Origin of the sequence: Dysgonomonas sp. UBA7630 (assembly GCF_002483985.1) — a bacterium.
Classification (GTDB): domain Bacteria; phylum Bacteroidota; class Bacteroidia; order Bacteroidales; family Dysgonomonadaceae; genus Dysgonomonas.
Map to the genome: position 1 here is coordinate 57,672 of NZ_DLIY01000014.1, position 42,295 is coordinate 99,966.

Genomic DNA, 42,295 nt, shown 5'->3' on the forward strand with positions numbered 1-42,295 from the left:
TCATCTTTCTCATTATATCCGATCAGCCGCAAATGGAGTTTATTAGCCGTTATATCTTTCATTCTATCCGAAATAGTTCCTACCGGTTTTAAAACAGATTTTGCGAGATAGTATCCGAGGGCACATGCCGCAAGTAAAGAAACCAAGCTTAATATAAGAAGGTAAAGAACCAATTTTTGCATTTTGATCTGCCCATAATTATCATGTCCAGATGTAATAACTGCATAATTTACATTCTGATGAGTAAAGATAAATCCAATGGTCTGGAATTTCCCTTCATTTTCTATATAGTCTTCTTTTGTTTCAAATATCTCTTTTACAATAGTTGCTATTTCCTCACTTCTATTAGAAATTTTATCTGCGTCGGTATAAAGAAGTTTNNTATTGAGATGCAGTCTGTCTATTTTATCTAATTTTTTCTGGATAGCTTTTGCTTTCAAAAAAAGTTCGGTTCTTGCAGCTCCTTCCTTTTTTAGATCTACATAAAATTCCTGCATCCTTACCCTAGTGGATACAATATAGTTGAGTGCAACAAATACAAACATTACAGCAGTTATCACAGCTGTAATACGATGGGCTATCCTTGTGCGTATTCTCATTCTTCACTTTTTAGTATAAAACCTAATCCCGGACGTGTGTGTATAAGTTTCGAATCGAAGCCTTTATCAATCTTCACCCTTAAGTAATTTATATAAACATCAATGAAATTAGTTCCCGTATTGAAATGAGTATCCCATACCTTTTCTGAGATTTCAGTTCGCGAGAGTACACGTTCGGGATTGAGCATCATATATTGCAACAAGTTAAACTCCTTGGGTGTAAGTTTCATCTCTCGATCACCTCTCGTCACGGTTTTATTATCTATATTTAATTTTATATCGGCATATTCTAAATGATCCGTTTTAACCGTTGCCGATACTCCATTTTTTCTTTTTAGCAAAATATTTATACGGGCATTTAACTCTCTCAAGTCAAATGGTTTTACCATATAATCGTCCGCACCCGAATCAAAACCATCTAGTTTGTCATCTGTTGTGCCTAAAGCCGTAAGCATAATAATTGGAATTTCGGGCTGAACTGCCCTTATCTCCTTACAGAGTTCGAAGCCATTGATATGTGGTAGAATTACATCTGTAATTATTAAATCATATATATGATTATTTACGAGGCGTTTTCCCATTTCACCATCAAAAGCCAAGGTAACAATATAGCCAAATTCTTCCAACCCTTTTTTAAGAAGTTCGGCAATCCTCAGTTCATCTTCTACTACCAATATCTTTTTCATTCGTAATGTTATTAATGTATTAACAATAATCTGTATTTAAAGTTTTGTATAACCTTTTGCTTCCAGATTTGCAAAAGAACCTATATATAGAGGGTTTATCAAATACGAATATAAAAACATATTTACCTGAGTTTTTTATAATTGATTTTGTGCTTTAAGATAGCCACCACTTCGTATCATAGGCGATAGAATTTATTGAGAAAATCACATAGTAAAATAAAACAAAATATACTAATCTTTATCAACTAACTATATATATTTTACATGAAAAATAACCAATTTACCGTCATACAATATTTACTTTATAATACAGATAACAATAGACAAGCTTACATCATCAAATACACATATTCTCGGGTAATAACCAGACGATCGAACGACTCTTTTAACTCATATTTCAGCCTATTATACAAGCATTAGAAAAACATTAGAAACCAAAATTCAATTCTAATATTTTTGTAATGAAACTTCTGATAAATAAACAGTTGACTCCCTCTACCTTTGTAACACGAAGATCAAAGTAAAGAGTTAATATTAAAAATTATAATAGTCAATTAATATGAAGTTAGTTTATAATACCAAAAGAACTTTTGCTCTCCCAATCACTATCACTTGTATTTTCCTGTTTCTTTCAGTAGCTTCTTTATCAGCACAAGAGAGACAAAGGCAGATAAGCTTTGAAGAGGCATATCAACTGATGAACAGAGACAATAAAACATTGAAGATTGCAAATAAAGAAATGGAATGGGCTAAGAATGAACAACAGCGGCTGAATTCTTTTTGGTATCCACAAGTAATGGCAACCGGAGCATATACGCACATGGTGAATGATATAGAAGTGAAAGAATCATTATCTCAATTCACAAATCCGACTACAGATTTCATTCACTCTATTGATCCAAATGAACAGTTTATATCCTCTATTCTTAATAATTTAGGAAAAAGTTCTTTCAGTGTTCCTATTTTACCACAGAATATGACAAGTATTGATGCTATTGTTACCATGCCGGTTTTCACTGGAGGAAAACGAATATATGCCGGGAAAATAGGCAAATCAATGGTAGATATTGCTGAAATAAATAAAGAGAAAATAAGAGCAGATCAACAAATCCTTTTAGTTGAAACTTATTATGGTTTGCGTCTAGGACAAAGAATAGTAGAAGTAAAACAAGAAACATATAATGCCCTGGAACATCATTACCAGAATGCATTGAAACTCGAAGCCAACGGAATGATAAATAAAGCGGAAAGACTATTCTTTCAGGTAAACAGGGATGAAGCCAAGAGAGAACTTGAGATTGCAGTGAAAGATTTGGAAATAGTAAAAAATACCTTTAAAACACTAACAAAAATAGAGTCAGAAGATAAAATTCTCACTACTACACCTATGTTCATTAACGAATCTCTGCCGGAGATTATATATTTTAAGAATCTTATTATAGAAAAAAACTATTTGGTGAATGGATTGATGACACAACAATACATTCAGAAGAACGAAGTAAAAATAGCTAAATCAGCCTATTTACCGAATATAGAATTGTTCGGAAAGCAAACGCTCTATTCGAATGGAATTCCTAAAAATATAGCTCCACGCACAATGGTAGGTGTTGGTTTCTCATGGAATATATTCGACGGACTCGACCGAGAGAAGAAAATAAAGCAAGCAAAAATAAAGAGCGTCATTTTAGAAACAGAGAAGGAAAAGATTGTAGACGACATAACTCTAACCGTAGATAAGTTCTATAATCAAACCCAATCAGCTTTGGTGAACGTTTCAGCTCTTAAAACCACAATAGCGATGAGTATGGAGCTTGTACGTTCACGTCAAAGAGCATTTATCGAAGGCATGGCATCTTCATCAGAAGTAATTGACGCAGAGCTAATACTTTCAAAAGTACGTATAGCAACTCTAATGGCTTACTACCAGTTCGATTCAGGTCTCGTAAATCTATTAGCAGTATGCGGAATACCTGAAACATTCCATCAATACAGCTTATCGGGTAAGGATGAAAGTTACATTCTTTTAAAATAAAACACTAAAAAAAATATAATCATACAGTTATGGATAAAAATAAAAAATATATAGCAATAGCATTTGTAGTGGTACTTATTTTAGTAGTTGTCATCACTACTGTTGGAATTATTTCTTTAGGAAACAAACCCGAAATACTACAAGGACAAATAGAGGCGACAGAGATCCGTATATCAGGAAAGATACCGGGACGTATCGATAAATTTTATGCAGAAGAAGGACAAAATGTAATGAAAGGAGATACACTCGTAATTATAAACAGTCCCGAATTCTCAGCAAAATATGATCAGGTAAGTGCATTGGGTAATGTAGCGATCTTTGAAAATCAAAAAATAGAGGAAGGTCCTCGTAAGCAAATTGTAGAAACAGTACGTCAAGTATGGGAAAAGTCAAAGTCGGACCTCGAGTTGGCAAAAACTACTTACAACCGAATCGAACTGCTTTACAAAGATAGTGTAGTCACAGTGCAGCGTTTTGATGAGACTGTTGCATTATATAAAGCAGCACAAGCTGCTGAAAGGGCAGCCTACCAAGAATACCAAATGGCAAAGGATGGAGCGAGAAAACAAGACAGAGAAAGTTCAAAGTCTATAGTCAATGCTGCCAAAAGCACAGTAAAGGAGATTGCCTCCCTTTTAGAAGACACAAAATTAATTGCGCCTGAATCGGGACAAATTGCGGTTGTTTACCCTAAGCGTGGAGAATTAGTGGGCCCCGGAACACCTATAATGTCACTCGTGGTACTTGACGATGCCTATGTAGTATTGAACATAAGGGAAGACCTCATGCCGCACTTCAGAATGGGGGGGAAATTCAAAGGAGATGTTCCATCTATCAATCAGCAAGGAATCGAATTCGAAATATACTATGTAAGCCCATTAGGAAGTTATGCTACATGGAAATCTACGAAACAGAGCGGCTCGTATGATATGAGGACTTTTGAAATAAAAGCACGCCCTACAGAGAGGGTTTCAGACCTTCGTCCGGGAATGTCGGTACTCGTAACAATGAGTAAATAAGCCATTGAATGAAAACAGTAAAAACAAACAAAGCATTCTTTCTTGTCCTCAAACGTGAACAGGCAAGAATAACATCACGAAGACTATATTTTGGAGTATGTATTATTCTTCCTCTGTTTTGTATATTCTTTATGAATACAATCTTTGGCTCGGGTGGTATGGAAAACATACCAATAGGTATTGTAGACATGGATCAGACTTCTACTTCGCGAGAAATAAGCCGTACATTGAGTACTATTCCTACTGCTAAAGTCGCAAAATACTATTCTGATCCGAAAGAGGCAAGAGATGCCACTGTGAAAAAGGAGATATATGCATATGTTGTTATTCCCAAAAATCTTGAATCTGATCTACTTGGTAAACGTGATGCTACTATCCCATATTATATTCATTATGCTCTTTTGAGTGTAGGTGTAGAAATGGAAGCCGCACTTGAAACAGTTCTGGCAGAAGTATCTTTAGCACCCATGGTAGGTGCAGGAACAGCTGTGGGAACAGATCAAGACAGAATCGAAAGCGTTATCTTACCTGTCAGTTTTGAGGCTCATCCTTTATTCAATCCGTCCTTAGACTATTCTATATATCTGACGAATCCATTCTTTTTTGTCCTATTGCAAATAATTATCATACTAGTAACAATGTATGCTTTAGGATCTGAAATTAAGTTTAAAACGGCTGATGAATGGCTTAAAACAGCCAACATGAATATTTTTATTGCAGTTACAGGCAAACTGCTACCTTATACCATTATGTATATTATTATGGCTATTTTGGGCAATTTTGTGATGTTCAACATATTAAACATTCCCTTGAGTGCAAGCTTTCTATCCGTAAATCTGGTTACTGCGTTATTTATTATTGCCACTCAGGCTTTTGGCGTATTTATATTTTCGCTTTTCCCAGCCTTGAGCATCATTATAAGTGTTGCATCAATGATTGGCTCTCTAGGAGCTACTCTTTCGGGTGTAACATTCCCTATTTTTGCTATGCCTCCGGCAGTTTATTATTCTTCGTTTCTTTTTCCAATAAGACATTTTATCGAGATCAACCAGAATATTTTATACGGCAACTATGGATTCGCTTATTCATGGCAACATATAGGTATCTTGCTCATATATGTTTTATTGGCTCTTCTAATATTACCTCGTTTGAAAAGCGCAACATTAAGTCATAAATATCAAGACATTGAATAAAATGAAAAAACAATTGAATATAATATCCACATATATTATCAGAGAGTTTAAAACGATAGCTACCAGCTATTCTATCTTATTGGTACTCATTGGAGGTATATTTATTTACGGGTTGTTATACAACTACATGTATGAGCCAAACCTTATTCGTAGTGCACCTATAGTCATTGTAGATATGTCTCACTCTCCTTTGAGCCGTGAATATACAAGGCTGCTCGAAGCCTCTCCACAGGTAACGATACATAGCTTTTCTACAGATATTAACAGTGCGAAGGAGTTGATGAAAAAGCAAGAAACGGTAGGTATTATTTATATTCCACAGGATTTTGAAACAAGAATAGGACGTGGGCAACAATCTGTGTTTTTAGCGATGGGAAATACGAGTGCTTTCCTCAATTTTGCATCCATCCAAGAAGCTACGGTTGGCGCAATGCTTGAGCTTGATGCACGCCACCGCTCCGACATGGTAGTTTTTCTTCCCTTAACAACACTTTATGCAATGTCACAGTCACAAACCGTAAACATCGTTGGTTCTCATTTGTTTAATTATACAGAAGGATATGGAAGTTACCTTATTCCGGCGGTGCTTATTGTTATCATATTTCAGACATTAATGATGGTGATAGGTATGATAACAGGAAATGAGCGCCATGAAAAGTCTATTCTTTATTATGAAAAAAACGGTTTGAGATTTGGAAATATGGCTTTAGTAATATTAAGCAAAACATTTGTTTACAGTATGCTTTATACCGTATTTGCATACTTTCTTATAGGATTATTACCTAAAATATTCAGCATACCCGGTATTGGCAATACTGGGGAAATCATAATGCTTTTGATCCCATTTTTCTTAGCATCTTGTTTCTTTGGATTTACATGTTCTATTTTCTATACCGATTCTGAAAGTCCTATTCTTATGGTAGCTTTCTTTTCTGTAGGGCTTGTTTTCCTTTCAGGAATATCTTATCCACTCGAATTAATGCCCTGGTATTGGCAAGCTGTACACTATATTATTCCGGCTCCCTCAGGCGTTTTGGCATATATAAAGGTAAACTCGATGGGAGCCTCATTAGCTGATATCAAAACTGAATACATAACGCTTTGGATACAATGCTTCGTTTATTTTATTACTGCTTGCTTAGCATACAGGTATAATATCAAAAAGGCCAAAGCAGAATCGATTATTGCATAATCAAATAAAAACAACACCCTAAAAATTAAAATATGGAAGTAAAAAAAATTATCATCTTTTTATTGGTCATAATTGCTATTCTTAGCCTTGTTTTTATCATAAGAACTATTACGTATAAATTTGGAAATACGGCAAATGGTTCAAGTAATAAAGAAGCCGTAAACACGAAGCCTTCTGAAAAAGCGATTCGTCGTTTTGCAGGTGGAATACGAATTCCTACAATCAGTAATGAATCTTATATTCAGACAAACTTTAAACCATTTGATGAATTTAAAGAATATCTAGCTCAGGTATATCCTGAAGTGTATAGAGTAATGGAAACCCACACCATAAATACATATGGATTGGTGTTTCATTGGAAAGGGAAAAATAGTAGCCTGAAGCCTATACTATTTCTATCTCATTATGATGTGGTTCCTGTAATTGGCTATGATCCGGCAATGATTGATACAAGCGATACCATTTTGCAGATAAATGACAAGCCCATACCTCCTATTCAGTCTATTTCGGACAAATGGGATTATCCTCCATTTTCGGGCGCGGTAGCAAACGGACGCATATATGGCCGTGGTACGCTCGACATGAAGGTTATGCTGTTTTCTCTCATGGAAGGTGCTGATAATCTGATAGCAGAAGGATTCCAACCGGAAAGAGATATTTGGTTCGCTTTCGGTCACGATGAAGAAGTAAGTGGACGTCAAGGAGCTCTTAAAATTGCAGACTATTTTAAGCAAAAAGGATTAAGGTTCGACGCCGTTTACGATGAAGGTGGTATTATCGCAAGTCCGGGTTCGGCTATGGAGATGATTCAAAAGCCTATGGCTCTCGTAGGTATCGGCGAGAAAGGTTTCCTTACTTTACAACTAACAGTTAAAGGCATTGGCGGGCATTCTTCCATGCCTCCGGCTAAAAGTTCGTTGATATATGCAGCAGAGATAATAGAAAAACTAAATGAAAATCAATTTCCAGCACGTATAATTTCTCCGATAGCATCTTTTTTTGATAATATAGGTAATGAAATGAATTTCTTCGCTCGCATGGCAATAGCTAACCAATGGATACTGAAACCACTATTGTTAAAAACCATGGAGAAAACTCCGGCTTCGAATGCCCTGGTACGAACAACAACTGCTGTTACAATGGCAAAGGGAAGTGATGCACCGAATGTGTTGTCATCAGAATCAGTAGTAACTGTAAATTTCCGAATCCTACCCGGAGACTCAGTTGCTGATGTCATGGAGCATGTAAAAAAAATATGTGAGGGTTACGACGTTGATATAGAAGTAATATCCCAACGTGAACCTTCGGGTATCTCACCTATAGACGTTAGAGGATTTGAGATGATAAAAGAGAAAATCGCACAAATATATCCTGAAGCAATAGTAACATCATATATTACTATAGGAGGAACTGATGCTTACAAATATCAGATTGTAAGCGATCATATCTACCGTCTTTTACCTCTTGAACTAAATCAATACGAACAGCGTACAATTCACAATGAGAATGAATACATCTCGCTCGAAAACTTCGGAAAAGTGCAATGGTATTTTAAAGAAATAATGAGGACTTATTAAGAATTTTAATTCAAAATTGAGAGGTATCATTATCATATATGATCGATGATGATACCTTCGTTTTCAGAAAGAATTCAATGTCTGTAACATTAGCGTCTTTAAGTAATACTCTTTTTTCCTTATCTAAAAGATAAAGAGAGGGTACTGCCTTCAAATCATATAATAACTTATTCTTCACCTCTTGTTTCTGGTCATAACTATTTATCCAAATTTCGGGAATATCCGAAAGATGCTTCTTCCAAATACTCAAGTCATCATCCGGATAAAAAGCAAGAATATTCAACCTCCTTTCAGCCAGAAGAGTATTGATTATTTCTGATTGTTTCAGGTAAGTAATCGTCTCCGAGCAGGCATGACAATCGGGATTGTAAAACATCAATAAAGTATATTCAGACTTTATCTGATGTAGTGCTCTCTGCTTCCCTGATTGAAGAGTATAAGTGAAATTTGTCGCAACATTTCCTTTACGGTTCTTTTGCATCATCATAAAGGAAAACTTTGCGCGTTCTTTCGTTGTCAGATCATTGGTCGTATCTTTAAGTATGCACTCAACAACGGGAATATAATATTCATCATCCCGCATCGGTGAATTAGCATCGTATAGATACTTTTTATACAAATCCAGAAAATATGAATATACTTTGTTCGTCTTATCTTGCCTTATAGACTGTTCTAACATTTTCGTTATCGAAGAGTAGACCTTTTCATTATCTACTTGAGGAAATATATTAATATAATCTACAAATGCCTGTTCTGTAATCTCGGGTAAATGAATATAGGTGGTGTCGGCAAAATCGAAATTATCCCAATAATGAGACAATAGATAATCAGCTCTTTCATTAGCTTGGGTTAGTGCGTCAGGGATAGTCACCATACGGAATGTTTTTGCTGTTAATACGAGTTCATGTTCATCCATTTTCTTATTTTGTTCAGACCCTTTTTTTGTACATGTCACAAATAGAAGCCCTAGTATTAACAGAATGACTATTGGATAAATAACCCATAATAAAATTTTAATTATACTATATTTTCTTGTCATACTTCTATTTTTATATATTTTCCTTAACTATCATATATCTAAAGACAGTTACAGTAAAAATAATATTTTTTGTTTTTCCATGAATAAAATATATCGAGTTAATTATTCACCTGTTCTTAAAGAATCAAATTCAATATTATTCATATCTGTTATTGAATAATATTCGTTTTTGATGTAAAAAAAGCCATGCGAATTATCCCAATCCACATGGCCGCAAACTTTACAAAACTACACACAGGCTTGAGACTCGCCTGTATTCGGATATGATATTTGTGCCAGAATGTTAATTATCATTCTAATTCTACATTAACTGAAGCTTTATACCATTTCAAGTTCTTATATTCTGTATTTAAATAAGAGTATTGCTTTTGGCCTATATATACCGTCAACCCCGAATGTTTTATTATATCAAAGCCGTTATAATCCTTCATAAAGGATGAGGTGGATTCCTTCCATAAAACACAGTTGGAAATCAAACTCTTTAACATATCTCTCTGTGAATCTGTTTCAAGCAGTGCACTGTAATAATCTTCGAAGTCAAAGAATAGACTATAAGAATATCTGTCGAAATGTTGAATTGTATTTATATCAACTTGCTTAGATAAGTCGCAACTACCTTTAAGCCACCCAGCCAGCCTATCAAGTTCTGACGTTCTAATAATAGAAAATGTCGCCGAATGCAAATACCCCGTTTTATTATCAAACCAAGAGAAAGCATCCTTTGCAAACAGTTTAAGTCCATCTAAAGAACCCGATAAATGATTTATACTATTGGGATAAATTGCGGTAAAGCCAGGTGATATGATTTCTGCTGAGGATGCCAAAATATAATTTGTTTTTTCTTTTAATTCGTAGGCGACTTCTATACCAGCCATGAAACAAGCCTCAAAAATGATGTAATCAAAAGTATTATTAGGAATGGCCTGAGCAAAATCAACCAGTTCCATTTCATGCTTCTTATCCATAATAATAGACCTTGGGCTTGTTAATGTAGCCTGAGGTAACCAGCCGGAAGCATGCGAGAAAATGATAAGACCGTATGAAGAAGAGGGATAAAGATCGGTCACCTCTTTTATAACACGAGAAAAAGTTTCTTTGCTTGCAGAATTCTCCTCGTTGTAATTATAGATTGTTTTCTTTATGTTTTGCCCATTCTCTGTGGCTATTTCTATTAATGACGGGGGCGTATCGGCTGAATCCGTATATATCAACAACTTTTTATCAGCACCGCCTTTCCATCCTTGCCTAATAGCCTCTATTTTCTGGTAAGTTTCGGAAGATAAATTGTTATCGCCTCCCAAATAAAGTAGGATTACATGTTTGTTAGAAGTTACAGCAGAAGTATTTTCGTCTTTCTCACAGGATACAAAGAATATCCCCGAAAAGATGATCAAAATTATTTTTATTATTGTCTTCATTTTTTATTTATATATTATCGGATGGAATGTAATCAAACAGAAATAATCTAATCCAATAATTTTGTTTCTTGCAAATTTCTATACTGATCTACTACCATTCCATCTTTATCTACCACTAGCATCTCAGGAGTAGCTGCTATACCAAAACGCTTAAAGTTTATACCGCTAAACGATTGGTAATCGCACAATTTATCTGGCCACGGGTATTTTCGGATATTCTGTTCGAAAGCTTCATTACTCCCATCTGCAGATATTGTCACAATTCTGACTCCTTTTTCTGTCAATTTACTGTAGTTATCTGCCAGCTCATTCAATAAATGTTGGCAAATTCCGCAACTTCCATCGTAAAATAAGACTATTGTCGAAGTTATCCCATCCATAGATTGCAATCCTTCAATCTGAGGAGCTTTGTTGCCGGGAAGTCTTGTAGATACAAGAAGACGTGTTGCAATTTCACTGTATCCATCAGCTGCCACATCTATTCCATAAGCATAAGCAACAATAGAAGCAGTAGCATCTGAATATTCTGTAAGGACATCATTATGAGCAATGATTTTTATAAAAGTCTCTATATCTTGGGGAGATTGTTTTTCCAAGCGATCTATCAGTCTCTTAGAATCTTTAACTAACTTTTCTGTAGCACTTTTATCTACGTACAGTTTTATCCATGCATTTATATATTGTTTTGTCAGGCCAAGCGAATCGAGTGACACAAAGTTGAGTGAATCAATTGTATAAAGTTCTATTTCTACAATTTCTTCGCATGTGCCTCCATTCGCCATTTTTTCCATTATTTTCTCTATATAATGTTGATCCTTCTTTCCGCAAGAAGTAATAGTTGCCGCCAATAGCAGGAGTGTACCTAATATAAGTAAGTTTATTTTATTCATTTTAGTTTATTCTTCTTTGTTTATCAATTTCTACAAAAAACCAGTAACACACACTAATTATCCAAACACCCCAACCAACACTCTCTTTACTTATGCCTTATATACTAATTTACATCAATCTTGTACACAACGTACCGGTAAGAAAGCTACAGTATGGTATGATGCTGTAGGAGCTCCCAAACTTGCATTAGTACCTACGATCGCATTGTACTGTGCTATCCACCAATACCCTTTGTATGACCAATCTCTCCAGTAATAAGTCGGACTACTATTGAAAGCCCCACCGGTCAAGGCTGCACTAGCAGAATTCGATTGATATCCTATTACTGTAGGTCCGGCCCAATATTGAGCACCTTTTTTATCATCGTTCTGACTAATAGCTGTATTTACAATAGTTCTCAAATTACCTGCTTCTGTGGCTGTTGCCAGATGCCAGCCCGCCGGACAAGCTTGATACGCTGTAGTACTTCCATAATAGTACCGGGCAGGGGAACCTGTAGGTCTATACGTTACATAAGCAGAACTGGTGCTAGCCCCTGAAATAGCTCCCTCATAGTTATACGCATAAGGAGTTCCTTCTCTAGAATTTTCAACCATCCAGCACTTATCTCCATACATATGAGTTAAATAATTGTTATTACCTATTTTCAAAGGTACAGCTACACCATTTATACCGCAAGCTACAGGCTTAATCTTCACTTGCACATCCTGATATTTACCCGCTGGATCAAAAAGTGTAAATATTATTTCTGATGAAAGATCGGCATCAGCAATCGGTTTCCTTAATGTAAATAATAACGGATCGCCATCTGCCACGTTGTAGCCTCCATTTTGGTTTATATCAAATGATACTAACAAAGATTGAGCATCGCTAACGCTTCTGATTTTCCATAAGCTATTCGACTTTATCCTCATACTTTGTTGTGAATTATCTAAGATATAATATTGGTTTAGTACAGACTGTAACCCATAACGTATTTGGCGTAAATAGATCGTTTTGGTAGTGAAACCTGCACCATTAGATAGAGTAAAGTCAATTTTAGAAGCTTTCTCTATAAGAGGATTCGCATCTATTTCGGCCTGAGTCAAAGCTGCAGGAAAAATCGTAAAGGTTTGTTTTCCTGTGCCTCCAGCAGAAGTATTAAGTACACCATTCAACCCGGGAGTATCAGAACCTGATCCAAAGCTAAAAGGCTTTCCAGCCAAGCCTAAATAAGTTAAACTACATTCCCTATCAATAGGCATCCATGAAGCTACAAATTGTTGACTAACAGGAATTATACCTGCGGTTTGACTTTCAAATATAAGCTCATTGATTTCTTCACCGTTCAAATTCTTTAATCTCAGTTCGAGTGGAGGAACCATACTTTGCCTCACTTCTATTTTATACGTGAGTCTTCCGGCACTGATAGTAATATATCCCAGTCGATTTGACCCCGAATTATTTTCTGTTAGAATCAGTTGCATATCGGTAGTCACATTAGCATCACCTTTATTCACCGAAGTTTTTAACCAATCGCTTATAGGATTACCGCTGTCATCGATGATAGAAGTTACTTTCCACCCCTGTACACTACCATCATTACTTTTGTAGTCTGTCTTAATGCTTACTGTATTATCTTCACTAAATGTAGTATAAGCACTTTTTGTAAAATCAAACTTTCCTTGAGAAACTGCAAGCATAAACTGCCCATCGAATTCAATATTGCCAATCGCAGCTTCGTCCCAAACAACAACCTCTGCCTCAATATTGATAGGTCTTGAATTGAATGCATCTTCTTTAGTACCATATCCTGCCGATTTCACTTTGGTTATATTAATTGTGTATAGGTGGTTTCGTAGTATATCTAAATAAGTCTTCCCATTAGCTATGTCAACACGGTAATAACTAACCTCAGTAGAACCATTATACTTGCCTCCTAGCACCAATGTTGTTACTTTACTCAAATTCACTTCAGAAGAAGTCTTGGGTACTACAGATTCGAAAGTATATATGTTATTAATAATACTATTGTTTGCAACTATACTAGAGCCTTCATAGTCGATAGGTCCTTTAGTTGTCGTACCTATTACCGTGGGCTTTTCTACGGTTGAGCTGCTACCTGTCACAAGATTTACTGCATCAGGAACAATCCTTCCCGCGCTATAATAGTTGTATAAAGACACACTTGATAAAGCAAAACTATTCTCGCTTATTGAAGGGTCTATTTTGACATTAATTTTGGCAACCATTCGTAATAACTTCAAGTCTGTAATTGTAGTATTATCTTGAATTATTATACTATTGGGGGTTTCTCCCCACATAGGAATCGGTAAATATCCGGCAGTTCCATTATTTACATTCCATTTATTTATACCTGTAAGTTGCAATTGTTGCATTATGGCGTCTTTCGACGTTCCAACAGTAATACCTCCGGCAAAAGTATTATCCAACTCATCTTTCGCATTAGCCAAAGCAACAAACCGGTATGTCTGAGAGCCATCTTTAAAGAGAGTAACAACAAACTTTTTCTTATTATTAACTCCATCATCGACTATCGAACCTTGATCAGCTTGTGCTCGATAGGCAAAGGTTTCATCATTGCCATTTACTTTAAAAGCCAATATGTCAATAGATCTAACTTCATTTTCATCGTTTTCATCCAATGCGTAGGTTTTAGGCAATTGAGCCGGCATACTTATACTAAATGGTACTTGTACTTTACCTTCTTTAGAAACGGGAAAGTGATCTCCTTCTTCATAATCGTCACGACAGCCGATCAGTACAAAAAGTAATGGTAGTATATAAAAGAATATTTGCTTCATCGATTATCTGTTTTCTATATTATTATGAGTTATTGCAATTCTGTATTATTCATATTTACGACCCATCCATTGATAGTAACTGTTATATCCATATTGGATTGTCCGGGAACATAAGGGTGAGCAAATATCAACAAGATGTCATACGTATGTGTATTGTCGATATCTATCACCTGTACATCTTCGTTTATTTTTTCTATAAGAGTCATTAAACTAGCTTGATATACAATCTGGTTTGCTGTAGGACTTAAAATTTTCAGGATAGGATCTTTACGGTCTTTACTCAATCTGAGTATATTCTGAGAACCTGACAATTGTTGATCTCCACCAATTAGCAGAGAACTTGTATAATGAACCTCTTCCGTATCGGAAGCGAATGAGTTGTCAAATTTATAAATACCGTTACGTGCTGTTATAATCAGCTTGTAATCGTTACTGTTTGGTACGAAATTTTTCGTCTTAATATTTATTGTATTTGTATTTCTTGTAAGAGATAATCCTACTCTCTGATCTTCCTCGTCTCTCACATCTACCGATGTTCTGTAGGCATAAAATAATGCCGGAGGATTTATTCGGACAGTATCATCTTTATCTTTTTCAATATATACTCGTCTTTCATCTAAATTCGAGTAGCTGTTCTGTTTATATGGATCTTCTAAATTTATCCATGAAACAAGAGTGTATGTGCCTGGCTGAAGAGAAATAGTCATGTAATAATTTGTTCCGAATGATGGTTGAGCATCATGCTTTTCTTGCATAAAGTTGCCATTTTTATCAAATATATAAAGCTTTACATCCTTTACTTCTTTTGTATCCAGAATAGTACCTGAGTAGATTCGAGGTGTGTATTCAAAATATACACGTATATCTTTATTTTCGGGAAGGCAATCTTCCAGCTTCTGGTCAATACAAGAATATTGCATCGAAACTAACAGAATCAGAAATAATAGCGGTATATATTTCAAGTGTTTCATTATAAATATTTGTCAATAAGAGAATCTTTTTATTGAGTTAATCCGTATCGCAAAGTATCATTGCTTTGCGATACTGGTATTAACTATTTTCTTTTAATGTTAGAATTATAAAATTTCACTATCCTGAGTATTTTCTGCCCAAGGCTCAACCACTATATCAATTGTAATATTAGTTGGTTTAGATATTTCATGACCCGGATTATCGATATTATCTCCACTTTGTCCTAAACCATTTATTGCTGTAATATTTATTTTGTAAAGATTGTTACGGAAAATATTATAATTGTGTGCCGGATTCAAATAGGCCTTGTAAAAACAATATCCGTCTTGATAGATACTCATAGTTGGAGTGGTCCCATTTATTGTAGCATCGTAAGCAGCAGCATCTGTTTGATCGATAAAATAATATTTAACACCTGCATTTGATACAACATAGAATGTTTGGGGATTAACCGGAGCTGTTTCACTAACCAATCCGCTAGAACCATTTCCGGCAACACTTAGTTTTACAACTTTAGTTGGTAAAAATTTTGCACGGATAGAAGCATATGTTGAATATCCTTCAAGGCTCTGAGTAGATATATTTTCTAAAGCATATGATACATTTGCTGTTTTAATTGCTGTACCATTTGCATTTACAGCTTTATAACTATTTTCTTTATAAAAATCAGCCAGTGTATTAGTCGGACTATAGTTCAGAGCATTAGGAAGTACATAATATAATTTCGTAATGTTACTTAATGAAAATTGTAAGTCAGATACTGTTCCTCCCAATACATTATATTGCAATCCTGCGCCTTTTTCTACGGCTACCTTTGCTAATAAACGAGATACAGTTGCTGATACTTTGTTTGCTGTAGCAGCAGTAGCATCAGTTTCTTCTACAAAAGTAGGATTTGACGCAACTTTACTGAACATAGCAAAACCGTTTGTAGGATTCATTAAATCATTTGCGCTTGAAACTTGATATATTGCAGTCAAGCCTCTGCTTGCAACATCTCTAGCTAATTCGTCGGATAAGTTTACACCCACATAGATTTTTTTTGCTCCTACAGTTGTAGCAATTGTCCTGTTAGCTGTGTACTCATTATCTGTAGACGAAGTAAAGTCTGAACTACTCAAACGTTCACGTTTCTCAAGGACATCGCTATCGTTAAAGATGAATACATCAACTGAAGTCATCATATTTTCATCGGCAGTAGCATTCACATCTGTTGCATAAGTTTTTGGCTGAGCTATCGAAAGAGTAAAAGTTGTAGCTTTACCATTAGGAGTAGGATTTCCACCCTTACCTGTTAGGTCATCATCATTGGAGCAACTTGTGAAACCGGCTATCAGAGCTGAAGTTGCAATTAAATAGTTGAAAAATACTTTCATTTTTAAAATTGTTTTGAATTAATTATTTATTTATGGATTCTCTCTTTATAAATTATTTATCGAATAAATCTTTTTCAGTTTTTCTGATTCGAGATTATCAATCACTTTAATTTATAGTACAAAACTAGGCATATCAGATGAGGATGATCTTATATATCTCATTATAAAAAAGTTAGAATCAGCATCTAAAAATCTAATGTTTTTCTAATGATTATCAATACTCTAATCACACCTCTCATCCTTACTTATTATATCGTTCCATTTTGAGATTATCTTCTCGTTTGATCTGTAACTCCTGTAGATTATGATTTGCTTCTGAAACCCCTCCCGCGAAAGCCCTTCGAAACAAGTCTTCAGCTTGATCGAGATCTCCTTCTTTCAAAAAAATGACACCAAGGTTATTTAATGTGGATGGATTAGAGCCTGCATTTAACAAATTTCTTTTAGCTAGAGACAATTCATTTATTAAGATAAGAGCTGCACCTGCATTATTATTTGCCGTTTGATCGCCGGGATAATATTTTGGAATAGTATCGACTAATATCTCTACAAATTCTTTACTCCCTTCACCATAGCTTTGAGCTATTTCATAAAGTTCCAGTTGATTGAGTTGTGAGTCTTTTTTTCGAAATAAACTCTTAGCCTGATCGAGTGTATAATTTTTAACTGTCACGTTTATATTATATTCAACACGCCTCAACTGAGGAAATAATTCGTCCGACATTTGTCTATAAGGAACTCCGTTCGCTAATTTTGTCAGTTCAGATTTGTATCCGTCAGAAATATCTGCATTATCTATAACCTCTATTATTTCATTCTTGTATGCAATATTTGATTGAAGTACCAGCTGTTTAAGCCTATCCCAATCTTCAGTAATATTGCTTACTCGAAAGAAGCTTTCCGAAAAACTAAATTTATCTTTCATATAGTTTCTCAAAGCTATTGCCCGTGCATAAGACAAACGATCATTTGCGGTATAAGAACCTTCCGGAGATGCATAACCTTCTATAAATACGCTTTTTATTTTTAAATCAGAATCATTATTAATACTTTTTACCAAAGCATCTATTTTTTCTAATTCCTCCTGGTTATGGCGATATTGGGGAAGAATAACAGATTTCCCTACCTGAAAATCAAGATACGCTTCTCCCTGTATCCTAAGTATTTTAGATTCAGATTTTGGCTCTATATAAGAGACTAAAGGATTTACCTGATAAGGTGTGTGAGATTTTACTTTTACCTTATTGTTCATCAGAAAAGTAAAGAAGTGATTTTCATTTCTACACCCTGTTAGTTCTTGCTTGATTACCAAATGTGCACTATCCATCCATATTTCATACGGAACTTTGAAATCATAAGTAAGCAATGTATCTGTAAACTGATTGGTGATAATGGTTGTATAGGGAATAATATTTTCAACCTTATCTTTATTTAAAGACTTCCATCTTTCAATTAGATTGTATTTCTTATTTCCAGAAATAAGCACATAAGGAAACACCATAACTGATTCATTCGAGAGCAACTGAGGTGTTAAATACATCGCAGTACAATCATTGACAGCACCTGCACTAATATTTACTTTAAAGTATACATGAAGACTATCATTGACTTCTTTTACCTCGTTACTTATAAAAATAATTCGTCCCGGATATTCCTTTGCAGAAACACTTAATACAATGATTGTAAATAGTATAAATATTAATATTCGTTTCATATGATTTTACTTAAGCCTTTCATTAGAGGCTTTAGATATATATTTGTTATGTTTTATTAGTCAAACATACGTAAAGGTATGTCTGCTGATTTTTATCCTCCCTTGACTATTGCGAACTGTCACTTAATAAAATAAATCACAGATAATGAAGCCTTAGTGGGTGCAAAGAAGTTTTTGCTCTCGGTGCCTAAAAACTTTTTACAACTCTTGCAAGCATATCGATCATGATCAGCATGTAAATAGCCCACTCCAAAATTCCCTTCGAGCGACCAACGTTTAGACATACTCCATTGATACCCGTAACTAAATCCAACGCCATATAAGTCTCCTTGCAAACGACTGTTTTTCATATAATCTGAGAATGGAAGCCCGGTCAAATTATAATGAGCATAAACAGCATGTAATCCGAAGAAGTGACCATTGAAAGGTTCACATAACCAATACCGCATCTCAGGCTGTACAAGTATATATTTCATATTCTTGTTAACATTAAACTCCCATGGATTGTAACTAAAAGACACGTCTAGGCTATATCTCTCTCCTACTTTAACCTCTGTCCCAAAAGCAATCGAGCTAGTCATATCAAACAACAAGTTACTTTTTACGGCCCATAGAGGAGTCTTCGCCTGAGTTGGTCTCCAATCTGTCAGATTATTCAGAAGATCAACCGTTTTATTCAAATCCAAAGAATCTTTTGCTGAGGATATCGATTTCAAAGTCACATTCTTGCTCTCAGGTAATAATGAAAGATCAAGAGGTATCACTTTTATTTCTTCATTCAACTCTTTGTCCACTTCAACAGATACTGCCGGACTTTCTTTAGCATCTTTTACGTGAATAAGGTTTTCCTTTCTTTTCGAGGTTTTAGTCGGAGATAAAAAAATAAGATTCTTCCGTATAGTATAAGTATAGTCCGTATCTGCCAACAACTGATCTAAAACAGTTTTCAGATCAGCGTCATGCAGTCGAATTGTTATCTTGCGGTTTGTGTTAAAGTTGGAGTTTACAAAAGCAAAAGAATATTTTGTTTGAGATTCTATCTGAGATAGAACTTCACTCACCGGAATATTTTGTCCTACAACTGTCACATCATTCTCCTGTGCTGATAGCGTTGGCAGTGCATAGAGACAAAGTAAAAGAAGTATCGTTTTGAGCATGTGAAGCCTATATCCATACATTAGTGGATACATTTTCTTATATAATTGCATTTTTAGTTGGTTATTCTGTCTTATTATTACTTATATACACCTTATTACTCTCTATTTTATAGGATAAGCTATTATCCAAGCATCTGAATATCTCTATTATTTCAGTTAAGTTATCCGATTGCTCTATCGTTACCGTATAACTTCTGTTGAGATCGACATCTTTATCAATTTCCACATCAATATTAAACTCACGTTTAAGCGTTAAGGTAATCGCTTTTAGTGTTTCATTATCAAATACAATCTTTCCATTCGTCCAATCCGCAATATCTTTAACAGCATTTGTATCCAGATCTCGTATAATCCCTTCTTTGGTTGTGTTATTTAATATAAACTGCTGATTCGGTTTTAGTGTAAATTCCTTATTATCAATAGTTCGTATAGCAATTGACCCCTTGTTTAATGTTACAACAGTTGATTCGTCATCAGGATATGCCGATACATTAAATTGAGTTCCAAGTACTTTTACATCCAGATATTTTGTGCGCACTATAAATGGCATGTTCTTCTGCCTTGTTACCGATAAATAAGCTTGTCCTTCCAAATTTATAATTCTAGCGCTGTCTTTCGAATTTTCATTATATTTAATTTTACTCCCCGATTTAATCCATATCTGCGAACCGCAAGCTAGCCTTACCTCTTCATGTTTACCATAAGGAACATCAACCACAACCGCCTGTTTATCTTTATCTTTCGGAACATCCTTCGTCAAATTATATATTCCTATCAATAGCAGTAAAGGTAAAAACACTACTGCTACACGAAGCCAGTAATAAGGGCGTTGGCTTATTCTTTTCTTCTTGTTAAAACCTAGTTTTTTTGTAATCTTTTCATATTCTTGTTTAGACGATAAATCTTCCTGATTATCTAATGAATCCCAGAGCCTATGCATAGCTTTTTGCTTTTCTTCAGAATTTTCAGGATTAACCAGCCATGCATGTATCTTATTTTCCAACTTCTCGGAGTATCTATTCTCAAAGAACCTGCTTATAAGCTTATAATATTGCTTAGTTGGTACATTATTCATTTTCTATTTTTTGTTGAGCTTTACTTTCACGTTCTGTATTAAAAACGATCTAGCCTGTATCTACGCACGGTCAAAAAAAATAATTTTCTCTCTTTAATTACATAATGTTTTAATAATATGATCATTGCATATCTTTTTTTAAAAGAAAAATGATAGTACATTTCTAATTTTTTTCATTGCTAAGCTCAATTGATTTTCGACTGTTCTTTTACTTATCTCTAGCTGTTCGGCTATCTTATCATTCGGTATCCCTTGAGTCCTGCTCATCTTATATATAGTCCGCTGCTTTTCTGGCATATTTTCTATCTCCATCTCTACCAGCAACATCGTTTCCTTTGCTATATACTCATCCTCAGCGTTTACTAAGTCTAAGGGTAATACTATTCGATCATTATAAAATGATTCGCGAATCTGTTTGCCTCGGATATAATCGATCGTTTGGCGATAGGCAATCGTGTATATATATGAATCAAAGCCTTTAATACCTTTAGAAGGTATTGTAAATGAATCATGATTCTCCCAAACTTTGGCAAATACACTCTGAGTTAGTTCTTCCGCAACGTCTACAGACTTGACAAAGCCATTTATGTAATACTTTACTTTCGGAAAATATTTCAGAAAGATCGTTTCAAATGCTTTATGGTTCCCTTTTTGTAAAGCTTCCAATAGTTTGTATGTTATCTGATTCTCCAAAGAATAATTAGATTATTTATAGAAATTAATTGATTTATCATAAATACTCCTCAATAAGAGCAAACGAATAAGACAGGAGCAACGCACGGTCTATGAATAAATATTTTACACTTCTTAATGTCCGATTGTCGGTATAAAATGGAATAAGCCCCCCAAGACTTTTTCCGAAGAGAAAAAATCTATACAGTTATATACCGAAAAAATAATATCGGTGTTTGGTAGCGTAAATCCTTTTAGAGCAAGTGCTAATCTAGTTTCCTTAAGAAGATAAGAATATTGCACTTTATGATAAAGACGGCTCGAGAATAAAGCGATGTAACATCTAATGCTAAATCAGTATAAATCAGAGCCACAAAAAAAGGGGGGGGAGTAATATATTTATTGGATAAAGACCAGAATTCATTGAAATAAACTACATGCAGAATACAAATGAAAAGCCCATTTCTTCAATGGGCTTTTCAATCTTTATTTCTTAATCATTCACACCCAGAAATTTGAACGGCTGTGAAACCTTGAAGTTATTTATTGTATTTCCATTGTAAGTTTCACCGTTTGCTAAAGATAATTTAAGTACAGGAGCTCCTTTAGACAAATTCATGTCTTGAAGATTTACCCAGAATGTATTCGGAGTCAAACTCGATTCAAAGAAATAAGTCAGATTCTTACTATCCGATACAGTTCTCCATTGTGTCGTAGAAATTTCAGGACTATCGGGTGTAGAAATGCCATAAGGAACAGAGGCATTACGAATAACACTGAAAACGCTGGCCACTGCTAATTTCTCATCTCCTATTTTAGGAAGTGCATCAATATAGAAGCTTGCTCTCGCAAAACGATCGGCTGCACGATTGGTACCCGGAAGAAAAGTCAATCCGCCAATAGATTTCCAATAGTCATTCAAGGCCAACTGTTTATCATAAGTTGGAGAATTAGTCATTACATTATAGTTCTTGCTATGATAGATATTGAGCTTTCCATCTATATATTCGAAAATAGCGCTATCGCCTGTAACATCAGAAATAGCAAGGTGTAATGTTGCAAGCCTCGAACCATCAGGCATCTTATCAGAAACTACTTGAAAAGAATTTTTACCTACAAAAGAAACAGCTTCATCCACGGAAGCAAAGTTGTCGAGCATATATTGCACCCAAGCAGCTATAGTTAGTCCCGGCTTGCTCGTATCCCATGCCGGATATACAGACTCATTCAACCATAACAAATTTGCAACTAAACCCTTCTCATTCATACCATCGGTACTGGCTATTTCAAAAGCAGATGTTACTACACTACCATATCTAGAAGTCCATTTTAAAGAATTGCTTCCGGTTTCTCCACTTCTTTCCATGCCTCTAGGGAAAACCCATATATTACTATGCATTTCAGTTTTCCAGTCCATTGTACGACCCGTTACTACCATTCCATTATCTCCGGTATAAACGACACGTGTACATGCATTCGCTTTCGGTATTGCTATCAAACATATAAAGCCTACGATAAACAAATAAATTCTTTTCATTTCTTTAATTTTTTAATTGTGATTTAAACTATTTTTGATTTTATAATATTGTTTTCTAATTTTGATACTGCAAAGGTAGATACTACGACATAAATACATATCAAACAGATCATTATAAAAATATTAGAATTAAAGAGTAGGGCTCTAATATTTTTCTAATAATACTCTTTAGTGATAAAAGTTTAATGATTCATCGCGGCTTCTAAAGCGGTATTGAATATCACAAATACAGCACCTTCCAAATATTCTTACAGAAACATACAATAACAAACTAATGAGCAACTACGCCTTTAATTATCATATGACTATAAAGATGAGTTTAGAGCCATAATCAAAATAGATTACCAGATACCAAAACTTTGTAGTGATGAAATTCGTTATTACTTTTATCACTTAATAATAAATAGGCAGGTAAATAAATTAGAATAATGTATCAGATAGAAGTAAAAGACGTATATAAGTCATTTAAGGATGTACATGCCGTAAGAGGTATCTCTTTTGGAATAGAACCCGGTAAATTTGTGGCTTTACTTGGCCCTAATGGGGCCGGAAAGACAACAATGGTTGAGATGATGGAAGGATTAAAAAAGCCGGACTCGGGAGAAATTCTCTTGCAGGGTAAAAACTGGCATAAGAATGAAAAGGAACTCCGGGCAATAATAGGTCTATCGTTGCAAGAGACACGCTTTTCAGACAAGCTTACTGTCTTTGAAACATTATGCTTGTTTGCCAGTTTCTTCCGACTTGGGGAGAAACGAGCAAATGAAATTATAGAACTTACCGGTCTGGAAAGTAAGCAAAAATCTATGGTAGGAACACTCTCCGGAGGACAACGGCAACGGCTTGCTTTAGGAGTAGCACTGCTAAATACTCCGCAGATTCTTTTTTTGGACGAACCTACTACAGGACTCGATCCTCATTCACGACTCGATCTGTGGAATATTCTGAAAGAATTAAAAGACAAAGGTGAGACCACTCTTATCCTGACAACGCATTATATGGAAGAAGCTGAATCTCTTTGCGATCATATAATCATTATTGATGAAGGGAAAATATTAAAGGAAGGAAAACTAGAAGAATTGTTAGACGAAAATTCCCGTAACCTCGACGAATTATTTATCAATCTCACAGGTAAAGCTCTTCGAGAGAACGGAAATGTTGTACTGTAAATAACACTTATATACTTTCAATTATGTCAATAAAAGAATCAATCAGAACAAATCAACTATATCAACTCTTCAAGACCCAATTCTTATTAACAATCCGTGAACCGGAAGTTCTTTTTTGGGGTATGATCTTTCCTGTACTCATCTCCATTGGATTGGGTTTGGCTTTTACACAGCAAACAGAATCAAAATTTAATGTTATACTTGTTGAGAAGAATAAAACCGAATTAGATTCACTTCTCCATATTTATGGAAAAAATGCACAGAGTAAAGAAGGGAACATCCTAAATTGGAAAATTAGCAACAAAGAACTGGGTAATACCGTATTTAAGTTCTCTCAAAGCGACTGGAATTCGGCTATCATCTCCTTAAAGAGGGGTGAAGCAGATGTGATTGTTACAGATTCGTTAGGAAAAGCCATTTATCATTTCGACCCGCTCAACTCTCAGTCTCAATTAGCATATATGAAACTTTCAGCATTGGTAAAATCACCCGATTCAACCATGAATGCTGAAAACACCAATATAGAACCATTGACATTACTGGGTGTTCGTTATATTGATTTCCTCATACCGGGGCTAATTGCTTTCGGATTGATGAGTTCTATTATGTGGGGAATTAGTTATACAATTATCGAACGAAGATCTCAGAAGCTGTTAAGACGGATGGTTGCGACACCAATGAAGAAATCTAATTTCTTGTTTGCATTGATGTTTGTACGTATTCTCATGAATGTAGTTGAGTCTCTGATTCTTCTGTTTTTTGCATGGCTAATATTCGATATTCATATACAAGGAAACATCGGAGCATTGATTGTTTTATTTTTGGCCGGCAACCTTGCATTTACAGGAATCGCCATCTTAGTTGCATCCCGTACTACAAAAACAGAGGTCGGCACTGGATGGATTAATGCTGTACAAATGCCGATGATGCTGCTATCGGGTATCTTCGTTAGTTATCATAATTTCCCGGAATGGAGCATCAGTACAATTAAGTTACTTCCTCTAACGGCACTAACCGATGGAATCCGTAGCATTTTTAATGAGGGAGCAGGATGGATGGAAGTGATTTATCCTACTTGTACTTTATCAGCTCTCGGAATTATCTGTTTCGTTATAGGTATGAAACTATTTAAATGGAATTGATTCACACAACCCTTTATCAATCTCATTTACAAAAAACATATGGTTATTACTAATCAAACAATATAGTTAAAGGGTGTCAATCACCCTTTAACTATATGCTATTTTATGCAACTTTAATTAATCTGTGGATTAAATAGCATTTTATTCATTAGTGTTAATTATGAATAAAAGCTTTTCGTCTGAAAATAAAAACAAATAATTTTGAGAGAATATCCCTCTAACTGATAAGAATAATGGCTTCCAAAGTTTTAATTATTGAAGATGACAATACATTCGGAATTGTCCTAAAAAAATGGTTTAATAGAAATGGATTTGACCCATTGGTTAGATCGACTGTAGAAGAAGCTAAAAAAGATTTATTAAAGGTTGATTTCTCGTTAATTATCACAGATCTAAGACTTCCTGATGGAGACGGTATAATGTTATTGACTTGGATCAGAGAGAAGAAAATAAATACGCCGGTTATTGTTATGACGAGCTACGGAGAAGTTCAAAGTGCAGTCTCTGCAATTAAACTAGGAGCTTTTGATTATATGGAAAAACCCATAAACCCGGAAGTCCTAAAATCAAAAATAGACGAAGCTCTAAATCACACTCCAACTCAAATACCAAAGGAAAACCTTTCTACTACACGTATCGTTTATGGCACCAGTGCTTTATCTAAACAAATGTATGAGCATATACAACTCGTAGCACCAACACATTTGTCTGTACTTATTAGAGGAGAAAGCGGAACAGGAAAGGAATATACGGCTAAAATGATACATGATTACAGTCGAAGAAAACAAGCTCAGTTTATAGCTGTGGATTGTGGTAGCCTATCAAAAGAATTAGCCCCGAGTGAATTGTTTGGACATCTTAAAGGATCATTTACCTCTGCTATTGCAGATAAGAAAGGTGTATTTGAGCAAGCAGAGGGAGGAACAGTTTTCCTAGATGAAGTAGGGAACTTGTCATATGAAGTGCAGGTTCAGTTATTAAGAGCCATACAGGAGCGAAAAATACGTCCGGTAGGTTCTGCCACAGACATAAAAGTAGATGTAAGAATGATAGTTGCAACGAATGAAAATTTGGAAACAGCTATCACCGAAGGACGTTTCCGAGAAGATCTGTACCATAGATTAAATGAATTTACACTCATAGTTCCACCCTTGCGCGAGCGAAAAGATGATATTGTTCTTTTTGCAAATAGCTTCTTAACTGATGCCAATAAAGAATTGGAACGAAAGGTGGAGCGGTTTTCGGAAGAATGTATGTCGATACTAAAAGAATACCACTGGCCCGGAAATCTGCGAGAATTAAGGAATGTAATACGTAGAACAGTATTGTTTACGAAAGGAACAGAAATTACGCCAGACCTCTTACCTGAGTTTATCCAAATCCCGAAGCAAACAGAGCAAATCTTATTACCAATAGATGAACGGGAGCAAATTATCAAAGCCTTGAAAATAACAAAGGGAAATAAAACGAAAGCAGCAAACCTACTCAATATTGATAGGAAAACCCTTTACAATAAAATGCATCAATATGGTATGGAAATTTAATGAGAATCCAAATAATTTTGAACATCGTTTATTATTTGTTCGGCATATTCGATAAGTTCAAAGACATCGCTCTCCCACTCGGGATACATTAAAGTAGCATCTAAACGATGTGCATCTAATTTCTTCAATATATCTAACTTATCAACAGCCCCAAGTTGTATAAACATCGGCTGCATTTTATGACCAATAAACTGAGCCGTATTAAAATCACTATCGAGGAGAGCCTGTTTAAGCCGACTCACGTTTTCTGTTGTTGATTGAACAAAAGATGCCAGAACCTCATGTAAAGCTTCGGAATCTTCTTCCAGCATTTTATTAAGCGAACTAAAACCTATCACACTTTGATCTTTTATTTGCCCTCCAAATAATAATTTTAGATCACTTATTGACACAGGCTTTTTAATATAGGCTTTAAAGCCCATTCTTATAAAGTCATCATAATCGACATCTTCTCGGGCTGTGACTATTGTAATCGGTACATTTATTCCACTGTATTTTATTCTATTTAAAACATCAATACCGCTAAAAGTCTCCATTTCCATATCTGTCAAGATCTCATCATATTGATCAATTTCAGCTAGTATCGCGTCAAATTCATCTATATTGTTGCAAATAGAAGGTATATGGCCTAAGCTTAACAATATATTACGAATAATAATCAGATAAGATATATCGTCGTCTACTACTAATATTCTCTTAGGAATGAAACTATCTTTTAGTGAAACCTCGCCTACAGGTATAGATATTACCGTTCTTGTTCCTTTCCCTTCTTCTGAAGAAACTTTTATATTCCCTTGGAATAAATCGACTAAGCCTTTAACTACATATAGCCCGAAACCCGAACCTTCGGATAAATGTGAATTTTGATCTATCCGGCTAAATGGTAGAAATATATCTTTAACCTGATTTTCAGGAATACCTACGCCCGTATCTTCTATAATGCAATATAATATCGAGTTAGAATATTTTACATCAAATTGAACGGAGCCTTCAGATGTATACTTAATCGAATTGGATAAGATATTTATTAGTATTTGTTTGATTTTTAGAGAATCAGATGACAATGTCAAATTCTCATCGAATTCAAAAGAATAAGACAATGTTAGATCCTTCTTATTGGCTAAAGGAATAAACATATCGACTATCTGCTGACACAGGTCATGTAAATTGAAGACACGATTCGATATGTTCGAAGTACCTTGTTCAATACTCGAAAATTCTAATAAATTTCCTAAAAGTGCAAGAATATATTCTCCCGAATCCTTCATCATACGGATATCATCAGCAAGAAAATCATTACTTGATTTCTTTAATTCTAATGTTCCGAGTATAGAGTTTAGAGGCGTTTTAATATCATGAGAAATAGAAAGTAATAACTTATGACGACTATCCATAATCTGCTTGATTCTTAGGTTTGCCTGCTCTAGATTCTTTCGCAACCTATAACTTTTATTTACATCGCTTATTATAAGCAATATGAATATAAAAATCAGGATAAGAGAAACAATACTGCTTATTATAGAGTAAGTATTATTATCACGTATAAGTTGTTCACTTTTCTGAATTTCATCAAGTCTTGTCTGTACAGTCTGGTTATACAAACCAATAAGCAATGTTGTAATCTCAGAAGATATTTCTTGATCTGCTACAATCAGATTACTTAAATTATTTTCGATTGAAATAATGCGTTTTACATAATCGTCTTTAGCTTGCTCTGCTATTTCTGTGACTTCTGATACTATATGAAGTGTATCATTCTTGGGCATGGTCAATGTATCCAATCTGGCAGTAGTAATAGAAGTTACAGTGTCTGATCCTTTTGATGATGAAAATAATTCACCCAGTTTTTTCCAAAAACCTTTTTTAGGGCCCGAATAGATTATAGTATCTTGTATGGTAGCAGTAACTAAAACAGTATCTTTTTTGATAACAGGATCAATTTCTTTTAATACTTCATTTATTGACTCGATTGGATTTTTGTTGCTAAACTGCTTATTCAAATTTGATACAATTACTCCTTTCTTTACCAAAAGATTATTGATCTGCTGTAGTTTCTCATTGTGTAGTGGATTTATATGACTTAGAGAATCCATTAAACATTCAACAATATTTAAGCTTTCATTAAAGAGTTTATAATGCTTTACTTGTTTCGAAAATACATAAAGGTTTACTTCCAATTGTGATGCGTTTACAGAATCAATCAGCTTGTTTACAAGTGACAACTCCTTATAGTACTGCAAAACACTCCTTTTTTGATCATCGATATCGTCTCTAAGTTTATATATATAAATGAGCATTCCGCAACAAATAAGAGCTACGATTAAATATATAAGCACAGCTTTGAATCTTATATTTTTCTCGGGAGTTTCTACCATTACTTAGTCTTTTCTATATATAAAACGAACAATTAATTATTCTATTTAGTTTTCCACAACTTAGATTGTAGAAATTTTCCACAATTCTACAGTTCGATTATTCTTCTTTATTAAAAGAAAATCACAATACACACCTAATAATAAACACATTACACAAACAAAAGACATTTCTATTTCTTTTGGCATAGCTATTGCAAATTATATAGTGTAAGTGAAGATTACACATTTATACCTAAATTAATAGTAATTTAAAAATTAGAAGACATGAAAACAATGAAATTTATGATGTTAGCCATTGCGATAGTTTTTGGAACATCAACTTTTGCAAATGTACAAAGTTTCTCTAGTGAAAATAATGCAGTTGTTGCTATCAATCAAACAAACGATGATGGATATGTAGACGTGAAGTTTGAAGACTTGAATGAGAAAGTACAAGCTGCCATACAAGGATACACTGAATCTTATAATGTTACAGCTCTTGCCTACAATGCAGATAAGAAACTTACTAAAGTAACCCTATCTTCAAAATCAGAAGAAAGCATTAAAGTTGTTATCTTGGATGACGAAGGTAAGGAATACGTAGAAGCTACTGCTAAATAAATGCCCCAACCTACATCTGACAATTTTAGTAAATAATAGGAAATACTTTCGGTATTTCCTATTATTTTTTCCATATATGCACAGAGTAAAAACAGCCCCAATAAATGAATATAAATCATTTACCAACAACCCGAATAGTATCTTTTTCTACTAAAATAACTTGAGAGTTATTAATCGGATATAAATTTATTTTTGATTCATATTTAGCTATTATTTTCTCCACAGCTTTAGCAAACGGAAAGTTTGTATGGTGAGGCACGGGATAAAAATCAATTACATTTAATGCTTCAACTGTATTTAGACCTGATGCCATCTTACAATCATCCATATCCTTAACATATTCAATATTTGGAGATACAATCATTGCTCCTGCGGATTCGCCAATATACAATTTTCCCAAATTAATTTCATCTATAATTATTTTATCTGCTCCTGTTCTCTTTAACTCTTGAAGTAAAAAGAATGTATTTCCTCCCGACACGTAGATATAATCATTTTTTTTCAACTTGTTCAGTATATCCTTACTAGTAGCTTTTGTTAACTCTAACTCGTCCACGACTAAACCCATTTTTTCGAAAGCCTTACGTGCCGAGCCAACATAAAACTTTACCTTTTCATTTATGCTTGCTGTTGGGATGAACGTTACGGTTTTTCCTTTTATGTCTTCTTTTACAAAATCTATCAATAAAGATGCTACATCTTTGAAGGAAGAGGACAAGAATAATTTTCTCATTTAATTTTATTTATTCGTATACAATCATTCAAATAACAATTAAGAGCAAAAATAAATATATTTAGTGACAACTGTATGTCATCAATATCATCAATCTTACACTTAAACCTGTTACATCTTCGTCTATTTTTGAGGGTAGTTTTAACATAGAGATATTTAGTATGTAATAAATTCCATCAACTTCTTTCCATGTAAATACAACTCCTTTTTTACGAATCTAAGTTGCACCACCAAAATCAGCGGAATAAGGCTCTCCTGTTTCATAATCAAAACCCACATACCTATTCAGCATACATTGATTATCAAGCATGTTTTGCCATATAAAAAGGCTTCCTATATTCTCCTCCTTAACTGAGTCTGCATAATCGTTATCAACACAAGTGCAATAAGGATTATATGCCTGTTCTGTTTTAGAAGGACATCTGTAAACATTTTTATTTTATATATCTTCTGTTAGTTTACGAATAACTTTATATTCAACTTTCTTAGAACGAAAAAGACCTTTCTTAAATAATTTTCAATAAGATAGATATGGCTTTTTCATGGCTTCTATATGAAATGGGGATAAACGAAAAAGTCCCACAAATCACTGACTTGTAGGACTTTTCTTGTTTTTGGCTTCTTTTGTCTTAGCCTTTCCGCGGAGAGAGAGGGATTCGAACCCCCGGCCGACCGGTTCGTAGCCGGTTACTCTATCCAGCTGAGCTACCACTGCATGACTCAATTATAATACCATAACTNNTTGTTTTTGAAGAATTTGCTCAAACAAGTTTGGCAAAATCCTTCAAAATCAAAAAAGCCTCGCTATTGCGAGGCTTTGATTTGTTTGGCGGAGAGTGAGGGATTCGAACCCCCGAACCTGTGACAGTTAACGGTTTTCAAGACCGCCGCAATCGACCACTCTGCCATCTCTCCAATATTTTTGCTTATGGATATTTCCTCTAAAGCGATGCAAATGTATGTCTTTTTTTTGTTTCTACAAACAATTCTACCAACTTTTATACACGTTTTTCACAACAAGCTCTGTATCAATATTTATTGATTGCAAATTTTAAAGAGTTAATTCGAAACGCTGTTCCATTATTATAGTATTGATACATCAAACTTAGCCCAATTTTGTTTAGTTAAAAAATCTTTATACCTTTGTAAGAATCAATTTATTCATTTTTCAGAAAATAAAGTTATGTAATTGTTCAGTATCATACTGGAATTCTTTCCTTTTATTACCCCTTCTTGAGTCTTACCTCACGGGCTACACTTATTATACATTTTATTAACTAAAACAATTGCATTATATTTTCACAAAAATATGATTATGTATGTCTTTTCATCCTTATAGAGCTATATCTAATGACTACTTAAATCATATGCATTGAATTGAAAAAACAAATACCCGTTGGGCTCGCAATTAAAAACGAGAAATGTCAGTTTGGAAAAAACTCGTTAATATGGGGATGATTCTTCCGGCTGAATAAAACTAAAAAATTATGGAAAAAATTTGGAAATTAACACAAGATAAAAATTGGAATGCCCTTGAAAAGAAATTTGATTGGGTAGAGGATATGAAAGAGGTGCCTCAACATAAGGTACATCATAAAGAAGGTAACGTAGCAACTCATACACAGATGGTCTTAGATGAATTGACGAAATCGGAAGAATATAAATCCCTATCGGAACAGGATCAAGAAGTACTTTGGGTAAGTGCCCTGTTGCATGATGTAGAAAAACGTTCAACATCTCTTGACGAAGGTTTTGGCAAGGTATCAGCAAATGGACATGCTCGGAGAGGAGAATATACAGCACGTACAGTCTTATTTCGAGATGTCCCTACACCGTTTCATATCCGTGAAAGAATTGCATCCTTTGTACGTTACCATGGCCTGCCTCTTTGGCTATTAGAAAAGGTAGAACCTGCAAAAAAGATCCATGAAGTGTCCTTAAGGATAAGCACTTCGCAATTAAAAACACTAGCCGAAGCTGATGCCAAAGGAAGAATATGTAATAACTTACCTCAATTACTTGAATCTCTTGAGCTTTTTGAACTGTTTTGTAAAGAGCAGGAATGTTGGGGAAAAGCATTAGAGTTTGAAAATCCGAATACACGATTTCAATATTTTGACTCGATAGACGGATATATCGGCTATGTTCCGTTTGATAATTTCAAAAGTGAAGTTACAATACTTTCAGGTCTACCAGGGATGGGAAAAGATCACTATATACAATCTTTAAATACAGACATTCCAGTTATAAGCCTCGATGCTATTCGCAAAAAGTATAAATTAAGTCCAACAGATAGATCTACTACAGGAAAAGTAGTTCAAGAAGCAAAAGAACAAGCTCGCGTATATCTTCGAAAAGGACAAAATTTCATTTGGAATGCAACTAATATTACACGGCTAATGCGTCAACAATTAGTAGATCTTTTTACTTTATATGATGCAAAAGTCAAAATAGTATATTTAGAAAAGCCTTACGCCCAATGGCGTGCTCAGAATCTAAATAGAGAGGATGTTTTACCTGAAAAAGTATTGGATAAAATGCTACAAAAGTTAGAAATTCCACAATTGGTAGAAGCTCATGAGGTAGAATATATTGTAGAATAGTAAATTCGATGATTAAAATACTTTAAAGACTAGATAAAGAAAAATAAAATATAGGAATAGAAATTCTATTCCTATATTTTTTCTGATTATCCCGAAAATAAGAGATAATAAAATTTATACTTTCCACACGCTAAGACTGATAATATATCCGACAGTATCAAAAAAGTAATAACCTCAGTTTCCAAAAGTAAAGCTTCCACGGAGAAGTCCAACCAAATCATCTTTACCCTGCGTATGTATATAGTGCAATGCGGGTTGAATCGAAATATGTGAAGTAATTATATATTTATATGACATTTCCAAAGCCGTTTCTGCTCCTTGTGACGTATTTGCTCTGAAAGCATTTAATCCTATAATATCTCCGCCATCTCTTCCGAATAAATTATCTAGAACAACTCCCACCCCATAATATAAATAACATTCGTTGCTTTTCTTTGGAGCATATCCCAACTGAGCGACAACACCTAGATTTTGTTTACCCGTTTTCAGTATAGTTTGTTCGGCCAACATATACAATGAATATTTCAAAGACTCTTCGGGGAGTTTATTCAAAGCCACTCCTCCGGCATAAAACCCATCTACAGGCATATATGCAAATTGAGTGATATTGACGAATCCATATTCCTTTGGATTAAATTTTAAATTAAAAACCAATCCTTTATTTATATTATCTAAATTATTATAATATGAATTTTTTATATTAATAGTTCCTTTCATATATTCTGTATGCAGTCCGATAGCCCCAAGTGGATAATTTGGTACACTATAGTTGATAGAGATAGTTGGAAAGATTCCTGCCGAACTATTTGTAAAGAAAGAAGAATACGGGCTATTAAAATAATCTAAGTTCATATTTCGTATTCCTGCAAACAAACTAAAGTCTCCGAAGGTTTGCTGATAACCAAATTTTGAGCAAACAAGCCAAAAGTTATCTTCTTCTATATTGGAAAAGGTTAAAAAATCATTTGCAATATTTTGAGAGAATGTTCTTCCTACCGACCAAAATGCAATATCAAATGATCCGTTTTTCCACCATTTATCTGTTCTAAGGGAAGCTTCCATGCTCAATAAATTCACATACTTCACATCTTTTTCGCGGGCATCTGTTATATTGTATTGTAGTTCTCCTACATTGTTTACTTCATACTTTAGTATTTGATCTTGTCCCCTAATTGAGATAAAACAACATAAAGACATACATATAATAAAAATTTTCTTCATTGTGCAGCTTTTAAATATTCTCATATTCAGGGTGCGAAGATATATTCTTCAGACTAAACAACAGCCCAATAAACATATAAAAAATTAATATTATTCTTAATAGAGGCGAATAGTATTAATAATAAATAAAGAACGAGAATATAAAATTATTCCTTTATTTTAACAAATACCAAACGCGAATGTCCCTTTTCGCTCTTGCGCTCATCCATTTCAAAATGCTTACTCTGAGCTTTAACCAAGGCGGCAAGCTTTGAAAAGCCGTAATTTCGTGAATCAAAATCAGGACGCTTCTTTATAACGAGATTACCCATATCCCCCAAATAAGCCCACCCATCATCATCAGCGAGGTCTCTAATAGTACTCTTCAATAGATTTATCAACTTTTTATTTACAGGTTCAACAGTCTTTTCTTGTTGTTTCTTAACTGTAGACGCAGGAGACTCCGTTTCGTTATTATCATCTGAATCTCGGATAATCTCTATATAAATAAACTTATCACAAGCTACAATAAACGGACTGGGCGTTTTCTTTTCTCCAATACCTATTACCTGCATACCGGACTCCCTCAACCTCACGGCTAAACGCGTAAAATCACTATCGCTGGATACCAGACAGAAACCATCAACCCGACCGCCATGCAAAATATCCATGGCATCGATAATCATTGCTGAATCGGTAGCATTTTTACCTGTTGTGTAACTATATTGCTGTATTGGAGTTATTGCATGCTCCAACAAAGGTTGCTTCCACCCCGAAACGCTAGGCTTTGTCCAGTCCCCATAAATTCTTTTGATAGTTGGCACACCTATTTTAGCAATTTCATCAAGCATGCCCTTTATATTCGAGTAAGGCACATTATCGGCATCGATAAGTACAGCCAAGTTTAAATCTCTCTTTTCTATCATATATTTTAATTTAGCTTTGGAGGTATAGCGTATCTGTATATTGATAGTTCAAATTTATAAAACTTATCCTACTAACAAGTCCAATTGTAGCATAATATTTTTAACAAACTATTTTCTTTAAAACAAATAAAACAATCACAAAGAGTCCTTAAATGGAGCGAGTAGTTCTAACATATCATTATGAAGCAATGAATTGGATGCCAATATATCATGGCCTTTCCTGAATAAAGAACTCCCTTTAAAATTAGTAACAGCCCCTCCGGCTTGAAGCACAATCAATGCCCCTGCCATAAAATCCCACGGTTTAATATATGCTTCAGCCCATGCATCAAACCTCCCTGCGGCAACGTAACACATCGACATAGCAGCTGAACCATTTATCCGCACGCTCGAAACCTTCCCATACAATGAATCCATCAAATGATTAACGACCGGTTTGTAATCCCCTGCATTATAAGGAAGGTCTAAGCCGATAAAAGCTTGACTCATATTGTCCCTATCAGAAACGCGTATTTGGGTCTCATTCAGGAAAGAGTTACTACCTTTCCAAGCATAGAAGCATTCATCTCTACAGACTTCGTAAACCACACCGAACAATATTTCGGCATCAGTAGTCAGAGCTATGCTCACGCAGTAAGGAGCATTGTCTTGTATATAATTGGTAGTACCGTCCAAAGGATCGATAACCCAATAATAATCTTTCTTTTCGAAAGCAACAGTATCTTCTTCCGTAATAAACCCCGCTTGAGGCAGAAGCTGTGACAATCTGGCAACTAATAGCCTTTCTGTTTCCTTGTCAACATACGAAACATAATCATGTGCATTTTTCTCCTCTACCCTATCCTTACGAAAGGTTTTCCTTTCTTGTGCTAAAAAGTGCCCTCCTTCTTTAGCTATTTTACAGACTTCTGATGTAAGAAATTCTAAATTCATAATCTAACCCTTAATTATAGGAGCAATAATATAATTAACATCTAAAGCTAATAAATTAAAAAGGCCATCTCAAATCTAAAATGAGACAGCCTCCGTGCAATATTGCATTATGCTTTTATTTAGCTGCTTCAATTGACTGTTTACGAAACTCTTTTAGAGCTTTTTCTATGTCAAGTGAAATTTTTCTAGCACGTTGGCCAGCTGCTTTATTACCGTTTTCGATTTGTGAAGCTGCGTCTTTAGAGAATGCGGCAAAATCTTGATTTAATTTTTCTACTAAATTTTTCATTTGTTTTTCTATTTAAAAAAGTTCAGACAAAGATAATCTGATTTTAATAACAATTATAACGAACCAGAGTTTAAAAATAGGCTTAAAAACATAATTTTCTTGTTATTTTATGCCGTTTTCATTGATAGTTGAACTCTTTTTCGAGATGTGTCAACAGACAATACCCTGACTTCCACATGTTGATGTAACGAAACAACCTCTGTCGGATCGGAAACAAAGCGGTCAGCCAGTTCTGAGACATGCACCAAACCATTTTCTTTTATACCCACATCCACAAAGCACCCGAAGTTTGTAATATTAGTCACAATACCCGGTAATGTCATCCCCTCTCTGAGATCCTCTATCGTTTTTATATTCGGATCAAACTCAAAAACCTTAATACCCTTACGAGGATCACGTCCGGGCTTATCCAGTTCTTCTATTATATCATTTAAAGTCGGCAAACCAACTTTATCCGATACATATTTTTCAAGCTTAAGAGACTTCTTCAAGTCCTTATTATCGATCAAATCTTTTACCGTACACTTAAGATCCTTAGCCATACTTTCTACTACATGGTAGCTTTCAGGATGTACGGCAGAATTATCTAAAGGGTTTTCAGCTCCCGCTATTCTCAAAAATCCGGCACACTGCTCAAAAGCCTTTTCACCCATACGAGGCACTTTCATCAGTTCTTTACGAGATCGGAATGCTCCATTAGAAGCCCGATAGTCTACAATATTTTGAGCCAAAGCAGGCCCTAAACCGGAAACATAAGTCAAAAGGTGCTTACTGGCAGTATTAACGTTTACTCCAACAAGGTTTACACAACTTTCTACGGTAAGATCCAATGATTTTTTCAACTTAGTTTGATCCACATCATGTTGATATTGACCTACTCCAATCGACTTCGGGTCTATTTTTACAAGTTCGGCCAATGGGTCCATCAATCGGCGACCAATCGACACGGCACCTCTTACCGTAACATCATAGTCCGAGAATTCTTCTCTCGCAACCTTTGACGCAGAATAAATAGATGCTCCGTTCTCACTGACGACAAACACCTGCACTTCTTTCTCATAGCGAAGATTTGTGATAAAGTATTCTGTCTCACGGCTTGCTGTTCCGTTTCCTATGGCAATAGCATCTATATTATAAGTCGTTACTAATTTCACCACCTTACTCCCTGCTTTAGACATCTCTTTCTGAGGAGGATGTGGATATATAGTTTCATTATGAAGCAAATTACCCTCAGCATCAAGACACACTAATTTGCAGCCTGTACGATATCCGGGATCGATACCCAATACTCTCTTTTCTCCTAATGGAGCAGCAAGCAGTAATTGGCGGAGATTTTCGGTAAATACATGTATCGAGTCTTCATCTGCTTTCTCTTTCGACGAGGCGCCAAACTCTGTTTCTATCGAAGGTTTCAAGAGGCGTTTATAACCATCTTCGATTGCATCAGCAACATAGTTCGTTGCTTCGTTATCGTTATCTCCTTTAAGAAAGCGTTTATCCAACCTCTCTAAGGCGGCATCCTCGTCGGGTGCAATATTTACCCTGAGAAAACCTTCCGATTCACCTCTGCGTATAGCCAATATCCGATGAGAAGGAACTTTATTCAGTTTTTCTGAAAAATCGAAATAATCTCGATATTTATCCCCTTCTTCTTCTTTTCCTTTTACTACTTTTGATGTTAAAACTGCCTCACGCTGAAAAAGGTTGCGAATAGAATTACGGGCATATTCATCCTCATTTATCTGTTCGGCAATTATATCACATGCTCCGGCAATAGCTTCTTTTACATCCTTGACATCCCCTTTAACAAAAGCCTGAGCCTTAGACTGCACATCAATCCTTTGCTGAAGCATAATAATATTCGCTAAAGGCTCCAACCCCTTCTTCCTTGCTATTTCAGCTCGTGTTTGGCGTTTTGGCTTATATGGCAAATAAATATCTTCAAGTTCCGATGAGTTCCAACAATTCTCTATGCGATTTTTCAGTTCAGGTGTTAACTTTTCCTGCTCTTCTATCGACTTTAAAATTGTTTCCCTACGTTTTACGAGCTCATTTAGTTTATCATTCTGCTCTTTTATTGCAGTTATCTGAACTTCGTCAAGGCCTCCGGTTACCTCTTTACGGTAACGACTGATAAAAGGAATTGTAGCACCCGATTCGAGTAAATCTACAGTTTTAGACACCTGAGACTCCTTAATATTTAAGGTCGAAGCAATTATACTTTTAATTGACATAGTTTTCTTTATTTCAATATACTTTATTCTTCAACTTTTTGTTAAAAAGTAACAAAAGTAACACCTTTCTACTCATTTTTATTTGTCACCTTTCTATAATACGATCTCAATTTTAACAATACAAATATAAAGCGATTAAATAAAAAATGAATCATAAGTTAATCTGAATAAAAATAACACGCTAAATATAGCTCCTTATGAGTTGGTCTAAGAAGCAATCCGTATTATTATAAGATAATTATCCATAAGAATAAAAACATAAAAGCCTGCTAAATGATTCAGCAGGCTTTTATAATATATTTTATATCCAGTATTATTATTCTACAGGAATATTTGTATTTACATTTCTGCTACTGATAGCAGCATAATATAATAGATAAGCCAATCCAACAAATACTACCCAGTAACTTGCCATATAACCAACGCTATCAGCTAGGAAGTTTTGAAGAAGTGGTAAGATACCTCCACCACAAACTAATGTCATGAATATACCCGATGCTGTTGTTACATATTTACCTAGTCCTTCTACTGCAAGATTAAAGATACCACCCCACATTACAGAAGTACAAAGTCCACACAATACCAAGAACATTGCATTGATAGGCACTTGCATCATACCGAATGAAAGACTACCGTTAATGCTTTGGAATACCGGCATTGACACTCTTGTAGTTATAGGAAGGAAAATCGCTAATAAAACTAATACAAGACCTAAACCGGCTGCAACAGTAAGCATTGACTTACTTGATACTTTACTTCCAATAGAAGCTCCGAAGAAACGTCCGATTAGCATCAAGAACCAATACGTACCCGTCACAAAACCTGCTGATGTTGCATCCAACCCTGCAATCGATTTATCTGCAAGAAATAAGTTCAATGTTCCTGGAATACCAACTTCAACACCTACATATACAAAGATACCGATCGCACCTAATACAAAGTGACGGAAAGATAATGCACTATATTTGTCTTTTACGTTGTCAATTGCTTTCTTCACTTCCATATGAGGTTCCGGAATCTGAACCAATGCCAGAATAATAAAAGCGAAAGCAAAAACACCCATAGCAATATACATAACAGGGTATACATCTTTAATGTTAGCCTTTGTCACGTCAGCAACGAAAACACCCACTAAAACTGGAACCAGTGTACCACACAATGAGTTGAAAGTACCTCCTGTTTGTATCAATGCACCACCTTTGTTACCACCTCCACCAAGAGTGTTCAACATAGGGTTTACTACTGTATTTAACATACACATAGAAAAACCTGCAACAAATGCACCAATTAGGTATATAGCAAAGCTACCAGCTCCTCCTGACAAGTATTGAATACCAATACCAACGAAACCAACAACGATAGCGATAAGTGCTGTTTTCTTGTATCCGATTTTCTTCAACAAGATACCAGCAGGAATACCCATAAATGCATACGCTATAAAGTTAGCAAGCACACCTAGCATACCTTCGGCGTTACTAGCTCCAAATTGGTTTTTCAAAACAACACCCATCGGCGCTGCTAGATTTGTTACGAATGAGACCATCCCGAAAAGCAGGATCATCACAATGATGGGTAACAAGTAATTTTTTTTCTCCGTACTACTCATGATTAAGTTTTTACATTTAGTTAGATTGTTTTATTTTTATAGTTTTAGTCAAATTTCATTCTTCTTTAGGTCGATCTTCTGCACTTAACTCTGAGAATTCAAAGAGTAATTAAACTAAACAAAACTCAATTACCCTTTGATTCTCATTTGGATATGGTTAGTATCCAAAAACTCATGGTCGTTTAGGTTAAGTGAAGATTGTTATTGTATAAAATCGATGTAAAAATACTTATCTCTTTTCAGCTGTCATCCATAAAAAAACGTGTTGTACAACATGTATTTTTAGATCAAAATATCATTTCTTTTTATATCATATTGCCGACAAGTTCCTGTTTATTTATGTCTTTTTGTATCCAACTCCAAAACACCTTAAGAATGACTAACAGATTATCAAATAATTAACTTCAACCCAACCGCTAATTATAACAAAAAAATATACAAATGACATAAAAACTTACTCTTTGAGAATTCTTATAAAAACAGGAATAATAGTAAAATATCTTAATTCCTGCTTTTATAGGATTAACAATATTTAATATTGCTATTTTTGTGCTCTAACTAAGAACTGAACAGTAGAAAAGAAGAATTGTTATAGCTTATAAATAAATATTATGGAATCGATTCGCAATTTATATAAAATCGGACATGGCCCGTCGAGTAGCCACACAATGGCTCCACAAAAAGCCGCTTTGATGTTTAAAGAGGAAAATAAGGACGCCACATCGTTCCGAGTTACATTATACGGAAGCCTTGCAGCTACAGGAAAAGGTCACATGACCGATGTAGCTATCACAAACACCTTACTTCCCTACCCTACAGAAATTATATGGCAACCTGAGATTGTTTTACCATACCATACCAACGGCATGAAATTCGAAGCTATTGCAGACGAGCAGCCCATAAAAGAATGGATTGTATACAGCATTGGCGGAGGAGACCTATCGGATGGGAATAGCAAAGTAAATAAGGAAAAATTGTACGACAAAAATACGATGAAGCAAATCCTGCAATGGTGCCACGAAACAGGCAAAACATTTTGGGAATATGTAGAAGATACCGAAGGCAAAGAAATATATAATTATCTTCTGGAAGTATGGAGAACGATGGTAGCTGCAATACACAGAGGGATCGACGCAGAAGGACTGCTTCCGGGAGGATTGGGATTGCAACGAAAAGCCTCGATGTATAGCATAAAAGCCAAAGGATATCAAGGCTCAATGAAAAGCAGAGCACAGATATACTCTTATGCACTTGCTGTGTCGGAAGAAAATGCAAGCGGCAATGTAATTGTTACAGCACCTACATGTGGTTCAAGCGGAACTCTTCCGTCAGTATTGTATCACCTAAAAATAAACCACGATTTCAGTGATCAAAAAATAGTAAGAGCCCTTGCTACAGCAGCACTTATAGGTAATATCGTGAAGACTAACGCATCAGTATCGGGCGCAGAGGTCGGCTGCCAAGGAGAAGTTGGAGTAGCATGTGCAATGGCAGCAGGTGCGGCTTGCCAACTATTCGGAGGCTCACCTCAGCAAATAGAGTATGCTGCCGAAATGGGATTGGAACACCACTTGGGACTCACTTGCGACCCCGTGTGCGGACTGGTACAAGTCCCATGTATTGAAAGAAACGCTTTTGCTGCTGCCAGAGCCCTCGATTCATGTTCGTTCGCAATGTTATCGGATGGGAAACACCTTATTAATTTTGATAAAGTTGTTCGTACGATGCAACAAACCGGACATGACTTACCGAGCCTCTATAAAGAGACATCAATGGGGGGACTTGCAATAAACCTTGATTAGCAAAAAGAATTAAGCAGAGAGACAAAATTTGCCTTTTTTGAATATTATTTTATTTTAATATACATGTATATTTCATTACTTTTGTAAATGAAATCAATTTACAAATAACCATATCACTATGACATCAATCGATTTACTTAACCGTGCGGCAGACAATATTCGTATCCTGTCGGCTTCAATGGTTGA

General features: G+C 35.1%; 32 protein-coding genes and 1 tRNA gene (1 of these 33 running past the window's edge). 11 read left to right on the forward strand and 22 right to left on the reverse strand.

Annotated features, from left to right (window positions below):
- Both B3P17_RS05260 and B3P17_RS05265 read right to left on the reverse strand, forming a co-directional pair.
- Nucleotides 1-599, reverse strand: partial view of a sensor histidine kinase gene (locus B3P17_RS05260; protein WP_291104174.1) — the start only. It extends 736 nt beyond the left edge of the window; 599 of the gene's 1,335 nt are visible here — the first part of the coding sequence; the start codon lies at nt 597-599; the stop codon falls past the left edge of the window.
- Nucleotides 596-1,285, reverse strand: coding sequence for a response regulator transcription factor (locus B3P17_RS05265; protein WP_291104177.1), 690 nt, complete (start codon nt 1,283-1,285; stop codon nt 596-598). The genes B3P17_RS05260 and B3P17_RS05265 overlap by 4 nt, the downstream gene beginning before the upstream one ends.
- A gap of 559 nt (nt 1,286-1,844) precedes the next feature.
- Between B3P17_RS05265 and B3P17_RS05270 the strand changes: the two genes are divergently transcribed.
- From B3P17_RS05270 to B3P17_RS05290, 5 genes are read left to right on the forward strand one after another with little or no spacing between them, the layout of a single operon-like run.
- Entirely contained in the window at nt 1,845-3,317 is a 1,473-nt protein-coding gene (locus B3P17_RS05270) for a TolC family protein (protein ID WP_291104180.1), read from the forward strand.
- Nucleotides 3,318-3,346: 29 nt separating this feature from the next.
- Nucleotides 3,347-4,336: an HlyD family secretion protein gene (locus B3P17_RS05275; RefSeq protein WP_291104182.1), complete on the forward strand. Its 990-nt coding sequence runs from the start codon at nt 3,347-3,349 to the stop codon at nt 4,334-4,336.
- A gap of 8 nt (nt 4,337-4,344) precedes the next feature.
- Nucleotides 4,345-5,529 carry an ABC transporter permease gene (locus B3P17_RS05280; protein WP_291104185.1) on the forward strand — a complete coding sequence of 395 codons (1,185 nt, stop codon included), beginning with the start codon at nt 4,345-4,347 and terminating at the stop codon, nt 5,527-5,529.
- 1 nt (nt 5,530) lies between these two features.
- Complete coding sequence (locus B3P17_RS05285; protein ID WP_291104188.1) at nt 5,531-6,721, forward strand: ABC transporter permease; 1,191 nt, start codon at nt 5,531-5,533, stop codon at nt 6,719-6,721.
- 32 nt (nt 6,722-6,753) lie between these two features.
- On the forward strand, nt 6,754-8,298 hold the full coding sequence (locus B3P17_RS05290; RefSeq protein ID WP_291104191.1) for a M20/M25/M40 family metallo-hydrolase: 1,545 nt from the start codon (nt 6,754-6,756) through the stop codon (nt 8,296-8,298).
- A 10-nt stretch (nt 8,299-8,308) separates the two neighbouring features.
- On the opposite strand, the gene B3P17_RS05295 is transcribed toward B3P17_RS05290, so the two are convergent.
- The 11 genes from B3P17_RS05295 to B3P17_RS05345 form a co-directional block, all read right to left on the reverse strand.
- Complete coding sequence (locus tag B3P17_RS05295; protein WP_336622836.1) at nt 8,309-9,337, reverse strand: DUF5106 domain-containing protein; 1,029 nt, start codon at nt 9,335-9,337, stop codon at nt 8,309-8,311.
- Between the two features lie 290 nt (nt 9,338-9,627).
- Nucleotides 9,628-10,755 carry a clostripain-related cysteine peptidase gene (locus tag B3P17_RS05300; RefSeq protein WP_291104197.1) on the reverse strand — a complete coding sequence of 376 codons (1,128 nt, stop codon included), beginning with the start codon at nt 10,753-10,755 and terminating at the stop codon, nt 9,628-9,630.
- 47 nt (nt 10,756-10,802) lie between these two features.
- A complete protein-coding gene (locus B3P17_RS05305) occupies nt 10,803-11,645 on the reverse strand; it encodes a peroxiredoxin family protein (RefSeq protein WP_291104201.1) in 843 nt (280 codons plus the stop codon).
- Between the two features lie 114 nt (nt 11,646-11,759).
- Nucleotides 11,760-14,450: an FISUMP domain-containing protein gene (locus tag B3P17_RS05310; protein WP_291104204.1), complete on the reverse strand. Its 2,691-nt coding sequence runs from the start codon at nt 14,448-14,450 to the stop codon at nt 11,760-11,762.
- A gap of 29 nt (nt 14,451-14,479) precedes the next feature.
- On the reverse strand, nt 14,480-15,421 hold the full coding sequence (locus B3P17_RS05315) for a FimB/Mfa2 family fimbrial subunit (protein WP_252639071.1): 942 nt from the start codon (nt 15,419-15,421) through the stop codon (nt 14,480-14,482).
- A 105-nt stretch (nt 15,422-15,526) separates the two neighbouring features.
- Complete coding sequence (locus B3P17_RS05320; protein WP_252639072.1) at nt 15,527-16,798, reverse strand: Mfa1 family fimbria major subunit; 1,272 nt, start codon at nt 16,796-16,798, stop codon at nt 15,527-15,529.
- Nucleotides 16,799-17,039: 241 nt separating this feature from the next.
- The gene (locus tag B3P17_RS05325) at nt 17,040-18,512 is read right to left on the reverse strand and encodes a DUF3868 domain-containing protein (RefSeq protein WP_252639073.1); all 1,473 of its coding nucleotides are present in this window, start codon (nt 18,510-18,512) and stop codon (nt 17,040-17,042) included.
- 119 nt (nt 18,513-18,631) lie between these two features.
- Nucleotides 18,632-19,720: a DUF3575 domain-containing protein gene (locus B3P17_RS05330; RefSeq protein ID WP_252639074.1), complete on the reverse strand. Its 1,089-nt coding sequence runs from the start codon at nt 19,718-19,720 to the stop codon at nt 18,632-18,634.
- A gap of 10 nt (nt 19,721-19,730) precedes the next feature.
- Nucleotides 19,731-20,744: a FecR family protein gene (locus tag B3P17_RS05335; protein WP_252639075.1), complete on the reverse strand. Its 1,014-nt coding sequence runs from the start codon at nt 20,742-20,744 to the stop codon at nt 19,731-19,733.
- A 138-nt stretch (nt 20,745-20,882) separates the two neighbouring features.
- Entirely contained in the window at nt 20,883-21,437 is a 555-nt protein-coding gene (locus B3P17_RS05340) for an RNA polymerase sigma-70 factor (protein WP_252639076.1), read from the reverse strand.
- Between the two features lie 472 nt (nt 21,438-21,909).
- Nucleotides 21,910-22,953: a linear amide C-N hydrolase gene (locus B3P17_RS05345; protein WP_289781712.1), complete on the reverse strand. Its 1,044-nt coding sequence runs from the start codon at nt 22,951-22,953 to the stop codon at nt 21,910-21,912.
- Between the two features lie 428 nt (nt 22,954-23,381).
- On the opposite strand from B3P17_RS05345, the gene B3P17_RS05350 reads away from it, so the two are divergent.
- From B3P17_RS05350 to B3P17_RS05360, 3 genes are all read left to right on the forward strand, one after another.
- The gene (locus tag B3P17_RS05350; protein ID WP_252639077.1) at nt 23,382-24,122 is read left to right on the forward strand and encodes an ABC transporter ATP-binding protein; all 741 of its coding nucleotides are present in this window, start codon (nt 23,382-23,384) and stop codon (nt 24,120-24,122) included.
- 23 nt (nt 24,123-24,145) lie between these two features.
- Nucleotides 24,146-25,264 (forward strand): ABC transporter permease, encoded by a 1,119-nt coding sequence (locus B3P17_RS05355; RefSeq protein ID WP_291104215.1) that lies wholly within the window; start codon nt 24,146-24,148, stop codon nt 25,262-25,264.
- 233 nt (nt 25,265-25,497) lie between these two features.
- The gene (locus B3P17_RS05360; RefSeq protein ID WP_252639079.1) at nt 25,498-26,808 is read left to right on the forward strand and encodes a sigma-54-dependent transcriptional regulator; all 1,311 of its coding nucleotides are present in this window, start codon (nt 25,498-25,500) and stop codon (nt 26,806-26,808) included.
- Here the strand turns inward: B3P17_RS05360 and B3P17_RS05365 are convergent.
- On the reverse strand, nt 26,805-29,183 hold the full coding sequence (locus tag B3P17_RS05365) for a hybrid sensor histidine kinase/response regulator (RefSeq protein WP_252639080.1): 2,379 nt from the start codon (nt 29,181-29,183) through the stop codon (nt 26,805-26,807). The two genes, B3P17_RS05360 and B3P17_RS05365, sit on opposite strands and share 4 nt — an antisense overlap.
- Before the next feature lie 264 nt (nt 29,184-29,447).
- On the opposite strand from B3P17_RS05365, the gene B3P17_RS05370 reads away from it, so the two are divergent.
- Entirely contained in the window at nt 29,448-29,783 is a 336-nt protein-coding gene (locus tag B3P17_RS05370; protein WP_135104206.1) for a hypothetical protein, read from the forward strand.
- 115 nt (nt 29,784-29,898) lie between these two features.
- Here B3P17_RS05370 and B3P17_RS05375 read toward each other — a convergent pair whose 3' ends face one another.
- The gene (locus B3P17_RS05375) at nt 29,899-30,516 is read right to left on the reverse strand and encodes a peptidase E (protein ID WP_252639081.1); all 618 of its coding nucleotides are present in this window, start codon (nt 30,514-30,516) and stop codon (nt 29,899-29,901) included.
- An 827-nt stretch (nt 30,517-31,343) separates the two neighbouring features.
- A tRNA-Ser gene (locus B3P17_RS05380) sits at nt 31,344-31,431 on the reverse strand.
- Between the two features lie 572 nt (nt 31,432-32,003).
- Here B3P17_RS05380 and B3P17_RS05385 point away from each other — a divergent pair.
- On the forward strand, nt 32,004-33,119 hold the full coding sequence (locus B3P17_RS05385; RefSeq protein ID WP_252639300.1) for an AAA family ATPase: 1,116 nt from the start codon (nt 32,004-32,006) through the stop codon (nt 33,117-33,119).
- 174 nt (nt 33,120-33,293) lie between these two features.
- Here the strand turns inward: B3P17_RS05385 and B3P17_RS05390 are convergent, their stop codons facing one another.
- The 6 genes from B3P17_RS05390 to B3P17_RS05415 form a co-directional block, all read right to left on the reverse strand.
- Nucleotides 33,294-34,340, reverse strand: coding sequence for a carbohydrate porin (locus tag B3P17_RS05390; RefSeq protein ID WP_252639301.1), 1,047 nt, complete (start codon nt 34,338-34,340; stop codon nt 33,294-33,296).
- 146 nt (nt 34,341-34,486) lie between these two features.
- Complete coding sequence (locus B3P17_RS05395) at nt 34,487-35,245, reverse strand: NYN domain-containing protein (RefSeq protein ID WP_006842764.1); 759 nt, start codon at nt 35,243-35,245, stop codon at nt 34,487-34,489.
- A gap of 135 nt (nt 35,246-35,380) precedes the next feature.
- The gene (locus B3P17_RS05400; protein WP_252639302.1) at nt 35,381-36,178 is read right to left on the reverse strand and encodes an inositol monophosphatase family protein; all 798 of its coding nucleotides are present in this window, start codon (nt 36,176-36,178) and stop codon (nt 35,381-35,383) included.
- Nucleotides 36,179-36,293: 115 nt separating this feature from the next.
- The gene (locus B3P17_RS05405; RefSeq protein ID WP_006842762.1) at nt 36,294-36,467 is read right to left on the reverse strand and encodes a histone H1; all 174 of its coding nucleotides are present in this window, start codon (nt 36,465-36,467) and stop codon (nt 36,294-36,296) included.
- A 107-nt stretch (nt 36,468-36,574) separates the two neighbouring features.
- Nucleotides 36,575-38,701 (reverse strand): Tex family protein, encoded by a 2,127-nt coding sequence (locus B3P17_RS05410; protein WP_252639303.1) that lies wholly within the window; start codon nt 38,699-38,701, stop codon nt 36,575-36,577.
- Nucleotides 38,702-39,017: 316 nt separating this feature from the next.
- Nucleotides 39,018-40,307 carry an MFS transporter gene (locus B3P17_RS05415; protein ID WP_291104229.1) on the reverse strand — a complete coding sequence of 430 codons (1,290 nt, stop codon included), beginning with the start codon at nt 40,305-40,307 and terminating at the stop codon, nt 39,018-39,020.
- Nucleotides 40,308-40,918: 611 nt separating this feature from the next.
- Between B3P17_RS05415 and B3P17_RS05420 the strand changes: the two genes are divergently transcribed.
- The gene (locus tag B3P17_RS05420) at nt 40,919-42,109 is read left to right on the forward strand and encodes an L-serine ammonia-lyase (RefSeq protein ID WP_252639305.1); all 1,191 of its coding nucleotides are present in this window, start codon (nt 40,919-40,921) and stop codon (nt 42,107-42,109) included.
- Nucleotides 42,110-42,295 lie beyond the last annotated feature (186 nt).

Bases quoted from the DNA above. Each gene is read 5' to 3' on its own strand.
- B3P17_RS05265 (WP_291104177.1), bottom strand. From the start codon at position 1,285: ATGAAAAAGATATTGGTAGTAGAAGATGAACTGAGGATTGCCGAACTT.
- B3P17_RS05270 (WP_291104180.1), top strand. From the start codon at position 1,845: ATGAAGTTAGTTTATAATACCAAAAGAACTTTTGCTCTCCCAATCACT.
- B3P17_RS05275 (WP_291104182.1), top strand. From the start codon at position 3,347: ATGGATAAAAATAAAAAATATATAGCAATAGCATTTGTAGTGGTACTT.
- B3P17_RS05280 (WP_291104185.1), top strand. From the start codon at position 4,345: ATGAAAACAGTAAAAACAAACAAAGCATTCTTTCTTGTCCTCAAACGT.
- B3P17_RS05285 (WP_291104188.1), top strand. From the start codon at position 5,531: ATGAAAAAACAATTGAATATAATATCCACATATATTATCAGAGAGTTT.
- B3P17_RS05290 (WP_291104191.1), top strand. From the start codon at position 6,754: ATGGAAGTAAAAAAAATTATCATCTTTTTATTGGTCATAATTGCTATT.
- B3P17_RS05295 (WP_336622836.1), bottom strand. From the start codon at position 9,337: ATGACAAGAAAATATAGTATAATTAAAATTTTATTATGGGTTATTTAT.
- B3P17_RS05300 (WP_291104197.1), bottom strand. From the start codon at position 10,755: ATGAAGACAATAATAAAAATAATTTTGATCATCTTTTCGGGGATATTC.
- B3P17_RS05305 (WP_291104201.1), bottom strand. From the start codon at position 11,645: ATGAATAAAATAAACTTACTTATATTAGGTACACTCCTGCTATTGGCG.
- B3P17_RS05310 (WP_291104204.1), bottom strand. From the start codon at position 14,450: ATGAAGCAAATATTCTTTTATATACTACCATTACTTTTTGTACTGATC.
- B3P17_RS05315 (WP_252639071.1), bottom strand. From the start codon at position 15,421: ATGAAACACTTGAAATATATACCGCTATTATTTCTGATTCTGTTAGTT.
- B3P17_RS05320 (WP_252639072.1), bottom strand. From the start codon at position 16,798: ATGAAAGTATTTTTCAACTATTTAATTGCAACTTCAGCTCTGATAGCC.
- B3P17_RS05325 (WP_252639073.1), bottom strand. From the start codon at position 18,512: ATGAAACGAATATTAATATTTATACTATTTACAATCATTGTATTAAGT.
- B3P17_RS05330 (WP_252639074.1), bottom strand. From the start codon at position 19,720: ATGCAATTATATAAGAAAATGTATCCACTAATGTATGGATATAGGCTT.
- B3P17_RS05335 (WP_252639075.1), bottom strand. From the start codon at position 20,744: ATGAATAATGTACCAACTAAGCAATATTATAAGCTTATAAGCAGGTTC.
- B3P17_RS05345 (WP_289781712.1), bottom strand. From the start codon at position 22,953: ATGAAAAGAATTTATTTGTTTATCGTAGGCTTTATATGTTTGATAGCA.
- B3P17_RS05350 (WP_252639077.1), top strand. From the start codon at position 23,382: ATGTATCAGATAGAAGTAAAAGACGTATATAAGTCATTTAAGGATGTA.
- B3P17_RS05355 (WP_291104215.1), top strand. From the start codon at position 24,146: ATGTCAATAAAAGAATCAATCAGAACAAATCAACTATATCAACTCTTC.
- B3P17_RS05360 (WP_252639079.1), top strand. From the start codon at position 25,498: ATGGCTTCCAAAGTTTTAATTATTGAAGATGACAATACATTCGGAATT.
- B3P17_RS05365 (WP_252639080.1), bottom strand. From the start codon at position 29,183: ATGGTAGAAACTCCCGAGAAAAATATAAGATTCAAAGCTGTGCTTATA.
- B3P17_RS05370 (WP_135104206.1), top strand. From the start codon at position 29,448: ATGAAAACAATGAAATTTATGATGTTAGCCATTGCGATAGTTTTTGGA.
- B3P17_RS05375 (WP_252639081.1), bottom strand. From the start codon at position 30,516: ATGAGAAAATTATTCTTGTCCTCTTCCTTCAAAGATGTAGCATCTTTA.
- B3P17_RS05385 (WP_252639300.1), top strand. From the start codon at position 32,004: ATGGAAAAAATTTGGAAATTAACACAAGATAAAAATTGGAATGCCCTT.
- B3P17_RS05390 (WP_252639301.1), bottom strand. From the start codon at position 34,340: ATGAAGAAAATTTTTATTATATGTATGTCTTTATGTTGTTTTATCTCA.
- B3P17_RS05395 (WP_006842764.1), bottom strand. From the start codon at position 35,245: ATGATAGAAAAGAGAGATTTAAACTTGGCTGTACTTATCGATGCCGAT.
- B3P17_RS05400 (WP_252639302.1), bottom strand. From the start codon at position 36,178: ATGAATTTAGAATTTCTTACATCAGAAGTCTGTAAAATAGCTAAAGAA.
- B3P17_RS05405 (WP_006842762.1), bottom strand. From the start codon at position 36,467: ATGAAAAATTTAGTAGAAAAATTAAATCAAGATTTTGCCGCATTCTCT.
- B3P17_RS05410 (WP_252639303.1), bottom strand. From the start codon at position 38,701: ATGTCAATTAAAAGTATAATTGCTTCGACCTTAAATATTAAGGAGTCT.
- B3P17_RS05415 (WP_291104229.1), bottom strand. From the start codon at position 40,307: ATGAGTAGTACGGAGAAAAAAAATTACTTGTTACCCATCATTGTGATG.
- B3P17_RS05420 (WP_252639305.1), top strand. From the start codon at position 40,919: ATGGAATCGATTCGCAATTTATATAAAATCGGACATGGCCCGTCGAGT.